Source organism: Pseudomonas sp. PDM13 (assembly GCF_025685765.1).
Taxonomy (GTDB): Bacteria; Pseudomonadota; Gammaproteobacteria; order Pseudomonadales; family Pseudomonadaceae; genus Metapseudomonas; species Metapseudomonas solani.
In genome coordinates this window covers 111259-167116 of sequence record NZ_JAOTQU010000014.1, presented here as the reverse complement: position 1 = coordinate 167116, position 55858 = coordinate 111259, and the positions used below count along the sequence as shown (strand labels likewise).

General features: G+C 65.9%; 51 protein-coding genes (2 of these 51 running past the window's edge). 27 read left to right on the top strand and 24 right to left on the bottom strand.

What is annotated here, in order from left to right; genetic code table 11:
* On the top strand, positions 1–472 hold the final stretch of the coding sequence (locus OEJ36_RS16450; protein WP_263402410.1) for an aryl-sulfate sulfotransferase. Its footprint begins 647 nt before the window's first position; the window shows 472 of its 1119 coding nt (coding positions 648–1119); the start codon falls outside the window, past its left edge; it ends in the stop codon at positions 470–472.
* 139 nt (positions 473–611) lie between these two features.
* Positions 612–2891: a TonB-dependent receptor gene (locus OEJ36_RS16445; RefSeq protein ID WP_411861020.1), complete on the top strand. Its 2280-nt coding sequence runs from the start codon at positions 612–614 to the stop codon at positions 2889–2891.
* A gap of 434 nt (positions 2892–3325) precedes the next feature.
* Here OEJ36_RS16445 and OEJ36_RS16440 read toward each other — a convergent pair whose 3' ends face one another.
* Positions 3326–3985 (bottom strand): M24 family metallopeptidase, encoded by a 660-nt coding sequence (locus OEJ36_RS16440; RefSeq protein WP_263402408.1) that lies wholly within the window; start codon positions 3983–3985, stop codon positions 3326–3328.
* A gap of 207 nt (positions 3986–4192) precedes the next feature.
* Between OEJ36_RS16440 and OEJ36_RS16435 the strand changes: the two genes are divergently transcribed.
* Positions 4193–5110, top strand: coding sequence for a bestrophin family protein (locus tag OEJ36_RS16435; protein ID WP_263402407.1), 918 nt, complete (start codon positions 4193–4195; stop codon positions 5108–5110).
* 39 nt (positions 5111–5149) lie between these two features.
* Here OEJ36_RS16435 and OEJ36_RS16430 read toward each other — a convergent pair whose 3' ends face one another.
* The 4 genes from OEJ36_RS16430 to OEJ36_RS16415 all read right to left on the bottom strand — a co-directional run bounded on the left by OEJ36_RS16430 (position 5150) and on the right by OEJ36_RS16415 (position 9650).
* Positions 5150–7510, bottom strand: a complete 2361-nt coding sequence (locus OEJ36_RS16430) for a TonB-dependent receptor domain-containing protein (RefSeq protein WP_411861017.1) — start codon at positions 7508–7510, stop codon at positions 5150–5152.
* A gap of 112 nt (positions 7511–7622) precedes the next feature.
* Positions 7623–8570, bottom strand: a complete 948-nt coding sequence (locus OEJ36_RS16425) for a FecR family protein (protein ID WP_263402406.1) — start codon at positions 8568–8570, stop codon at positions 7623–7625.
* Positions 8571–8598: 28 nt separating this feature from the next.
* The gene (locus tag OEJ36_RS16420; RefSeq protein ID WP_263402405.1) at positions 8599–9144 is read right to left on the bottom strand and encodes an RNA polymerase sigma factor; all 546 of its coding nucleotides are present in this window, start codon (positions 9142–9144) and stop codon (positions 8599–8601) included.
* 167 nt (positions 9145–9311) lie between these two features.
* Positions 9312–9650 carry a carboxymuconolactone decarboxylase family protein gene (locus tag OEJ36_RS16415; protein WP_263402404.1) on the bottom strand — a complete coding sequence of 113 codons (339 nt, stop codon included), beginning with the start codon at positions 9648–9650 and terminating at the stop codon, positions 9312–9314.
* 113 nt (positions 9651–9763) lie between these two features.
* Here OEJ36_RS16415 and OEJ36_RS16410 point away from each other — a divergent pair, with 113 nt between their 5' ends.
* From OEJ36_RS16410 to katG, 3 genes are all read left to right on the top strand, one after another.
* Positions 9764–10675 carry an AraC family transcriptional regulator gene (locus OEJ36_RS16410; RefSeq protein WP_263402403.1) on the top strand — a complete coding sequence of 304 codons (912 nt, stop codon included), beginning with the start codon at positions 9764–9766 and terminating at the stop codon, positions 10673–10675.
* Between the two features lie 765 nt (positions 10676–11440).
* Positions 11441–12259, top strand: a complete 819-nt coding sequence (locus OEJ36_RS16405; RefSeq protein WP_263402402.1) for an alpha/beta fold hydrolase — start codon at positions 11441–11443, stop codon at positions 12257–12259.
* A 362-nt stretch (positions 12260–12621) separates the two neighbouring features.
* Positions 12622–14886 (top strand): catalase/peroxidase HPI, encoded by a 2265-nt coding sequence (gene katG, locus OEJ36_RS16400; RefSeq protein ID WP_263402401.1) that lies wholly within the window; start codon positions 12622–12624, stop codon positions 14884–14886.
* Between the two features lie 686 nt (positions 14887–15572).
* Here katG and OEJ36_RS16395 read toward each other — a convergent pair.
* Positions 15573–16208 (bottom strand): TetR family transcriptional regulator, encoded by a 636-nt coding sequence (locus OEJ36_RS16395; protein WP_263402400.1) that lies wholly within the window; start codon positions 16206–16208, stop codon positions 15573–15575.
* Positions 16209–16302: 94 nt separating this feature from the next.
* Here OEJ36_RS16395 and OEJ36_RS16390 point away from each other — a divergent pair, with 94 nt between their 5' ends.
* The gene (locus tag OEJ36_RS16390; RefSeq protein WP_263402399.1) at positions 16303–16971 is read left to right on the top strand and encodes an O-methyltransferase; all 669 of its coding nucleotides are present in this window, start codon (positions 16303–16305) and stop codon (positions 16969–16971) included.
* Here OEJ36_RS16390 and OEJ36_RS16385 read toward each other — a convergent pair.
* The 4 genes from OEJ36_RS16385 to OEJ36_RS16370 all read right to left on the bottom strand — a co-directional run bounded on the left by OEJ36_RS16385 (position 16914) and on the right by OEJ36_RS16370 (position 20856).
* Positions 16914–18071, bottom strand: a complete 1158-nt coding sequence (locus OEJ36_RS16385) for a peptidase C39 family protein (protein WP_263402398.1) — start codon at positions 18069–18071, stop codon at positions 16914–16916. The two genes, OEJ36_RS16390 and OEJ36_RS16385, sit on opposite strands and share 58 nt — an antisense overlap.
* Before the next feature lie 22 nt (positions 18072–18093).
* Positions 18094–18240: a hypothetical protein gene (locus tag OEJ36_RS16380; RefSeq protein ID WP_263402397.1), complete on the bottom strand. Its 147-nt coding sequence runs from the start codon at positions 18238–18240 to the stop codon at positions 18094–18096.
* A gap of 74 nt (positions 18241–18314) precedes the next feature.
* Complete coding sequence (locus tag OEJ36_RS16375; protein ID WP_263402396.1) at positions 18315–19262, bottom strand: magnesium transporter CorA family protein; 948 nt, start codon at positions 19260–19262, stop codon at positions 18315–18317.
* Between the two features lie 13 nt (positions 19263–19275).
* Positions 19276–20856: a RimK family protein gene (locus tag OEJ36_RS16370; RefSeq protein ID WP_263402395.1), complete on the bottom strand. Its 1581-nt coding sequence runs from the start codon at positions 20854–20856 to the stop codon at positions 19276–19278.
* Positions 20857–21127: 271 nt separating this feature from the next.
* On the opposite strand from OEJ36_RS16370, the gene OEJ36_RS16365 reads away from it, so the two are divergent.
* Positions 21128–21796 carry a DUF3313 domain-containing protein gene (locus OEJ36_RS16365; protein WP_263402394.1) on the top strand — a complete coding sequence of 223 codons (669 nt, stop codon included), beginning with the start codon at positions 21128–21130 and terminating at the stop codon, positions 21794–21796.
* A 7-nt stretch (positions 21797–21803) separates the two neighbouring features.
* Here OEJ36_RS16365 and OEJ36_RS16360 read toward each other — a convergent pair whose 3' ends face one another.
* The 5 genes from OEJ36_RS16360 to OEJ36_RS16340 form a co-directional block, all read right to left on the bottom strand.
* The gene (locus OEJ36_RS16360; RefSeq protein WP_263402393.1) at positions 21804–22322 is read right to left on the bottom strand and encodes a GNAT family N-acetyltransferase; all 519 of its coding nucleotides are present in this window, start codon (positions 22320–22322) and stop codon (positions 21804–21806) included.
* Complete coding sequence (locus OEJ36_RS16355) at positions 22319–22672, bottom strand: VOC family protein (RefSeq protein ID WP_263402392.1); 354 nt, start codon at positions 22670–22672, stop codon at positions 22319–22321. Before OEJ36_RS16355 ends, OEJ36_RS16360 begins: the two co-directional genes overlap by 4 nt.
* A gap of 66 nt (positions 22673–22738) precedes the next feature.
* Positions 22739–23638, bottom strand: coding sequence for an aromatic amino acid DMT transporter YddG (gene yddG, locus OEJ36_RS16350; protein WP_263402391.1), 900 nt, complete (start codon positions 23636–23638; stop codon positions 22739–22741).
* Positions 23639–23668: 30 nt separating this feature from the next.
* On the bottom strand, positions 23669–24112 hold the full coding sequence (locus OEJ36_RS16345) for an NUDIX hydrolase (RefSeq protein ID WP_263402418.1): 444 nt from the start codon (positions 24110–24112) through the stop codon (positions 23669–23671).
* A complete protein-coding gene (locus OEJ36_RS16340) occupies positions 24112–24603 on the bottom strand; it encodes a GNAT family N-acetyltransferase (protein WP_263402390.1) in 492 nt (163 codons plus the stop codon). The genes OEJ36_RS16345 and OEJ36_RS16340 overlap by 1 nt, the downstream gene beginning before the upstream one ends.
* A 436-nt stretch (positions 24604–25039) precedes the next feature.
* On the opposite strand from OEJ36_RS16340, the gene OEJ36_RS16335 reads away from it, so the two are divergent.
* The 5 genes from OEJ36_RS16335 (at position 25040) to OEJ36_RS16315 (ending at position 30143) form a co-directional block, all read left to right on the top strand.
* Positions 25040–25951, top strand: coding sequence for a LysR family transcriptional regulator (locus tag OEJ36_RS16335; protein ID WP_263402389.1), 912 nt, complete (start codon positions 25040–25042; stop codon positions 25949–25951).
* Complete coding sequence (locus tag OEJ36_RS16330) at positions 25948–26838, top strand: LysR family transcriptional regulator (protein ID WP_263402388.1); 891 nt, start codon at positions 25948–25950, stop codon at positions 26836–26838. The genes OEJ36_RS16335 and OEJ36_RS16330 overlap by 4 nt, the downstream gene beginning before the upstream one ends.
* A gap of 349 nt (positions 26839–27187) precedes the next feature.
* Complete coding sequence (locus OEJ36_RS16325) at positions 27188–27817, top strand: glutathione S-transferase family protein (RefSeq protein ID WP_263402387.1); 630 nt, start codon at positions 27188–27190, stop codon at positions 27815–27817.
* A 55-nt stretch (positions 27818–27872) separates the two neighbouring features.
* Entirely contained in the window at positions 27873–29933 is a 2061-nt protein-coding gene (locus tag OEJ36_RS16320; protein WP_263402386.1) for a pyridoxamine 5'-phosphate oxidase family protein, read from the top strand.
* Positions 29934–29945: 12 nt separating this feature from the next.
* The gene (locus tag OEJ36_RS16315) at positions 29946–30143 is read left to right on the top strand and encodes a hypothetical protein (protein WP_263402385.1); all 198 of its coding nucleotides are present in this window, start codon (positions 29946–29948) and stop codon (positions 30141–30143) included.
* 117 nt (positions 30144–30260) lie between these two features.
* Here the strand turns inward: OEJ36_RS16315 and OEJ36_RS16310 are convergent, their stop codons facing one another.
* The 4 genes from OEJ36_RS16310 to OEJ36_RS16295 form a co-directional block, all read right to left on the bottom strand.
* Positions 30261–30989 (bottom strand): GntR family transcriptional regulator, encoded by a 729-nt coding sequence (locus OEJ36_RS16310; RefSeq protein WP_263402384.1) that lies wholly within the window; start codon positions 30987–30989, stop codon positions 30261–30263.
* Positions 30990–30998: 9 nt separating this feature from the next.
* On the bottom strand, positions 30999–32813 hold the full coding sequence (gene atzF, locus OEJ36_RS16305) for an allophanate hydrolase (protein WP_263402383.1): 1815 nt from the start codon (positions 32811–32813) through the stop codon (positions 30999–31001).
* A 190-nt stretch (positions 32814–33003) separates the two neighbouring features.
* Complete coding sequence (locus tag OEJ36_RS16300; protein ID WP_263402417.1) at positions 33004–34629, bottom strand: methyl-accepting chemotaxis protein; 1626 nt, start codon at positions 34627–34629, stop codon at positions 33004–33006.
* A gap of 124 nt (positions 34630–34753) precedes the next feature.
* Complete coding sequence (locus OEJ36_RS16295) at positions 34754–35824, bottom strand: MASE2 domain-containing protein (RefSeq protein ID WP_263402382.1); 1071 nt, start codon at positions 35822–35824, stop codon at positions 34754–34756.
* A 249-nt stretch (positions 35825–36073) separates the two neighbouring features.
* On the opposite strand from OEJ36_RS16295, the gene OEJ36_RS16290 reads away from it, so the two are divergent.
* The 3 genes from OEJ36_RS16290 to OEJ36_RS16280 all read left to right on the top strand — a co-directional run bounded on the left by OEJ36_RS16290 (position 36074) and on the right by OEJ36_RS16280 (position 38022).
* Positions 36074–36628 carry a TetR/AcrR family transcriptional regulator gene (locus tag OEJ36_RS16290; protein ID WP_263402381.1) on the top strand — a complete coding sequence of 185 codons (555 nt, stop codon included), beginning with the start codon at positions 36074–36076 and terminating at the stop codon, positions 36626–36628.
* A gap of 161 nt (positions 36629–36789) precedes the next feature.
* Positions 36790–37275 (top strand): DUF2165 domain-containing protein, encoded by a 486-nt coding sequence (locus tag OEJ36_RS16285; RefSeq protein WP_263402380.1) that lies wholly within the window; start codon positions 36790–36792, stop codon positions 37273–37275.
* 30 nt (positions 37276–37305) lie between these two features.
* Positions 37306–38022, top strand: coding sequence for an SDR family NAD(P)-dependent oxidoreductase (locus OEJ36_RS16280; protein WP_263402379.1), 717 nt, complete (start codon positions 37306–37308; stop codon positions 38020–38022).
* Between the two features lie 55 nt (positions 38023–38077).
* On the opposite strand, the gene OEJ36_RS16275 is transcribed toward OEJ36_RS16280, so the two are convergent.
* A complete protein-coding gene (locus OEJ36_RS16275) occupies positions 38078–39028 on the bottom strand; it encodes an acetoacetate decarboxylase (ADC) (protein WP_263402378.1) in 951 nt (316 codons plus the stop codon).
* A gap of 478 nt (positions 39029–39506) precedes the next feature.
* Here OEJ36_RS16275 and OEJ36_RS16270 point away from each other — a divergent pair, with 478 nt between their 5' ends.
* The 9 genes from OEJ36_RS16270 (at position 39507) to OEJ36_RS16230 (ending at position 48219) form a co-directional block, all read left to right on the top strand.
* Entirely contained in the window at positions 39507–39740 is a 234-nt protein-coding gene (locus OEJ36_RS16270) for a type II toxin-antitoxin system Phd/YefM family antitoxin (RefSeq protein WP_263402416.1), read from the top strand.
* 8 nt (positions 39741–39748) lie between these two features.
* Positions 39749–40033 (top strand): type II toxin-antitoxin system RelE family toxin, encoded by a 285-nt coding sequence (locus OEJ36_RS16265; RefSeq protein WP_263402377.1) that lies wholly within the window; start codon positions 39749–39751, stop codon positions 40031–40033.
* A gap of 529 nt (positions 40034–40562) precedes the next feature.
* The gene (locus tag OEJ36_RS16260; RefSeq protein WP_263402376.1) at positions 40563–41246 is read left to right on the top strand and encodes a Crp/Fnr family transcriptional regulator; all 684 of its coding nucleotides are present in this window, start codon (positions 40563–40565) and stop codon (positions 41244–41246) included.
* A gap of 115 nt (positions 41247–41361) precedes the next feature.
* A complete protein-coding gene (locus tag OEJ36_RS16255) occupies positions 41362–42927 on the top strand; it encodes a long-chain-fatty-acid--CoA ligase (protein WP_263402375.1) in 1566 nt (521 codons plus the stop codon).
* 66 nt (positions 42928–42993) lie between these two features.
* Positions 42994–43782: a crotonase/enoyl-CoA hydratase family protein gene (locus OEJ36_RS16250; RefSeq protein ID WP_263402374.1), complete on the top strand. Its 789-nt coding sequence runs from the start codon at positions 42994–42996 to the stop codon at positions 43780–43782.
* An 81-nt stretch (positions 43783–43863) separates the two neighbouring features.
* Positions 43864–44649: an enoyl-CoA hydratase/isomerase family protein gene (locus OEJ36_RS16245; RefSeq protein WP_263402373.1), complete on the top strand. Its 786-nt coding sequence runs from the start codon at positions 43864–43866 to the stop codon at positions 44647–44649.
* 8 nt (positions 44650–44657) lie between these two features.
* Entirely contained in the window at positions 44658–46430 is a 1773-nt protein-coding gene (locus OEJ36_RS16240) for an acyl-CoA dehydrogenase (RefSeq protein WP_263402372.1), read from the top strand.
* Positions 46431–46441: 11 nt separating this feature from the next.
* Entirely contained in the window at positions 46442–47221 is a 780-nt protein-coding gene (locus OEJ36_RS16235; protein ID WP_263402371.1) for an SDR family oxidoreductase, read from the top strand.
* Positions 47222–47406: 185 nt separating this feature from the next.
* Entirely contained in the window at positions 47407–48219 is an 813-nt protein-coding gene (locus tag OEJ36_RS16230) for a crotonase/enoyl-CoA hydratase family protein (RefSeq protein WP_263402370.1), read from the top strand.
* Positions 48220–48412: 193 nt separating this feature from the next.
* Here the strand turns inward: OEJ36_RS16230 and OEJ36_RS16225 are convergent, their stop codons facing one another.
* Genes OEJ36_RS16225 through OEJ36_RS16215 form a run of 3 tightly spaced genes read right to left on the bottom strand, consistent with a single transcriptional unit; the run spans position 48413 to position 52172 of the window.
* Positions 48413–50071 carry an ATP-binding cassette domain-containing protein gene (locus tag OEJ36_RS16225; RefSeq protein ID WP_263402369.1) on the bottom strand — a complete coding sequence of 553 codons (1659 nt, stop codon included), beginning with the start codon at positions 50069–50071 and terminating at the stop codon, positions 48413–48415.
* Between the two features lie 12 nt (positions 50072–50083).
* Positions 50084–50758, bottom strand: coding sequence for a lasso peptide biosynthesis B2 protein (locus OEJ36_RS16220; RefSeq protein WP_263402368.1), 675 nt, complete (start codon positions 50756–50758; stop codon positions 50084–50086).
* 16 nt (positions 50759–50774) lie between these two features.
* A complete protein-coding gene (locus tag OEJ36_RS16215; RefSeq protein ID WP_263402367.1) occupies positions 50775–52172 on the bottom strand; it encodes an asparagine synthase-related protein in 1398 nt (465 codons plus the stop codon).
* 461 nt (positions 52173–52633) lie between these two features.
* Between OEJ36_RS16215 and OEJ36_RS16210 the strand changes: the two genes are divergently transcribed.
* Complete coding sequence (locus OEJ36_RS16210; RefSeq protein ID WP_263402366.1) at positions 52634–52909, top strand: hypothetical protein; 276 nt, start codon at positions 52634–52636, stop codon at positions 52907–52909.
* 67 nt (positions 52910–52976) lie between these two features.
* Here the strand turns inward: OEJ36_RS16210 and OEJ36_RS16205 are convergent, their stop codons facing one another.
* Complete coding sequence (locus OEJ36_RS16205) at positions 52977–55172, bottom strand: OsmC domain/YcaO domain-containing protein (protein ID WP_263402365.1); 2196 nt, start codon at positions 55170–55172, stop codon at positions 52977–52979.
* Positions 55173–55560: 388 nt separating this feature from the next.
* Here OEJ36_RS16205 and cobF point away from each other — a divergent pair, with 388 nt between their 5' ends.
* Positions 55561–55858, top strand: partial view of a precorrin-6A synthase (deacetylating) gene (gene cobF / locus OEJ36_RS16200; protein ID WP_263402364.1) — the start only. It continues 470 nt past the right edge of the window; 298 of the gene's 768 nt are visible here — the first part of the coding sequence; its start codon is at positions 55561–55563; its stop codon lies beyond the right edge, outside the window.

Below are 55858 nucleotides of genomic sequence, written 5' to 3'. Positions count from 1 at the left end.
GTCCTCGGTGATCGCCGTCGAGCGGGCCAGCGGCCGTGTGCTCTGGCGCCTGGGCCACGACATCGTCGCCCAGCAGCATTGCCCCAGCGAGCTGGAGAACGGCCGCGTGCTGGTGTTCGACAACGGCATCTCGCGCCCGCACATCTCCATGCCCCATTCGCGGGTGATCGAGGTCGACCCCATCGCCCAGCGCATCGAGTGGCAGTATGCCGACACCCCCGGCTACGCCTTCTTCACCCCCTTCATGGGCGGCGCCCAGCGCCTGGAGAACGGCAACACGCTGATCACCGAAGCCAACTTCGGCCGGCTGTTCGAGGTGACCCGTGACGGCACGGTGGTGTGGGAGTACATCAACCCGCACTTCGCCGCCTACCCGGACGCCGCCTCGCGGGCCTACCTGCCGGGCGAGAACAACGCCATCTTCCGCGCGCACCGCTACCAGGCGCGGGACATCCCCTGGCTGCGCGGCTGACCGCGCAGCATTACCCATCCCACCCACGACAACCACCCGATCACGCTTACGCAAACCACGCGCAGCGAGGGTTCATTCATGACCGGAGTCCATGATGACCACGCCCTTCAACCGGCCCCCCTGCGCGCCCGCCCTGCGGATGCTGGTTCCCACCCTTATCGCCCTGGCCTGCGTGCCGGGCCAGGCCACGGCGGCCGAACGCAAGACCGCCGCCACGGCCGATGACCAGACCCTGCAAGCGGTCACGGTCAACGCCCGCCGCCGCACCGAGGAGGCCCAATCGGTGCCCACGCCCATGACCGTGCTCTCGGCGCGCACCCTGGAGGAGCAGCGCCTGTACCGCGTGCAGGACCTGCAACAGGCGATGCCCAGCCTCAACGTCGCCTTCATGCATGCGCGGCAGTCGAGCCTGTCCATCCGTGGCCTGGGCAACAACCCCGCCAGCGACGGCCTGGAAGGCAGCGCCGGCATCTACCTGGACAACGTCTACCTGGGGCGCCCGGGCATGGCGGTGTTCGACCTGCTGGATATCGAACAGCTGGAACTGCTGCGCGGCCCGCAAGGCACGCTGTTCGGCAAGAACACCACCGCCGGCGTGCTCAACATCGGCACGCGCAAGCCGAGCTTCACCGCCGAGGGCGGGGTTTCCACCTCCATCGGCGAAGACGGCTACGTGCAGAACCAGGGCAGTTTCTCCGGCCCCTTGAGCGAGACCCTGGCCGGGCGCCTGTCGGCCTACCGCACCCGCGAGAACGGCTACGTGGAGAACGAGCACGACGGCCACACCCTGGGCGGCGGTACCCGTCAGGGCTTCCGTGGGCAGTTGCTGTTCGAGCCCAACGAGGCCTTCAACCTGCGCTGGATCGCCGACTACAACGAGGAAGACTCCAGCGCCGGGACGCGCTCGCTGTTCAGCACCGGGCCGACCATCAACGGCGTCAACCGCTACGAGCAGCGCGCCGCCGCCGTGGGCGCGACCCTGGTGCGCGGGCGCCATGTGAACCTGGATGCCGAGCAGAGCGTGAAGGTGTTCCAGGGCGGCACCTCCCTGGAGGCCAACTGGATGCTGCCCAACGACTTCACCCTCACCTCCATCAGCGCCTACCGCTGGTGGGACTTCACCCCGCGCAACGACGACGAGCTCAACGTGCGGGTGATGGACAACGTCGGTCAGTCCGCCCGGGACAAGCAGTACTCCCAGGAATTCCGCCTGGCATCACCCACCGGCGGCGCCTTCGACTATGTGCTCGGTGCCTACTATTTCCGTCAGGAGATGAGCAACGAGGTGTTCACCTACTACGGCTCCCTGGCGGATACCTGGAACGGCACCCCGGCCGGCGCGCTCAACGACGTCACCAGCATCGGCAAGGGCTGGATCGACACCGACAGCTATGCGCTGTTCGCCCAGGGCACCTGGCACCTCACCGAGCGCCTCGACCTCACCGCCGGCCTGCGTGGCACCTATGAAGAGAAGCAGGCACGGGTAGGGCGCGACGCCCCCGTCGGCGGCGCGGCGGTCAGTGGGGCGGCGGCCACGGTGCGCAATGCGCGGGTGGGCGCCTATGACTCGGGCGACCTCGGCCTGCACAGCTTCAGCCCCTCGGCGCTGGTGAGCCTGGCCTACCGCTTCGACGACCGGGTGATGGGCTATGCCTCGCTGTCCCATGGCGAGAAATCCGGCGGGGTGAACCTCAGCGTCGCCAGTGCTCCGGTGGCGGGGGCGGACTCGTTGCTGATCGGCACCGAGCGCGCCAACGACGCCGAGCTGGGCATCAAGAGCACGCTGCTGGACAACCGCCTGCAGCTCAACGCCAACCTGTTCTGGACGGTGGTCCACGGCTACCAGACCAACGCCTACGACGACGCCAACCTCACCAGCTACCTCACCAACGCCGGCACCGTGCGCAGCCGGGGCGCGGAGTTCGAGGCGACCCTGCGACCCCTTCGCGGGCTGACCCTGAACGCCAACGGCTCGTACAACGACGTGCGCTACCTCTCCTACGAGGACGCCCCCTGCCCGGCGGAAGTGGCCCTGCGCCCCGGCGCCCCGGCCTCGTGCGACCTCAGCGGGCACAACGTGGTCGGCGCCTCGAAGTGGATCTTCAACGGCAACGGCACCTACGAATGGCAGCTGGACCCGGTGCGCCCCTACGTCAACGCCAGCTACGCCTTCCGCTCCCACGCGGTGGGCACCATCGACGACTCGCGCCACGCCCAGCTGCCCAGCTACGCCCTGGTCAACCTCGCCACCGGCGTGCGCGGCGACCTGGGGGACGGGCAGTGGGACGTCTCGCTGTGGCTGAAGAACGCCTTCGACAAGACCTACTACACCACCCTGTGGAACTCCCCGAACGGCGCCTACACCGGCGTGCTCGGCACCCCGAGGACCCTGGGCATGACGGCGCGGTACGACTTCTGAGGCGGGTAGGGGGATACGGGGTGGGCCGCGTTGCATTGGTCCACCTTGGGTGCCTCCCGGCTGCACCGATTGGTGGATGAAAAGAGCGCCATCCACCCTATGCCCCGGTCGGCACCCTGGTTCGAATTGGGCACGGCGCCGTAGGTTGGCGCCGAGCGTAGCGAGGCCCAACGGAGCGATGCTGGGCCCAACGGCAGACGCGCCTTTGTGGGAGCGGCTTCAGCCGCGAAAGACCTTCCGCAGGCACCCGGCTGCGAGTGGCCGGGTATTCCATCGCGAATGAATTCGCTCCCACGAGGTGGGCTGTGGTGCGGGCTGCAAGGTCGCTTGGTGGATGAAAAGAGCGCCATCCACCCTACACACCGGTCGGCGCCGTGGTTCGGGTTGGGCACGGCGCCGTAGGTTGGCGCCGAGCGCAGCGAGGCCCAACGGTGCTAGGCCAGCAGGTCCTCGTAGAAGGCGCCGAAGGGCCGCTGCGGGTGGGCCAGCTGGATTTCCAGGATCCAAAGGCCAACGTTGGGGCAGGCGGCGAAGTCGCCCAGGTCGCCGGCGCGGTAGATGGCGTGGGGGAAGTCGCTGACGCGGTGGCCCTTGATGTCCAGGTTGAGCACCCAGCCCATGGCCTCGGCCTGTTCGGCGGCGTAGCGGTACAGCTCCTGGCCGGCCACGCGTTGTTCCCGCCAGTAGCGCTCGACCTTGTCGAACAGGGTCTTGCAGGCGGCGCAGGCCAGCATCTCGGGGTCATTGCCGGTGGTGAAGGTGGCGCCGGCGTCGCCTTCATGGCTGTCCCACACCGCGCCCAGGTCGATGAAGTAGATGTCGTGCTCGCCGAGCCGCGGGTCGCCGTCGGAGCGCTGCTTGAAGGTCTTCAGGGTGTTGGCGCCGAAGCGGATCAGCAGCGGGTGCCAGATGCGCTGCATGCCCAGGTCGGTGAGCACCTGCTTGCCGAGGGCGGTGGCCTCGGATTCCAGCATGCCGGGGCGAATCAGCGCCGAGAGCTGTTCGATGGCGCGCCAGGTCATGCTCTGCGCGTACTTCATGGCGTCCAGGCTGTAGAGCTCGCCCACGGCTTCCTTCGTTGCTGATGCAGTCATTTTTGCCCTCCAAGGCTGTATCGGCACGGTACCGAAGCGCAGTATTAAATTTTATACAGCGATGCCGATCAATGCTCAGTTGCGAACGGCCGGAGCGGTACACTTTGCGTTGCCCGCACCTCGGGTGCTGCTGTGCGTCGCAGGCCAAACGGGGTCGCCAGGCTCTATAGTTGCGCCTATTCCGCTGTACCTGCCGAGCCCTATCCGATGATCACGCGTCCCCAGAATCCTTCGATCCCGGTCCTGCTGTTCTCCCTCAAGGGGTCGATCATCCCGGCCATCTGGCGCAAGGTGCTGTTCACCGTGCTGATCAGCTCGGTGGTGGTGGCCACCCACGGCACGCTCTATCACTACAAGGTGATCCTCACCGCCACGCCCTTCACCCTCTGGGGGCTGACCCTGGCGATCTTCCTCGGCTTCAGGAACACCGTGGCCTACCAGCGCTTCTGGGAGGCGCGCACGCTCTGGGGCGAGCTGCTGATCGTCACCCGCAACCTGACCCGCCAGCTGCTGAGCCTGACCCCGGCCATGGCGCCAACCGAGCGCCGCCGGCTGGTGGATGCGCTGGCCGCCTTCAGCCATGCGCTGCGCGACCACCTGCGTGGCGGTGGCGACGGTGCCGATGTGCAGCGCCTGCTGGACGAACCCATCCGTGCGCAGTTGGCCGGCAAGGGCAACGTGCCCAGCGCGCTGCTGGGCCTGATCGGCCAGCGGGTGATGGCGGCGAGCCGCGAAGCGGGGGCGGGGGAGATGGTCCAGGCCACCCTCGACGAGCAGCTCTCGCGGCTGTCGTACGTGCTGGGCGGTTGCGAGCGCATCAAGAACACGCCCATTCCCTATCCCTACATCCTCATGCTGCACCGCATCGTCCACGTGTACTGCTTCCTGCTGCCGTTCTGCCTGGTGGACAGCATCGGCTGGTTCACGCCCTTCGCGGTCTGCGTACTGGCGTACACCTTCTTCGGCCTGGACGCCCTGGGCGACCAGATCTCCGACCCCTTCGACACCCAGCCCAACGACCTGCCGCTGAACGCCATGTGCCGCAACATCGAGATCACGGTGCTGGAGCTGCTGGACGAACCGGCGCCCGAGCCGGAGCAGCCGATCAAGGGCGTGCTGCTCTAGCGGCCTGCGGGGAGCCGGCGCTCCCCGTGGGCCTGCGGCTCACAGGTCGTAGCGCAGCACCAGGCCGAGGGTGCGCGGAGCGCCGACGTCGATGATGTTGACCGGTTCGCCGGCGCGGTTGTTGGTGACGTATTTCTCGTCGAACAGGTTCTTCACGTAGCCCGACAGCGCCAGGCCTTCGATCAGCTTGTACTCGGCGTTGAGGTTGACCAGCACGTGGTCGTCGCTGCGGTGCTCGTGGGTCACCTGGCCGCTGCTGTCGAAGTCGTACTGGGTCGGCGCGCCTTCCTGGTAGACGATGTCGCCGCTGAGGGTGAGGCGATCGCCGAAGCGGTAGACGCTGCCCACCGAGGCCTTGAAGCGCGGCGAGTAGAGGAAGGATTCACCGCTGAGGTCGGAGTTGGTGCCGAACACGAAGTCGCGGTAGCGGCCGTCGGTGAAGGCCAGGCCGGCATTGAGGGTGAGGCGGCTGTCGACGTCCTGCTCGATGAAGGCTTCCAGGCCGCGGATGGTGCTGCTGCCGGCGTTGTAGACCTGGAAGAAGTTGCCGCTGTCGTCGAGCATGCTCACCTGCTGGTCCTTCCAGTCGGTGTAGTAGAGGTTGGCGCGTGCCCGCAGGCTGTCGTCGAACCAGGCGCCGCGATAGGACAGCTCGTAATTGGTGGTGTATTCGGGGTCGTAGTCGGCGTGGCCGCCACCGGCGCGCACGTTCACGCCGCCCCCGCGATAGCCCTTCTGCACCATGAAGCCCAGGTACTGGCTGGGCGCCAGCTCGACGTCCAGGCCCAGCTTGGGCAGCAGCGCATCGAAGCGCTTGGAGACTTCGCCGGGGCTGGAGAAGTCGTCACGGGCGACATCGGTGTCGTTCTGCTCGCGGTCGTAGCGCAGGCCGGTGATCAGCGTCCAGCCGGGGGTGAAGGTCCAGTTCAGTTCGCCGAACAGCGCCTGGTTGCGGATGCGCGTCTCGCCTTCCACGGCCCCGAAGGGCGCGCCGCTGAAGAGCAGTTGGTCGGCGTATTCGTTGGTGGTGTGGCCGTAGTAGGCGCCGATGAAGCCGCGCACCTCCTCGCCCTCGTAGGAGAGGCGCAGTTCCTCGCTGAACAGCCGGGTGTGCTGGGTGCGCAGCGCCTCCTGGTTGGCGCTGGCGCTCTGGTCGAAGTCCAGCAGGGCGTCGTAGTCGGCGCTGGTGGTGGCGGTGAGGCTGGTCAGGGTCCAGGCGTCGGCCAGGCGGTAGTCCAGCTTGGCGGTGGCGGTGTCCTGGTCGAAGCGGTCGTAGGCCTTGGTGTCGGAGGCGATCTCGTAGTAGCTCACATGGCCGTCGCTGCTCATGATCGAGTTGTCGCCCTGGCGCCGCTTGTTATGGCTGTAGGAGAGCAGCACGTCGAGGTCTTCGCTGGGCAGGATCAGCAGCTTGCCGCGCAGGTTGCTGGTGCGCCGGGCGTTGGCGTCATCGCCGGTGGTGACGTTGTCGATGTAGCCGTCGCTTTGCTGGTAGTCCGCCGCCAGGCGTCCGGCGATGCGGTCTTCCACCAGCGCGCCGCCCACGGCCAGGGCGCCACCCTGTTCGCCGTAGTTACCGGCGTTGGTCTGCAACGCCAGGCTGGGGGTGAAGGACGGATCGCGGGTCTGGATCACCACCGCGCCGGCGAGGGAGTTGCGGCCCTGGGTGGTGGATTGCGGCCCCAGCAGCACTTCCACCTGTTCCACGTCCCACAGGGGCAGGGGGCTCATGGTCAGCGCGCGGTTGGGCTGCTGGGCGCCATCGACGAACACCGAGACGGCGCCGTTGAGGGTGGCCGGGCCCTGGTCGTCGAAGCCCGAGACCGGCACGCCGCGCAGGCCCCAGGTCTCGTTGCCGGCGGTGTTGTAGGCGCCGGGCGTGCGGGTGAAGACGTCATCGATGTTGCGGTCGCCGTGCTCGCGCAGGGTCTCGGCGGTGTAGACCACGACGCTGGTCTGGGTCTTCTCCAGGGTGCGGTCGAGCTTCTCGCCGGTGACCATCACCGGCGCCACTTCGAGGGTGGTGGCTTGCGGCGTGGCGGGCAGCAGCGTCACGCTGCGGGCGTCGGTGAAGCGCGGGGTCAGGCCGGTGCCGGCCAGCAGGCGTTGCAGCGCCTGTTCGGCGGTCAGCTGTGCATTGACCGCCGTGGAACGCAGGCCCTGGGTGAGCGAGGCGCCGTAGAGCACCTGCACGCCGCTGGCGATGCCGTAGGCGGCGAGGGCGTCATCCAGTGGCTGGGCCGGGATATCGAAGTGCAGCGCCTGGGCTTGGGTGGTGCCGTGGTCCACGGCTTCGGCCGCCTGCAGCGAGGCGCTGCCGAGCATCGCGCAACCGAGCATCACCGCGCAGGCCAGTGCGGTGCGGGCGGGCAGTGGCCCGGTCGTGCGGATGTTGTTCAATGTGTTCCCCATCTTTCCCCCAAAGCATCGATCGATAAGTGCGTTTGAAACGCGTTCTTATCTGAATGACGCTGCCCGGAGGGTCGACCCGCAATGATCGGGGAAAAATTTTTCAGCGCAGCAGGGTGACGCCCGCCGGCAGGTGCGTGGCGGCCAGCCCCAGGCTCTGCTCGATGTGCAGCAGGGCCTCGTCCGGGCGCGCCAGGTGGAACACGCCGCTGACCGGCAGGCGCGCGGCCTCGGCATCGGCGATGAGGATGCGGCCGCTGCGGTAGCGGTTGAGTTCGTCCACCAGTTCTTGCAGCGGGCGGTTCTTGAACACCAGCAGGCCACGGCGCCAGGCCAGCTCCTGCTCGCTGTCGACCTTCGCCGCCGTGCCCGTGCCCTGGGCGTCGTAGTGCAGCTGTTCGCCGGCGTGCAGCAGCTGTTGCTCGAAGCCTTCCTGGCGCACCGCGACCACCCCCTCGCTGCAGGTGACGCGGATGCCGTCGCTCTGCTGGCGCACCTCGAAGACGGTGCCCAGGGCGGTGACGGTGCCGCCTTCGGCGCTGACCACGAAGGGGCGTTGGGCATCGTGCTGCACATGGAAGATCGCTGCGCCGCCCTGCAAGCGGATGCGCCGCTGGCCAGCGCTGAAATCCAGGTCCAGGCGGGTGCGGGCGTCCAGCTCCACGCGGCTGCCGTCGGGCAGCTGCACCTCGCGGCGCTCGGCCAGCGCGGTGTGGTGGTCGGACAACCAGGCGCGGCCATCCGGGAGGGCGCCCAGCTGCATGGCGCCGGCCAGCCCGAGCACCAGGCAGGCCGCCAGCGCACCACCCAGCCACAGGCGGGCCGGTTGGCGATGGGTACGGCAGGGGGCCTGGGCCAGTTTGCCGGCCTGCTTCCACAGGCTCGCGGCCTCACGATAGGCCGCCGCGTGCTCCGGGCTGCGCTCGCACCATTCGCGCAGGGCGCGGGCGTCCTCCACCGTGGCGGTGCCGGAGGTCAGGCGCACCACCCAGGCATTGGCCTGGCTCGCCAGGGTCTGCGGCTGCTCGGAAGGGGAAGGGGCTGGGGTCATGGAGGCGTCGGCGGGCTGGAAAAGGGTGCTACTTTACATGAGCGGGCGCTGGGCGCGCCGGCTCTCCGGAGAGTTGTCGCAGGCGCTCGGCGCAGTAGTCGAGGGCGCGGTGCACCTCCAGCTCCACGGTGCGCACGCTGACGCCGAAGCGCTCGGCCAGGGCCTTGTGCGGCTGGCCTTCGACGCGCGCGGCGAGAAACAGCTCGCGGCGCCGCTGGGGCATTTCTTCGACGATTTCCGCCAGGCGATCCAGCTGCTGCAGGTCGGAGGTCTGCTGCTCGGTGCCCGGCGCGTCGTCGGCGATGTCCAGCAGCGCGTCGATCTCCACGGGGTCGAGCAGGCGTCGCGCATTGGCGCGGGCGTCGTCGATGGCGAGGTTGGTGGCCATGCGATGGAGGTAGGCCTGGGGGTTGTCGATGGATTCGTCCGGCTGGCTGCGGTTGAGCTTGAGCCAGGCCTCCTGCAGCAGATCCTCGGCCGTGGCGACGCAGCCGGTACGCCCGGCCAGGTAATGCACCAGGCTTTTGCGTTCGGCGATGAAACAGGCCAGCAGCGAGGAATACTTCGGCGACATCACTGGGGTCGTCTGGAGGCACGGCGGATCGGCTTCGGCCCGGGGCGTCGGCGTTCCGCTTCAAATGCAGATAAGAATTGATCGCAAATTTATCCGAGAGCTCGACGCCGTGCAATGGCCTCCGCCGGGTGGGCCCGGCGGCGACCTGGGGTGGTGCGGGGCCGGCTTCAGGCCGTCTGCTCGAAGGCCTCCAGGGCACGCAGCGAGTAGATGTAGGCGGCGCCGGCGTTGAGCGAGATGGCGGTGGCCAGGGCCTGGGCCAGTTCGGCCTCGGTGGCGCCGGCCTTGCGCGCGGCCTCGGCATGCACGCCGATGCAACCGTCGCAGCGGGTGGTGATGGCCACGGCCATGGCGATCAGTTCACGGGTCTTGGCGTCCAGCGCGTCGTCATCGCTGGCGGCGGCACCCAGGGCCTGGTAGGCGGCGAGCATCTTGGGATGGGACTTGCCGAGCTTGCCGAAGGCTTTTTTCACGGCGGGAACGTAGTCGGACCAGTTGAGCAGCATGGCGGTTTCTCCTAGTTTTGTACGGGGCCGGTGATCGGCCGGTGAGGAGAGTTTCCCGCTGGCGCGTTCCCGGCGTTTTGCATTCCTGCCCATCCCTTTGCCGAAACGTCCCAATGCATGCATTCGACCACCTGATCGACCTGGCCAACCTGCGTGGCGTGCTGGACCTGCGCTGCCAACTGCACGGCAACTGGGCCCTGGACCACCCGCGCCTGCCGGCGGGCCAGGCCAGCTACCACATCCTGCTGCGCGGCGAGTGCCGCCTGGAGCTCGCCGGCGAGCCGCCACGGCGCCTGCGCGCGGGGGAGATCCTGCTGCTGCCGCGCAGCGACTCCCACCTGTTGCAGGCCGAGCAGCCGGGCCGGCCGCGCACCTCGGCGCCCTTGCTCAGGGAGGCCGGGCGGATCCCGCTGCTGCGCATGGGGCAGGGCGAGGAGGGCTTCGAGATGCTCTGCGGGCGCATTCACTACAGCCCGGGGGCGACCCTGCTGGAGGCGCTGCCGGATGTGCTGGTGGTGCCGGCCGGGGAGGCCATGAAGGGCCGGCTGGCCGCCGTGGTGGAACTGATGCGCCTGGAGGCTGAAGGCGAGGAGGTGGCCAACCAGGCGATGGTCGACGGGCTGTCGGTGATCCTTTTCACCCTGGTGATGCGCGCCTACCTGCAGGAGCGCCATGAATTGCCGGGAATCTTCGCCCTGCTGCGCGACCGGCGCCTGGGCAGGGCGGCACTGGCGCTGCTGGCGGACCTCTCGCGGGAGTGGCCGGTGGAGGCCCTGGCGGCCGAGGCGAACATGTCCCGCTCCAGCTTCATGCGCAGCTTCACTCAGCTCGCCGGCACCTCGCCCGGCGCCCTGGTCACGCGCCTGCGCCTGGAGCGCGCGCAACAGCTGCTGCTGGGCACGGCGATGAGCATCGGCACCATCGCCCTGGAGGTCGGCTACCCGAGCCAGGCCTCCTTCAGCCGGGTGTTCCGCCAGCACCTCGGCGAATCGCCCGCGGCGTTCAGGCAGCGCAAGCGCGGGTGATCGGGCATCCACTGTGGGAGCGGCTTCAGCCGCGAAAGACCTCCCGCAGGCACCCGGCTGCGAATGGCCGGATGCTCCATCGCGAATGAATTGGTTCTGTCTGCGTTAAGTGTTGCTAGAAGATTTGAGCCCAGCTGATTGCCGAGTTTTGTTGGCACTTCTGGTTTCGCCCCCCCGGGCGAGTCCCTTTTAACAATCGCCTTAAAAGGAACCAAAAGGGCTTGCCCCATCATCCGGCCCGACTGCGTCGGGTTCCCTCACTCCATCGTTGCTCTGGGGGCCGGCGCGATGGGCCATCCATGGCCTGGCGCGCCTCTCGCGGCATCCATGCCGCTCGTCCCCCGGCGCAACGACTGCGTTCGGCCTCCTGGAGGGGCGTTGGCGGCTGCTCCAACTTTCTTCGCTCAAATCCACACATTGATGTGCGCACCAACCCAACGTGCACGTAGCGGTGGCTTTCGTAGGATGGTGTAGAGCGAAGCGAAACCCATGCGGTGGAGGTGGCACGAACCCTTGGGCGCTCGGAAAGGGCCATGCTTGAGGGCTTGTATTAAAACCACAACAGTAACGCCGACAGAGCCAATGAATTCGCCCACGACGGGTATGCCAGCGGTGTTGTCCGGGGCACCTTCGCAGGATGGCGTAGAACGCAGCACACACGTGCAATCCCTCTGTTACCTGAGGAGGGGATAGTGCGGGCTTGAGCGGTTGCGCATGGCCCGCTCCAGCACCACTGATCCCAACAACGTTCAACTGGAGGTTTGCATGACCACGTTCGTAACCCGTGATGGCACCGAGCTCTATTACAAGGATTGGGGCAGCGGCAAGCCCGTGCTGTTCAGCCATGGCTGGCCGTTGGATGCCGACATGTGGGAATACCAGATGCAGTACCTGAGCAGCCGCGGCTACCGCACCATCGCCTTCGACCGCCGTGGCTTCGGTCGCTCCAGCCAGCCGTGGAATGGCTACGACTACGACACCTTCGCCGACGATATCGCCCAGCTGATCGAGCACCTGGACCTGCAGGACGTGACCCTGGTGGGCTTCTCCATGGGCGGCGGCGACGTCAGCCGCTACATCGGCCGCCACGGCACCGGCCGCGTCGCCAAGCTGGCGCTGCTGGGCGCGGTGACGCCGATCTTCGGCAAGACCGCCGACCACCCGCAGGGCGTCGATCAGGCGGTATTCGACGGCATCAAGACCGGCCTGCTGAAGGACCGCGCGCAGTTCATCGCCGACTTCGCCGCGCCGTTCTACGGCATCAACCACGGCCAGGAAATTTCCCAGGGCGTGCTCACCCAGACCCTGAACATCGCCCTGCTGGCGTCGCTCAAGGGCACCATCGACTGCGTGACCGCCTTCGCCGGCACCGACTTCCGTGGCGACCTGGCCAAGGTCGATGTCCCCACCCTGGTGATCCACGGCGACGACGACCAGATCGTGCCGCTGGAAGCCACCGGCAAGCTGGCGGCGGAGCTGATCCCCGGTACCGAGCTCAAGGTCTACGCCGGCGCACCCCATGGCTTTGCCGTGACCCACGCGGAGCAACTGAACGAAGACCTGCTGGCCTTCCTCGCGCAGTAGTCACACCGCTTCGAACATCGGCTCCGCGCCAGTGGGGCGTGGAGCCGATGAGCCTGATGGACCCGATCGGATGCTGGCGGCTGAAAGAGCCAGGCTATCGACCCCCAATGCTCGCTCTATTAGACCTCCGGTGCAGGGGGGCTAGTCTTGATCTGGCGTTGGGCTTGGACCGACGCCAACTGATGAAGGGATAACAACAGAGTCCTGCTGCAACCGTGGTTGGAACACCCTGCTAGTCAGCGCTCCCGCGTGGCCGGGGCGGTCGGATGATCGCCGTGCCGGCCTTGCGTCGGGTCCGTTCCCCGGTGTTCCAGCCTGCGCGGGTTGGGCAGATGGACCAACGCGACCCGAGGTGGATCACGATGTCGACCGAATCGAAATGCCCGTTCAACCATGCCGCTGGCAGTGGCACCAGCAACCGTGACTGGTGGCCCAACCAGCTCAACCTGAAAATCCTCCACCAGCATTCCTCCCTGTCCGATCCCATGGGCGGGGACTTCGACTACGCCAAGGCCTTCAAGAGCCTCGACTTCGCTGCGGTCAAGCGTGACCTGACCGCTCTGATGACCGATTCCCAGGACTGGTGGCCCGCCGACTTCGGCCACTACGGCCCGCTCTTCGTGCGCATGGCCTGGCACAGCGCCGGCACCTACCGCACCGGCGACGGCCGTGGCGGCGCCGGTACCGGCCAGCAACGCTTCGCCCCGCTCAACAGCTGGCCGGACAACGTCAGCCTGGACAAGGCGCGCCGGCTGATCTGGCCGATCAAGCAGAAGTACGGGCGCAACCTGTCCTGGGCGGACCTGATCGTCCTCACCGGCAACGTCGCCCTGGAATCCATGGGCTTCAAGACCTTCGGTTTCTCCGGCGGCCGCCCCGATGTGTGGGAGCCGGACGAGGACGTCTACTGGGGCACCGAGACCGTCTGGCTCGGCGGTGACGAGCGCTACGGCAACACCAAGGCGGTGCAGGAACCGGGCGACGGCACCCTGGTGGCCGAACCCGGGAAGCACGCCCAGGAAGAGAGCCGCACCAACCAGGGCGAGCGCAACCTGGAGAACCCCCTGGCCGCCGTGCAGATGGGCCTGATCTACGTGAACCCGGAAGGCCCCGAAGGCAACCCGGACCCGCTCGCCTCGGCCAAGGACATCCGCGAGACCTTCGGCCGCATGGCGATGAACGACGAGGAAACCGTGGCGCTGATCGCCGGCGGCCACGCCTTCGGCAAGACCCACGGCGCCGGCCCGGCCGACAACGTCGGGCCCGAGCCCGAGGCGGCAGGCCTGGAAGAGCAGGGCCTGGGCTGGAAGAACGCCTTCGGCAGCGGCAAGGGCGGCGACACCATCACCAGCGGCCTGGAGGTGACCTGGACCTCGACCCCGGCGCGCTGGAGCAACGAGTACCTGGAGAACCTCTTCGGCTACGAATGGGAGCTGACCAAGAGCCCGGCCGGCGCCCACCAGTGGCGGCCCAAGGGCGGGGCGGGCGATGGCAAGATCCCCGACGCCCATGACCCGAGCAAGCGCCGCGCGCCGTCGATGCTCACCTCCGACCTGGCGCTGCGCTTCGACCCGATCTACGAGCCGATCTCGCGGCGCTTCCTGGCCAACCCGGACCAGCTCGCCGACGCCTTCGCCCGCGCCTGGTACAAGCTGATCCACCGCGACATGGGGCCGCTGTCCCGCTACCTGGGGCCGGAACTGCCCGCCGAGGAACTGCTGTGGCAGGACCCGATCCCCGCCGTGAACCACCCGCTGGTCAACGATGCCGACGTCGCCGCGCTCAAGGCCAAGGTGCTGGGCTCGGGCCTGTCGGTGGCGCAGCTGGTGTCCACCGCCTGGGCGGCCGCGTCGAGCTTCCGGGGTTCGGACAAGCGTGGCGGTGCCAACGGCGGGCGCCTGCGCCTGGAGCCGCAACGCTCCTGGGAAGCCAACCAGCCCGAGCAGTTGAAGAACGTGCTGGCCATCCTCGAAAGCATCCAGGGCGAGTTCAACGGCGCCCAGGCCGGCGGCAAGAAGATCTCCCTCGCCGACCTTATCGTCCTGGCCGGCAGCGCCGGCGTGGAACAAGCGGCGAAGAGCGCCGGGCACAGCATCACCGTGCCCTTCACGCCGGGGCGCATGGACGCCTCCCAGGAGCAGACGGATGTGGAATCCTTCGGCTTCCTGGAGCCCATCGCCGACGGCTTCCGCAACTACCTCAAGGGCCGTTACAGCGTTTCCGCCGAGCAGCTGCTGGTGGACAAGGCACAACTGCTGACCCTGTCCGCACCGGAGATGACCGTGCTGGTGGGCGGCCTGCGCGTGCTCGGGGCCAACGTGGGGCAGAGTAAACACGGCGTCTTCACCGATCGCCCAGGTGTGCTGAGCAACGACTTCTTCACCCACCTGCTGGACATGGGCGTGGAGTGGAAGCCGGCCTCGGCCACCAGCTACGAAGGGCGCGACCGCAAGACCGGCCAGGTGAAATGGACCGGCACCCGGGTCGACCTGGTGTTCGGCTCCCACGCGCAGCTGCGCGCCATCGCCGAGGTGTATGCCAGCGCGGATGCCAAGGACAAGTTCGTCAAGGACTTCGTCGCCGCCTGGACCAAGGTGATGAACCTCGACCGCTTCGACCTGGGCTGATCCACCCCTTGGGCTGAACCACGGCGCCTCCTTCGGGAGGCGTCGTGCATTCGGGGCTGTCATCTCCGCACGGAGCACGGTGTTTTCGTTGGGTGGGCTTCAGCCCACCGAGTGTGGCCCGCGCGTCGTAGGTTGGCGCCGAACGTAGCGAGGCCCAACGCAGCGGTGTGCGGCCTCGCTGCGGGCATTCCCGTGGGAGCGGCTTCAGCCGCGAAAGACCCACTGCCGGCACTGGGCTGCGAGTGGGTGGATGTTTCATCGCGAATGAATTCGCTCCCACCAGGCGGGACGGCGGGGCGGGGCTCGATATCGCCTGGTGGATGAAAAGAGCGTCATCCACCCTACACACCGGTCGGCTCCGTAGGGCGGGTGAAACCCGCGTGGTGGGGCCGGGGGTGTCGGGTTTCACCTGACCTACGAGGGACTCGGTGCCGTAGGTTGGTGCCGAGCGTAGCGAGGCCCAACGCAGCGATGTGTGGTCTCGCTGCGGGCAACCCTGTGGGAGCGGCTTCAGCCGCGAAAGACCCCACTGCCGGCACTGGGCTGCGAGTGGACGGATGTTACATCGCGAATGAATTCGCTCCCACCAGGCCGTGCGACGGTGCGGGGCTCGACTCCGCCTGGTGGATGAAAGAGCGCCATCCACCCTACGCAGCGGTCATGTCCGCGCGGGGGCGGCTCCCCCTCTATCCCCGCGCGGCGACCGACTCCAGGTAGGCGCAGAGCATGTCGGCCATGGCGTCGGCGTAGCGCTCGATCTCGTCCGCCGTGCGCGGGCGCTCGGAGAATTGCTTGCCCACGGTCCCGAGGGTGGTGGTGACCAGGTCGCTGGCCAGGGTGCGGGTGGCGTCCGGGGCGGCGGGCAGTACCTCCTCCATGAAGGTTTCGAAGATGCGCCCGGCCACGGCCTTGGCTTCCTGCGCCTCGGGGGCGTCGCGGTAGAGCGGGGCGGCGTCGTCGAGGGCGACGCGCATGTCGGCTTCCTCGCATTCGGAGTGGAGGAAGGCGTGCACCAGGGAGCGCAGGCGCGCCAGCGGCGGGGTCGCCAGGTCTTCGAGGATGCGGCGCAACAACTCGCTGGTCTGGCGCCACTCGTCGCTCTGCAGGCGGAAGAGGATGGCCGCCTTGTTGGGGAAGTACTGGTACAGCGAGCCGACGCTGACACCGGCGCGCTCGGCCACCCGGGCGGTGGTGAAACGCTGCGCGCCTTCCTTGGCCAGAACCTGAATAGCGGCCTGGAGGATGGTGGCCACCAGCTCGTTGGAGCGGGCCTGCTGGGGTTGCTTGCGCGAGGAAATACGCGGGTTCTGGCGTTCGGTCATGGCGGGGCCTGGCAATGCGAATAGTAAAATATGACGGATTGATCGCATTCTATTCCGGCGCCAACGATGCGCTCAATATGGACCGGAGAATGCTATGAACACCCTCACTCAAACCCCTCTCGTCGCCCTGCTGGACCGCCTGTTCGCCGAGGCCGACACGGCCTGGCAGACCCTGGCGCCGAGTCTGGCCGACCTCGCCGAAGGCGAGGTGGCGCGGCTGATGCAGAGCAAGACCGAATACCGCGAGTTCTACGGCCGCCTCAAGGACGTGGCGCTGCCCGTTTCCCGTGCCACCGGCCAGTTGCTGTACATGCTGGCGCGCAGCAGCGGCGCACGCACCGTCGTCGAATTCGGCACCTCCTTCGGCATCTCCACGCTGCACCTGGCTGCGGCCCTGCGCGACAACGGCGGCGGCCGCCTGATCACCAGCGAGTTCGAGCCCACCAAGGTGGCGCGGGCCCGGGGCAACCTCGCCGCCAGCGGCCTGGAAGACCTGGTGGAGTTCCGCGTGGGCGATGCGCTGCGCACCCTGGCCAGCGACCTGCCCGAGTCCATCGACCTGCTCCTGCTCGACGGTGCCAAGGCGCTCTACCCGGAGGTCCTGGCCCTGGTGGAAAGCCGCCTGCGCCCCGGCGCGCTGGTGATCGCCGACAACGCCGACCACTGCCCCGAGTACCTGGCGCGGGTGCGCGAAGCCAACAGCGGTTACCTGTCGGTGCCCTTCGCCGAGGACGTGGAGCTGTCCATGCGCCTGGCGGTGTGAGCGTCGGTGGGCGGGTAGAGGACGACGGACGCACGCAGCTTGTTGCCGCCGAACAGGCGCATGCGCTGGAAGCGCGCGTGGCTCACCGGCATGTGCTGGCAGTCCAGCGCCTGGCGGTGGCGGCTGTGGTCGATGTCCGGGTCGTGGAGGTAGACGAAATCCTCGTCGCAGCCGGTGACCAGCACCCAGTGCGGGGCCTTGGTGCGGGTCAGCTGGTAGCTGCTGATCAGCACCAGCGGCAGGCCGCCTTCGGCGAGCAGCGCGGGCAGGTCCTGGCGGCTGGCGGGCTCCTGCTCCACGTCGCTGGCGCGCAGCTCGTCGCAGAAGGCCTCGTGCACCAGGCGCATCACCTCGCGCTTGCCCTCGCTGCGCACGCCGCTGAGGAACAGCGGGCCCGCCACGCTGACCTGCAGGCGCACGCGAAAGCCCCGGCGCCAGGCGGCCAGGGCCAGCCCCTGGGGGCTGCAGCCGCCGTGGCCGGAGGTCATGAACACCGTGGTCGCCTCGCGCCACAGCTGCACCTCCTCGCGCCGCGACAGGGGCCGGCCGGGTTGCAGGCCGGCCATGGCCATCATCAGGCAGGCCGGGCCGCAGGTGAACTCGGTGCTCTGCTGGTAGTAGGGCACCGCCCGCGCGGCATCGAGCGGGCGCTGGACGATGCGCTTCTCGTAGCGCAGGGCCTGGGCGTGGTCCTCGTAGTAGTCGTCGACACAGGCGAAGCGGCGGTAGCCGGCCCGCTCGTAGAGGCCGATGGCGGCCGGGTTGTCCGGGCGCACTTCCAGGCGCAGGTAGGCGCAGTCGTGGTCGCGGGCGCGGCGTTCGGCCTCCGCCAGCAGCGCCTTGCCCAGGCCATGGCCACGGGCCTGGTGGGCGATGGCGATGGAGTAAAGCCGCGCCAGCGAGGTGCCGCGGTGGAACAGCAGCAGCGCGTAGCCCATGACCCGGCCGGCGGCCTCGGCCACCGCCAGGCTGGCGTGGGCGCGGCTGATCATCCACTGGAAGCTGCGTGGCGACAGGCGATCGAGCGCAAAGCACTGGTTCTCCAGGTGGAGCAGGGCGTCGACGTCGTCGGGGCGGGCATCGCGAAAGCTGAAGTCCATGGGGTTTCCTGGCGCGGGAGGGTCAGCGGCGGGGTGTGCGTCGCGGGGACTTGTCGCGGGCCTGGCGACCCATCTCGCCGGGCTTCATGCGGCTGTCGAAGTAGTTGATGGCGATGCTCAGGGCAACGATGGCGGCGAGCACGGCGAACGCGATGTGCAGGGGTTCCATGGGGTTTCCTTCTGGTGAGTGCCGCCACCGGTGCGGGATGCCCGGGGCGTGCGGTGTCGGGTTGTTGCCCGGTGTCAGCCGGGCGGGGGCGTCGCCCGTGCGGCCACCAGCCGGCGCAGGGCCAGCAGCATCAGGCCCGCCAGCACGGCGAGGGCGAGCACGAACAGCGGGTAGGAGAGCCACCAGGGAATGGCGGCGGTCATCATGCTGAACTCGGACATGCCGCCGATGCCGGCGATCAGGTTGAGCGGCAGGAACACCACGTTGATCAGGGTGAGCTTGCGCAGCATCTCGTTCGTGGTGGTGTTGAGCAGGCTGCCGCGCGCCTCCATTAGGCCGGCCAGCACCGTGGAATAGATCTCCGCCTGCTTGATGCACTGGTCGTTCTCGATGATCAGGTCGTCGAGCAGCTCCAGGTTCGCCGGGGGGAAGCCCAGGCGCTCGCCCTGGCTGCGCAGGCGTGTCAGCACCGCGCCGTTGCCGTGGATGGCGTTGAGGTAATACACCAGGCTTTCGCTGAGACCGAGCATCTGCAGCAGGTGGCGGTTGTGCTGGCTCTGGTTGAAGCGCTGCTGGAGCTCGCGGGCGACCAGCTTGATCACCTTGAGGTGGCCCTCGTAGTGGTGGATGTTGCCCAGCAGGATGGCCAGCAGCACATCCAGCGGCTGGTGCAGGTCATGGCGCCCGGCGAGGCCGCCGAGCAGCGAGTCGGCGTTGGAGATCAGCACCAGTTGGCGCTCGTCCAGGAGCATGCCGAAGGAGGACACCTCGAAGGCGAAACGCTCGCCGCCGGAGTAGTTCTCCGGGCGCTTCCAGATGAGGAACAGCGAGCCGGCGCGGAATTCCACGCGGGCCACCTCGTCCGGGTCCAGGGCGGAAGCCAGGGCGTGGGCGTCGAGGCCGAAGCGGCTGCGCAGCCAGTCCAGTTCCTCGGCCTCGGGGGCGATGCACCGCTGCAGCGGCGCCGCGTCGTCGGTGCAGGGGCGCAGGGTGCCGTCGATCAGCCTGTAGCTCTGGCGCATGGGCGGTGCTCCTTCAGTGGGCGCCGCCACGGCGCTTGAGTTCGAGGCGGCGGATGAAGTCCTCCAGCACCAGGCTGTAGAGCGTGTCCTGCAGGTGGGCGTCCTCGATGCCGGCGTCGAGGTTGGGGTTGTCGTTCACCTCGATGACCTTGACGCTGCCGTCCACCTCCTTGAGGTCGACGCCGTAGAGCCCGTCGCCGATCAGGTTGGCGGTCTGCAAGGCCAGCTCCACCACCGCCTTGGGCGCCTGTTCCACCGGCAGGGTGCGGCATTCGCCGATGACCTCGGCGCCCTGGGCCTTGTGGTTGACGATCTGCCAGTGGCCCTTGGACATGAAGTACTGGCAGGCGAAGATCGGCCGGCGGTTGAGGATGCCGATGCGCCAGTCGTATTCGGTGAAGAGGAACTCCTGGGCGAGCAGCAGCACCGAGTGCTCGAACAGCCCGGCGCTGGCCTCGCGCAGCTGCTGCAGGTTCTCCACCTTGATCACCCCGCGGGAGAAGCAGCCGTCGGGGATCTTCAGCACCAGGGGGAAGCCCAGGCGCTCGCCGACCTTGTCCAGCTCCTGGGGGTTGTCGCGGTAGAGGATCTCGGTGGCCGGCATGCTCAGGCCGTGGCTGCGCAGCAGGTCGGTGAGGAACACCTTGTTGGTGCAGCGCAGGATCGAGGCCGGGTCGTCCATCACGATCAGCCCCTCGCTCTCGGCCTTCTTGGCGAAGCGGTAGGTGTGGTCGTCGACGCTGGTGGTCTCGCGGATCAGCAGCGCGTCGTACTCGGCCAGGCGCGAATAGTCCTTCTTGCCGATCAGGTCCACTTCTATGCCCAGGCGCTTGCCGACCCGCACGAAGTTCTCCAGGGCCTTGGCATTGGAGGGCGGCAAGGGCTCGTCCGGGTTGTGCAGGATGGCCAGGTCGTAGCGCGCCACCCGGCGCGAGCGCGGCAGGCGCCAGACCTTGCGGTTGAAGCCGTCGAGGGCGCTGGCGAACTGGTCTTCCTGGGCCTCGCGCAGCTTGTGCAGCGAGCCCGGGCGCAGGCCGGCGATGCGCCAGGTGTCGCCCTTGCGCACGTCCACCAGGAGGATGGGGCAGGGGAAGGCCTCGAACAGCTGGCGGGCGATGTCCTGCAGCGGCTCGAAGTCGGTGCGGCCGAAGTACAGGCTGAGGGTGAAGCCCTCGGTGTTGGCCCAGGGGTGCTGGGCGAGGGCCTCTTCCAGGGATTTCTCCAGGTCGTCCAGGGCCAGGCCGTAGAGCGACTTGCGCGCCAGCTCGCTGATGGTGCGCACCGAGGGGATGACCTTGTGCCCGCGCGCCTCGGCCAGCAGCGAGCAGTAGTAGCCGTGGCCCAGGTACTTGTAGTGGCGGCACAGGTTGATGACCTGGACCTTCTTGTCCAGCTCGCCGCCGCGCGACTGCTCGAGGTATTCCCGCGCGGTGAGCATCTCCTCGCTGGGGATGTAGGAGGACCAGTCCTCCCGGCGCTCGACGATGATCAATACCTGGCCGCCGTCGCGGCGCTGCAGGAGGCCCTCGGCGAGGCCGACGGCCTGGAGTGGGTCGGGGGGAATGCTGCTGAGACTGGCTTGAACCGAAGACATCTTCACGGGCCCGCTTGAGAGGTGGTGCGCCTCAATTAAGCAGCAAGCCGGGGCCCTGTCTCGCGTCGTTACGCAGGCTTTACGGGGGCTGTGGCGATCCTTATGCAAACGCTGCGCGGCGGGTGTTCTACGGGCTTGGCGATGGGCCGACTTGGCAGTTGGCGGGAGTCTGCTAGCGTCAATCCAGCGTCTGCCGCTTCGCTTGGGAGCCTATCCGGGAGGGGGCGATGCATCCGGGGTTCCTCGCTAGCGCCTTGACCAGGAGTCATCGATGAAACACGCATTGGTATCTGCCGCCCTCGCGCTGTCCACCGCGCTGGTGGGCTGTTCGAGCACGCTGACCCAGCCGGACCAGTACTCCGGCTTCCTTTCCAACTACGACAGCCTGCAGCAAGCCACCACGCCCTCCGGCGCGGAGGTGATGCGCTGGATCGACCCCGCCGTGGACATCGGGCGCTACACCGCCGTGTACGTCGAGCCGACCCAGTTCTACCCCAGGCCCCAGCCCACGGCGAAGATCCCCCAGAGCACCCTGGACGGCATCACCCGCTATTACGACATGGCGCTCAAGCGCGAGATCAGCGGCAGCCTGGCGCTGGCCAGCAAGCCGGGGCTGGGCGTCATCGTGGTGCGTGCGGCCATCACCGGCGTCAGCAGCAAGACCGAAGGGCTCAAGCCCTATGAGGTCATCCCGGTGGCCCTGGTGGCGGCGGCGGTGAGCACGGCCAGCGGCATCCGCGACCAGGAGACCGAGCTGGCCACCGAGGCGCAGTTCCTCGATGGCGGCAGCAACAAGGTCATCGCCCAGGTGGTGCGCAAGGGCACCGGGCGGCCGCTGGAGAACAGCGACCAGGTGATGAAGCCGGGCGACGTCACGGGCGTGATCGACGGCTGGGCCAAGGACATGAACCAGAGCTACCAGAAGCTCAAGGCGAAGTAGCTCGCCCTCAGGCCGCCTGAACGGGCAGCTCCAGCTCCATGGCCTGGGCCAGCAGCGCGGAGCCTTCGCGCAACGGCTCCGGCTCGCCGATGGGGTGGAAGCCGTGGGCGCGGTACAGGCCCATGGCCGGGCTCTCGGCCAGGGTGACGCCAAGGCGTACGCGGCGCACGCCCAGGCCTTGCGCCCAGGCCAGGGCATCGGCCAGCAGTGCGCGGCCGGCACCGAGGCCACGGCGTGCCGGGTCGACCCACATCTGGTAGAGGTCGGCCACGGCGGGCTCGCTGGCCGAGCGGCGGCACCAGAGCAACCCGCAGGCAGCGTTTTCGTCGAGCGCGAACAGCACCCGGTCATTGCTGGAGGCAACCGCGTTGGCGATCCGGCTGGCCCAGGCGTCGTCCGACCGCGTGTGCTCCGCCGCGAAGGTGCTGCCGAAGGCCTCCGGCGAGTCGCGCAGGGCCTGCAGGCGCAGGTCGCGGTAGGCCGGCCATTCGCCGGCTTCGATCGGGCGTATGCGCAGGGTCGTCATTCGGCGGTCCACACCGCCAGCTCGTAGCCGTCCAGGTCGATGAAGTGGAAGCGCCGCCCACCGGGGAAGGCGAAGGTTTCACGGCTGATGGTGGCGCCGGCGACCTGCAGGCGGCTCTGGGTCTGCGCCAGGTCGTCGGCGTAGAGGATCACCAGCGGGCCACCCGGGCGCACCGGCTCACCCGTGGTGAAACCGCCGGTGAGGCGGCCGTCGGTGAACTCGCTGTAGGTGGGGCCGTAGTCGGTGAAGGTCCAGCCGAAGGCCGCGCCGTAGAAGGCCTTGCTGCGGGCGATGTCGGTGACGTTGAACTCGATGTTGTCGATCTGGCGGTCGTTCCCTCGGGTGCCCATTGGCGGCTTCCTTGTACGTGTGTGGAGGGCCATCTTAGAGCCCTCCGCCCGCCATCGGAAGCGCGATCAGGGCTCGCCTTTGCGTTCCCGGGTGGCGTGCCAGCAGATCAGCGAGCCGGCGGTGACCAGCACCGCACCCTGCCAGAACTGCAGCGTCAGGTTGGCGCCGAGCCAGGCCGCGGCGAAGGCCGAGGAGAGCACCGGGGCGAAGTAGGAGGCGGTGGCCAGCAGGGTGAGGTTGCCGCGCAGGATGCCGATGTTCCACAGCGCGTAGCCGCCGGCCATGGCGATGCCGGCGGCGAGCAATTCTGCGCCGCCACGCAGGGTGAAGTCGGGCAGTGCCTGGCCGGCGAAGGCGAACTTCAGCCAGAGCACGGCCGCCGTGAGGATGAAGAAGAACGCCACGTGGTTCTCGCCCCGGGCGTAGCGCCGGGTGACGTTGCAGTAGAGCGCAAAAGTGATGGCGCAGGCCGCCGCCAGGCTGTAGCTCAGCGGGTTGGATTGCACGTTGGCGATAAGGCTCGGCAGCGACAGGCCATCGGTGCTCACCACCCAGAGGATGCCGAACAGCGCGATGGCGGTGCCGGGCAGGATCAGCCAGCGCGCCGGCTGGCGGTTCATGACGATGGCCAGCAGCACCGTGAGGCTCGGCCACAGGTAGTTGACCACGCCGAGCTGGATGGCCTGGTTGCTGTCGAGGGCGTAGCCCAGGGCCAGGGACAGGCAGATCTCGTAGGTGACGAACAGCGCCGTGCCGGTCACCAGGTAGAAACGCGAGCTGGAACGCAGGCGCGGCCGGCCCAGCAGGGCGATGAGCAGGATGGCGCCGAGGCTGTAGATCAGTGCCGCACCGCCGATGGGGCCGAAGAAGCCACTCACGCTGCGGATCAGCCCGGAAGCAGTGCTCCACAGGAGGATGGCAGCCAGTCCACACGCCGTCGCGCTTCGCCCACTGCTGATCCGCATCGTTCACCCACCGGAAAAAAGGCGGTGATTTTACAGGCCCGAGCGGCTCAGGGGGCGGTTTGCGGCCGTCTCCGCCAGCCGCTGCCGGATGACGGCCAGGGCGTTGCGGAAGATCGGGTGCCATTCCTCGGTGGGCTCGACGTCCAGCGGGTGCCAGAAGAAGCGGAACTCATGGCCGCCGTCGTCGGCCGTGTGGTGGCTCCAGGCATCCGCCAGGTCCGGGGCTGCCCGGCAGAGGTGGAAGGCCCAGGTGTGCCCGGTGGTGGTGGCTTGCCAGGTGCCCAGGTCGAGGATCGCCTCGCCCTGGATGCCGGCCTCTTCGGCCAGCTCACGAACGGCCGCCGCCGCGCTGCTTTCCCCGGGCTCGACGCTGCCCTTGACCAGCTGCCGGCCCGCCAGGGGGTGGAGGAAGGCGAGTACCTCCAGCCTGTCGCGCTGGCGCAGCACCACGGGGCAGGCCTTGTCGACTGCGATCACAGGGTCATGACCATCTCGTGCCAGGCCATGCCGCCGTGGTCGGACGGGGAGGGCCGCACATAGGCGTAGCCCATGCGCCGGTACAGCTCGACGTGGCGTTCCTTGCACATCAGGTGGATGGTCGCCTTGCCCATCTCGCGCATGCGCTGGACGAAGGTGCGCATCAGCAGCGTGGAGAAGCCCTTGCCCTGCTGCGCCGGGTCGACCACCACCGACATGATCACTACGTTCGGCGCGGCGGCGTCATGGCCGACCAGCTCCTTGAAGGCCTCGTCGGACATCACCACCTCGTGGGCGCAACCGCTGTTGATGAAGCCCACCACCTCGCCGTCCTGCTCCAGGATCAGGAAGCCTTCCGGGTACTGGGCGATGCGCGTCTCGATCTTCTCGCGGGTCGCGGCCTCGTCGCCTTCATAAGCGGAGATTTCGATCTGGTAGCAACGGTCGGTGTCGGAGAGGGTGGCGTTGCGGAAACTGGGCGTGCTCATGGAAGACCTCGATGCAAGTGCGGCGCGGCATGGTAAAGCAGGCGCCGGAGCCTGGACAGGTGCGGGGCCTGCAGCGGGTGACGCCGCAGTTTGGGTCGGGCACGGTGCCGTAGGTTGGCGCCAAGCGCAGCGAGGCCCAACGCCGCCATGTCCGGTCTCACGGCGGGCTCTCCCTGTGGGAGCGGCTTCAGCCGCGAAAGACCCGCAGCCGGCACAGGGCTGCGCATGGGCGGATATTCCATCGCGAATGAATTCGCTCCCACGAGTTGGGCGGCGGTGCTGACGGCAAGCTCCGCTTGGTGGATGAAAAGAGCGTCATCCACCCTACACACCGGTCGGCGCCGTGGTTCGGGTTGCACTGTCTCTCGTCTTCGACGGGGGCCGGGCGCTAAGCTGTGGCCCTCTCGAAAATGGGGCGTGATGCCGGGCGGTGAGGGTGGACAGGTTCCAGGAAATGAAGGTGCTGCTGGCGGTGACCGAGGCGGAGAGCTTCGCTGGCGGCGCCAAGCTGATGGGCATGTCGCCACCCGGCGTGACCCGCGCCATCGCGGCGCTGGAGGCGCGGCTGGGCACCTTGCTGCTGGCCCGCAGCACACGCAGCCTGCGCCTGACCGAGGCCGGACGGCGCTACGTGGAGGACTGCCGGCGCATCCTGCTGGAACTGGAAGAGGCCGAGGAGCTGGCCGCCGGCAGCCATGTGCGACCCCGCGGGCGGCTGACGGTGACGGCGCCAGTGATGTTCGGCGAGCTGTACCTCATCCCGCTGATCACTGAGTACCTGGACGCCTACCCGGAAGTGGAGATCAACGCGCTGCTGGTGGACCGCGTGGTGAACATGGTGGAGGAGGGCGTGGATGTGGCCGTGCGCATCGGCCACCTGCGCGAGGGCGAGCACGGGGCGCTGCAGGTGGGGCAGATACGCCCGGTGGTGTGCGCGGCGCCCGGCTACCTCGACAAGGTGGGGCGGCCGCTCCGGCCGGAAGAGCTGCAGGACGCGCCCATCGTCATGTCGTCCGCCAGCGGGCTGTTGCGCCACTGGCAGTTCGAGGGGCCCGACGGCCCCTTCGGCTTCACGCCCACGCCGCGCCTGCTGGTCAGCTCCAACCAGGCGGCGATCAATGCCGCGCGCCTGGGCTGGGGCTATACCCGGGTGCTGTCCTACCAGGTGGCGGGCGCCGTGGCCCGGGGTGAGCTGGAAACCGTGCTGGATGCCTTCGAGACTGCGGCGTTGCCGGTGCACATCATCCAGCAGGGCGGGCGCCGGGAGTCGGCCAAGGTACGCACCTTCATCGACCATTGCGTGATGCGCCTGCGGGCCGACAGCGCCCTGCGCGCGGCCGGGCGATGAGCAAACACCGCGAGATGCAGGTGTTCCTGGCCGTGGCCCAGGCGGGCAGCCTGGCGGCGGCGGCGCGGGAGCTGGAACTGTCCCAGGCCACGGTGATGCGCACCGTCGCCGCGCTGGAGGCGCGCATCGGCTCGGCCTTGCTGGTACGCAGCCCCCGAGGCGTGAGCCCGAGCCCGGCCGGCGAGCGCTTCGCCGAAAGCTGCCAGCGCATCCTCGAACAGCTCGGCGAGGCGGAGCGCTCCGTGGCCGGGCTGCATGCGCAACCCGTGGGGCAACTGACCCTGGCCATGCCGCTGCTCATGGCGCACCAGGTGTTCACCCCCATCGCGCTCGATTACCTCAACGCCTTCCCCGAGCTCTCGCTGAACATCCTGGCGTGCGAGGCCCTGCCCAGGTTGCTGGAGGAAGGCGTGGACGTGGCCCTGGTGGTCGGCCAGTTGCCGGATTCCTCCGGCTTCGCGGTGCCGGTGGGGCGGGTGCGCCCGGTGGTGTGCGCGGCCCCGGCCTACCTGGCGCGCTGGGGGCACCCGCAACGCCTCGAAGACCTGCAGGAGCACCGCACCATCGCGACCTCGTCCACCGGCCACGCGGGGGACTGGCGCTTCGCCGGCGGCGCGGTGAAGGTCGTGCCCCGGTTGATCTGCAGCACCCCCCAGGCGGCCATCCGCGCCGCCGTTGCCGGCTTCGGCCTGGTCCACTGCCTGAGTTACGAGGTGCACCAGGAGCTGCAGGATGGCCAGCTGCACAGGCTGCTGGAGTCCCACGCCGCCGAGCCCCTGCCGGTGCAGCTGTTCTACCGCGAGGGGCGCCGCGCCGCTGCCCGGGTGCGCAGCTTCCTCGACTTCGCCGTGCCACGGCTGCGCGCGCATCCCGCGTTCGAGGGCTGAGCCGGGTTGCACCCGACCTACGATGGCTGTGGGCATCCCTGTGGGAGCGGCTTCAGCCGCGAAAGACCCTCAGCCGGCACGGGGCTGTGCATGGGCGGATGCTCCATCGCGAATGAATTCGCTCCCACGTTGGCGGCGCTGCGCGCCGCTGGGCGAATGAATTCGCCCCTACAAAAAGCCGCTGCACGGGCATGACCGCCCCATCTCGTTATTTCAGAAACTGAAAGAGTGGATTGCCTTTGATGGTGATTCTGCTCGGCGGTGCATGGGCTCAACATGGCTCCATCGTCGTGAACGCCCAGCCGGGCGGTTCACGGTGAACCACCCGAACCCATAAGGAGCCACCGCCATGTCCCGTCCCGCCATCAAGCTGTATCGCCACCCGCTGTCCGGCCACGCCCATCGTGTGGAGCTGATGCTCTCGCTGCTGCAGCTGCCCACCGAGCTGGTCTTCGTCGACCTGGCCAACGGCGCCCACAAGCAGGCCGACTTCCTCGCCATCAACCCCTTCGGCCAGGTGCCGGTGATCGATGATGCCGGCACTGTGGTCAACGACTCCAACGCCATCCTCGTCTACCTGGCCAAGCGCTACGGCGAAGGCCGCTGGCTGGCCGAAGACGACGTCGGCGCCGCCCAGGTGCAGCGCTGGTTGTCGGTGGCCGCCGGCCAGGTGGCCTACGGCCCGGCCGCAGCGCGCCTGATCACCGTATTCGGTGCGGCGTTCAACGCCGATGAAGTGATCAACCGTGCCCACGTGCTGCTCACGGTGATGGAAGGCGAGCTGGGCTCGACGGCGTTCCTGACCGGCACCGAGCCCTCCATCGCCGACGTGGCCAACTACAGTTACATCGCCCATGCGCCGGAGGGCAACGTGTCGCTGGAGGCCTACCCGAACGTGCGTGCCTGGTTGGCCCGCATCGAAGCGCTGCCGGGCTTCGTGCCCATGCAACGCACCGCCGCCGGCCTGCAGGCCGCCTGAGCCGACCCGAGGCTGCCGGCTCACCCGGCAGCCCTTTTCACAAGGAGGGCAAACCATGGAACCGATTCTCAGCCAGCGCCCCTCGCCCTGGCATGCCGGTGAAAAGCAGCTGCAGGAAACGGTCGGCGTGGCCGAGCGGATGGAAGCCCACGGGCAGAAGGTCATCCGCGACTACATGCCCGACCAGCACCGCGCCTTCTTCCATCAATTGCCCTTCCTGATCGCCGGCGCTGTGGATGGCGAAGGCCGTCCCTGGGCCACCCTGGTCGAAGGCCCGGAAGGCTTCGTCACCTCGCCCGACCCCAAGCGCCTGGTGTTCGACCTGGCCGCGCGTCCGCTGGACCCACTGGACCCGGCCACCCCCGGCCTCGGTGCCGGCGCCGCCCTCGGCCTGCTCGGCATCGAACTGCACACGCGGCGGCGCAACCGCCTCAATGGCTCGATCGGCCAGGCCTCGACGCAGCAACTGGAGGTGCAGGTCGAGCATTCCTTCGGCAACTGCCCGCAGTACATCCAGCTGCGTGAATGGAGCAGCTCCCCCGAACCCCGTGGCACGGTCCGCCAGGACGCCAGCGAGCTGGACGAGCGCGCCCGCGCGATGATCCTCGCTGCCGACACCTTCTTCGTCGCCAGCTACGTCGACCACGAGGAAGGTGGTCGCGCGGTGGACGTTTCCCACCGTGGCGGGCGCCCCGGCTTCGTGCGGGTGGAAGGCAACCGCCTGACCATCCCGGACTACGCCGGCAACCTGCACTTCAATACCCTGGGCAACCTGATCAGCAACCCGCGCGCCGGCCTGCTGTTCGTCGATTTCGAGCAGGGCGATGTGCTGCAGGTGCAGGGCCGTGCCGAGGTGATTCTCGACAGCCCGCTGATCGCCGCCTTCGAAGGGGCCGAACGCATCTGGACCCTGGATATCGAGCAGGTGGTGTTCCGCCCCGGCGCGATGTCGCTGCGTTGGGCCTTCGACGAATACGCCCCCACCAGCCTGATGACCGGCACCTGGGCCGAAGCGGAAGAACGCCTGCGTGAAGGCGAACGGCGTCGCCAATGGCAGCAGTGGCGGGTGCTCAGCCAGCAGCAGGAGAGCGCCGATATCCGCTCCCTGGTCCTGGCCCCGGAAGACGAGGGCGAGGTGAGCTTCACCCCCGGCCAGCACATTCCCCTGCGTCTGCTCACCGCTGACGGTGAAGCCCTGGTGCGCACCTACAGCGTCTCCAGCGCGCCGAGCGACGGTTACCTGCGCATCAGCGTCAAGGCGCAGGGCAAGGGCTCGCGGCACCTGCATGAACAGGTGCAGGTCGGTGATGTGCTGCAGGCGCGCCCGCCCCTGGGCGGCTTCACCCTGAAGACCGACAGCCAGCGCCCGGTGGTGCTGATCGGTGCGGGGGTGGGCATCACCCCGATGGTTTCCATGGCCCGTGAGCTGGTGGCGCTCAACGAGCGGCAGGCACAAGGTCGGCGCATCCACCTGTTCCAGGGCGCCCGGACGCTGCACGACCTGCCGTTCCAGGCCGAATTGCAGGCCCTGGTGCAGCGCGGCAATGGCTTGCTGAAGCTGACCCGCGCCCTGAGCGCCCCCGAGGCCGAAGCACAGCCGGGGCGCGACTTCGAGCTGAGCGGGCGGCTGGGCCTGGCGCAGATCCAGGCCGCCCTGTCCTTCGATGACTACGACTTCTACCTGTGTGGCCCGGGTGGGTTCATCCAGGCCATCTACGACGGTTTGCGCGGGCTGAATGTCGCCGACGGCCGCATCCATGCCGAAGCCTTCGGCCCCTCGGCCCTGCAGCGGCACAGCGAGGCCCAGGCCGCGTTGCCGTCCCAGCCGCCGGCGGCGACCACGGCGGTGCCGGTGTACTTCACTGCCTCGGCCAAGGAGGCGCGCTGGACGCCCGAGAGCGGCACCCTGCTGGAGCTGGCCGAGAGCCGTGGGCTGACCCCCGAGTTCAGTTGCCGGGGCGGTTCCTGCGGCACCTGCAAGACGCGCCGGGTCAGTGGCCAGGTGCATTACCCCAACCCGCCGGCGGAGTTGCCGGAGGCGGACATGGTGCTGATCTGCTGCGCCGTGCCGGCCGAGGGCGAGGATGGCCCGCAGCCCCTTGTGCTCGATCTCTGACGAGGTGATGACATGTTCGACAAGCCGCAATCCAATGCCCGCCCCGTCGCGCTCCTGCAGTGGAACGACGCCCCGGATCAACCCGCCCGCGATGCCTCAGGTGTGCAGCGCTGGGCGGAGTCGGAAGCCGGCTACTTGCTGCCGCAGCTGCTGTTCCCCATGGAGTGCGTTGCGCCGGCCCAGCCGTTGAACCCCGCGCCTTTCATCTGAGCGTGGTCATGAGTCATCTGATAACTCGGCAGGATGAGCGCGTGCCGTAGGGTGTGCCGTGCGCACCTCCGCTCGGTGCCTCCGGCGAATTCCAGGTGCGCGCAGCACACCCTACGCTCAATCCACCCCGACGCTGTCGCCAGTCCGCTGGCGGGCGCAGTGCAGCCTGTGCAGGGTGATCTTGCGCACCTCCGCCTTGCTCATTTCTATGTGCTCGCGGAGCAACTGGCAGGCCGGCTCGGCGTGTCGCTGCAGGATGGCCTCGAGGATGCGCCCGTGCTCGTCGTAGGTGGCGGCGATGCGTGACTGCTGGGTGAAATCCAGGCGCCGGATGATGCGGATCTTCTCGGTGATCTCGCGGTGCGTGCGGGCCATTTCGCGGTTGCCGGCGGCCGCCACCAGGGCGCAGTGGAAGGCTTCGTCCAGCTCGGATACCGCGCGCCCATCGGTTAGTCGCTGATGCGCTTCCACCCGCCAGGTGCGGGTCAGCGCGTCCAGGCGCTGCGGCAGCTCGGCGCCCATCTCGCACAGGCGCCTGACGGCCGCCAGCTCCAGCACGATGCGCAGGTCGTAGAGCTCCTCGAAGCGCTCGAAATCGAAGGGTCGGACCTGCCAGCCGCTGCGGAAGTGCACCTCCAGGTAGCCCTCGCGTTCCAGCCGGTGCAGGGCCTGCCGCACCGGGGTGCGACTGACCGCCGTGCGTGCGGCGACGTCGCCTTCGCTGAAGCGATCACCGGGCAGCAGGCGGAACTCGAAGATGTCGTCCTTCAACACCTGGTAGATGCGCTCGACCAGGTTGTCGGGCCGCTCCTTGGCGGCCCGGTTGGCAGTGGTGGCGAGTTGCATGGCGGCGGCTCAGGCCGGCGTGCGGCTGGCGATGAAGGCGCGCCAGCCACCGAAGGCGGTGATGTCTTCGGCGCTGTGCAGGGCCCAGGGCTCGCAGATGAAGCCCTTGACCCAGCGACCGTCCTCCAGCTGCAGGTTGCCGATGCCCAGGGGCGGCGGAATCTCCGCCACGAACTCGCCGAAGCGGGCGAGGGGGATGTCCCACAGCTCGACGATGATCGACGCGCCTTCGGCGTCCCTGGCCAGCCCCGGCTTGGGCGGCACCGAACCGGGCAGCGCATAGAGGCGGTAGGTGGGCGCGGTGAGGGTCTGCTCCACCAGCACCGCATTGCGGGTGACCAGCTGGAAGTTCAGCGGCATGCCGGTGAGGTGCGCGCCGACCACGGCGACCCGCACGCTGCCGGGTGCCTGCACGGGCGTGGCGGCGGGCGGCAGGGGCCGGCCGGTGGCGCCCAGGGGCAGGCCGAGTGCGGCTTGCCAGCGCTTGCCCAGGGAGGCGAGGGCGTGGTCGTGCCAGGCCGGGGCGAGCAGGGTGATGCCGGCAGGCAGGCCGTCGTCGCGCAGGCCGGCGGGCAGGGCCAGGGCGCTGAGGTCGGCGAGGTTGGTGAAGTTGGTGTAGGTGCCGAACTGGCTGTTGAACAGCACGGGCTCGGCGGCCATTTCCTCCAGGGTGCGCAGGGTGGGGGAGGTGGGCACCACCAGGGCGTCGAAGCCGGCCAGGGCGAGGTTGATGGCCCGGCTCAGCTCGGCGCGCAGGTACTCGGCGCGGTAGGCGTCGCAGGCGCTGTAGCCGAAGCCCTTTTCGACGATGCCGCGCACCACGGGGTCGATGGCCTCGGCGGCGTTTTCCAGCATGCCGGCCATGGCCACGGTGCGCTCGGCGACCCAGGAACCCTGGTAGAGCTGTTCGGCCAGTTGGCGGAAGGGCGTGAAGTCGATGGGCACCAGCTCGGCACCAAGTTCGCGCAGGCGCTCCAGGGCCTGCTGGAAGACCGCCTGGTTGCGGCTGTCGCCGTGGAATTCGAGGGTATCGGGGATCGCCAGGCGCGGCCTGGCGCCGATGGCCACCGGGGCGCTGCAGGGGTTGGTGCGGGAGTAGGCGTCGGCGGCGTCGTAGCCCCCGGCGATGTCGGCGACGCGCTCGGCGTCCTCCACCGTCAGGGCGAACACCGAGATGCAATCCAGGGTGCGGCAGGCGGGCACCAGGCCCTTGTTGGACAGCCAGCCCCGGCTGGGCTTGAGCCCGACGATGTTGTTGAAGCCGGCCGGCACGCGGCCGGAGCCGGCGGTGTCGGTGCCGAGTGAGAAGGGCACCAGGCCACGCGCCACCACCGAGGCGGAGCCGGAGCTGGAGCCGCCGCTGACGTAGGCGGCATCGAAGCTGTTGGGCACCGCGCCGAAGGGCGAGCGGGTGCCCACCAGGCCGGTGGCGAACTGGTCGAGGTTGGTCTTGCCGATCAGCACCGCACCGGCAGCCTGCAGGCGCGCGACCACGGTGGCGTCCTCGCTGGCCGGGTAGGCGAATGCCGGGCAGGCGGCGCTGGTGGGCCAGCCGGCGGCGTCGATGTTGTCCTTGATGGCGAAGGGCACGCCGTAGATCGGCAGGCGGGAGAGGTCACCCTCGACGGCGGCCAGTTGCTCGGCGAGGGCGGCGAGGCGCTTGCTCAACTGCGCAGGGGTGGCGAGGACGATCCAGGCCGGGTCTTCGTCCTGCAATTGCTGCAGCAGCTCGAAGAGGATGGCGGGGCTGAGGGTGGCGTCGCGGTAGGCGGCCTGCCATTGGCCGAGGGTCCAGCCTAGGCTGTGCGGAGTCGCGGATTGCATGAGGTGCTCCATCTTGTATCCAAGTTTGGAGCGAGTGATTGCAACCTGTGGGCCAAGGTCCTGGAACCCTTGCTGGGCCTGGCGCGGGTGGCTGTGCGGAGGCGTTGGAGGCCGCCCGGGTGCTATCGATTGGTGCGGGCGTGCATGGATGTGGTGCGCCTGCCGCGATGGCAGCAGGCGCGGGCCGGCATCAGACGCGGAAGCGGGTGACCATGCCGCTGAGCTCGATGGCCAGGCGCGACAGTTCCTGGCTGGAGGCGCTGGTCTGGTTGGCGCCGGCAGCGGTCTGCAGGGACAGGTCGCGGATGTTGGTGAGGTTGCGGTCCACCTCGCGGGCCACCTGGGCCTGCTGCTCCGAGGCGCTGGCGATGATCAGGTTGCGCTCGTTGATGTGGGTGATCGAGGCGGTGATGCGCTCCAGTGCCATGCCGGCACTGGCGGCCGACTTGAGCGTCTGCTCGGCCTGCCCAGCGCCGGCGAGCAGGGCGTCCACGGTGCCCTGGGTGCCGGTCTGGATGTTGTCGATCATCTCTTCGATTTCCTCGGTGGAGCTTTGCGTGCGCTGGGCCAGGGAGCGCACCTCGTCGGCGACCACGGCGAAGCCACGGCCGGCCTCACCGGCGCGCGCGGCTTCGATGGCGGCATTGAGCGCCAGGAGGTTGGTTTGCGCGGCGATGCCGCGGATCACGTCGAGCACCGTGCTGATGTCGCGGGTCTGGCTGGCCAGTTCCGAGGCGCGGACGGAGGCCTGGGTGACCTGGCCGGCCAGGGTGCGGATCGAGGTGATGGCGTCGTTGACCTGGATGAAGCCCTGGCGGCCGGCCTCGTCGCTTTCCTTCGAGGCGGCGGCCGTGCTCACGGCATTGCGCGCCACTTCTTCCACGGCGGCGGTCATCTGGTTGACGGCGGTGGCGGCCTGCTCGATCTCGGCGTTCTGCTGGTGCAGGCCACGGTTGGCGTCTTCGGTCACCGCGTGCAGTTCTTCGGAGGCGGAGGCCAACTGGTCGGACGAGCTGCCGATCTGCTGGATGGTGGCCCGCAGGTTGCCCTGCATGGTGCGCAGGGCGGCCAGCAGCATGGCCGGTTCGTCCTTGCCGATGACCCTGATGTCGCGGGTCAGGTCGCCGCTGGCCACGCGTTCGGCGATGACCACCGCCTCGCCCAGCGGGGTGACGATGCTGCGGGTCAGCACCAGGGCGGCGGCGACGGTGACGCCGAGGATCACCGCCAGGGAAACGAGGGCAACGAGGAAGGCTTCGTCCGATGCCTCGTCGCTGCGCTTGGCCGCTTCGGATGCCCCGGTGGAGTTGAAGCGGATCAGCTCGCCCAGCGCACTCATCATCGCGTTGGAGTAATCCACCAGGGGGCCATTGACCAGGCGGTCGGCCTCGTCCAGGTGGTCGTCATCGATGGCGTCGAGTATCTGCTCCTGCAGCCCTCTGTAGGTTTCGTAGGTGTGGATGAAGCGCTTGAAGAGTTCGCGATCCTGCGCCTTGGCGATGGTGCTTTCATAGGCGGCGAACTGCCCAGGCAGCGCGGCCTGGATGCTTCGGACGGTGGACACGGCGCGGCGCTGTTCGGCCCGGTCGTCGACGATGATGCCGCGCAGCGTCAGTGCTCGTCCATTACCGATGGCGGTGCCTATTTCGCTCAGGGCGATGATCCCGGGCAGCCAGGTGCCACGGACCTCGATCGACGCGTCGTCCATCCTGTTGGTTTGGTACAGGTTGCTGCCGCCCATGGCCAGGACCAGCAGGGCCAGCAGTGAAAAGATAAGTCCCGCGCGTTTTCCGATGGCAAGGTTTCTCAACTGAATACTCCTTCAAACGACAGTTGGTGGTGGCTGAAAAGGCTGGAAGCCGGGTGCAGGCGAGCGCCAGCGGGTGGCCGGAATCGGTGATCGGTGAGCAGGTGTCGCTGCGTGTGGCGGTGGAGCGCAGCTAGGGAACGGGCAGGGGGCCGGCGGCCGGGGTGGCTCGCGGGGCTTCTTCCAAGGGGCGTGACGCCTGGGGCCGGGGCTGGCCCGAGCGCTGTTCCGCCAGGCGCAGCCATTCGTTCTCGCTGGCCAGGCTGTTGCTGAACTCGGCGAGGCCGACACGGATGCGCGCTTCCGGCAGCCCGGTGCCACCGGCGAAGCAGTGGGCGAAGCCGTCTTCGATGCGGTCGGTGAGGGATTGCGCGCCGAGCCGCCTGGCCTGCAGCAGAAGCACCAGGAATTCCCCCCGGCGCTTCATGCACAGCAGGTCGGTGCTGCGTATCCCGGCCTTGATCAGGTGCCCGAGCCGAACGCTCAGCGCGTCCGCCACCAGTGCGCCGTGGCGCTCGCGCAGCAAGGGGAATTCATCGATGCGGATATGCGCCACGGTGGCCTGGCCGGAGCCGCAGCGGCAGCGCAGGAAGACCCGCGCCAGCTGGTACATCCAGCGGTTGTGGGAGGTGAGCATGCGCTCGTCGAAGCCGCTGACGATGGACAGCGCCTTCTGCTGCCTGACCAGCCGCTGCGTCAGGCTGTAGCTCGTCCAGCCGACCACGAAGGGATAGATCACCAGCATCGGCAGGCAGGCCCAGACCACGGCCGGCGGGGTTTCCAGTGTGATCTCGAAGCCGAGGACGGCCCCGGCCAGGGCCATCCCCAGCAGGTTGGCGGCCAGGCCGTAGAGCATGAAGCGGATGCCCTTGGCGCTGACGCTGTTCATGGCCACCATCGACAGCAGTAGCAAGGATGGCAGCGGGCTGAACTGCATCGCTGCGACCCAGCCACCGGCGAAGACGCAATCGAGCAGGAGGTTGCGCAGCTCGGTGCGGTAGGGCGCATGGGCACGTATCGCCAGCTGGTACGCCAGGCAGGGCCAGATGAAGGCATTGAGCAGCATCAGCACCCAGAGCGGCGAGGGCCCGGGGTGGGTGGTGGTGGCGACGAAAATGAAGCTGAGCGCGCAGCCCAGGGCTCGTGGTTTGTAAACGCGGTTGGCAAAGCCGATACCCGCGCCCGTAGTACGATCAAAAGCCATGAGCCCCCGCGAATTGGCGGTAAAATTGCCGCTGTATGCCTTGAACAAACCGGGGTGCGCTGGTGTGGGGTTCCCGAGGGGATTTCGCCAGCGGTTCCGGTCGATGGGCAGAGGTGCATCCGTGCGCGCGCCGTAGCCTGGTCAGGTATCGGGCAAGGCACGTGCCGTAAGCGGGATGGACCTCACTGCGAGCCCCGGTGAGGGGGTGGAAAATAAAAATACGATCGTATTCTAATTCGAGAAAGCCTGATGAGTAAACGCCCTGTGATCGACAGGAACCTGGTGCTGGATGCCGCCATATCGGTGGTGATGGACCAAGGCATTTCTGCATTGAGCATCGGTGAGGTGGCCAAGGCCGCCGGTATAAGCAAGGGCGGCGTGCAGTCCTGCTTCGGTACCAAGGACGGCCTGATCGAGGCCATGGTCAACCGCTGGAAGACCGACTACGAGAGCTCGGTGATGGCCCGGCTGGCGCCGGATGCGGGGGTGCTGGAGCTGCTGACGGCGCAGATCCATATCATCGCCATCCCGGACGAAGAGCTGAGCAAGCGGGCGGCGGCGATCCTCACCGCGATGTTCAGCCAGGACAGCCTGCGCGCCCAGGCCAACGACTGGTACCGCTCCCTGCTGCTGGGCGGGGCGTTCGAAAGCGAGCGCGGCAAGCGCGTGCGCCTGGCCTTCCTGGCGGCCACCGGGGCCTTCTTCCTGCGCTCCTTCGGCATCATGGAAATCTCGGAAGCGGAGTGGAAAACCTTTAGCGAGGACATCGCCCGGTTGCTGCCCGCCGACGCTCCCGCGCCCTAGGTGACCGCCCCCTTGCCCCTTCCCCGGGGCTGGCCATTGCTCTTGTGCTGCGCTTGTTGACCTCAAGCTAGGTTGAGGTTTTAGAGTGCCGCTCGGCTCGCCTGTCGCTGCCCGCCCGGGTTCGCCTCAGGCGCCTCCGAACCCACGCACAAGGACCAGGAATGGATACCCAGACCTCACTGATGATTTTCCAGGGCACCTGCTTTCTCGGCTTCAGCCTGTGGTTGAGCGTCGCGCTGATCAACAACCTGCACGCCTTCGCCAGCTCGGTTGGGGCCATCGGCGCGACCATGTCCATGGCGCCCTTGCGGCAGCCGCCGGTGATCGACATCCCGCTGCTGCGGCGTGGCCTGGATTCCCCCCTCATGCATCGCCTGGCGCTGTTGGTCATCGTGGTGCTGCAGACGGCTGCCGTGCTCGCGGCCTGGGCCGGTTGCTACGAACTGCTGCTCGGTGCCGGGCTGGAGGCCGCCCGGCCCTGGCTGAACCTGGCCCTGAGCGCCGCCCTGGGCTTTCTGTTCGCCATGCTGCTGGGCGGGCTCTGGTTCGGTTACTGGATTCGCCAGGAAGGGCTGCAGCTGACCCATCTGGTGCTGGTCATCTGGGTATTGCTGGATTTCGTCGTGCTCAACCTGCGTTGGGCCTAGCGGGCAAGGAAACGGACAAGGAGCAATGGCATGAAGATGATGATCCTAGGGGCGAGCAGGGGGCTGGGCCGGGCGCGGGTGGAAGGGCTCGGCAAGCCGGGGGACGAAGTGATCGGTGTCTCGCGCAGGCGGCCGGAGCATCTGCCGCTGGCCCCGGGCGTCGAACTCGGCTGGATCGAGGCGGACCTGGCCAGCCCCGCGGTGGCCGTGGCGCAGATCGAGGCCGGGGCGCCCGCTGCGCTCGATGTGCTGGTGTGCAATGTCGGCATCTGGGAAGAGCACGCCTTCAGCGAGCACTACGACTTTCTCGGCGACAGCGATGAATCCATCGGCCGGCTGGTGGAGGTGAACATCACCGCCACGCTGCTGCTGCTCAAGCGGCTGGTGCCCCGGTTGCTGGCGTCCGCCAGGCCGCAGTTGATCCTGATTGGCTCCACCTCGGCCCTGCGCCAGAGCGGGCGCCCGGAAGTGGCCTTCGGCGCCTCCAAGTTCGCCCTCAATGGCATGGCCGATGCGTTGCGCGAAGGCTTCCGCGACCAGCGCCTGGCGGTGACGGTGCTGCACCCGGGCTACCTGAATACCGACGACCCGCTGTCCACGCCCCTGGCGGCAGCCGCCGCCCGCGGGGAGGGGCAGCGGGTGCCGGTGCATGACGTGGTGACGATGGTCGACGCGCTGTTGCGGCTCTCCGCCGCCTCCTTCGTGCGCGAGCTGACGTTGCCGGCGATCAGGGATGAGCGTTTTTGAACGGATGGAGCCGGGGGGGCTGGCCGGCCCTCGGCTCGCGCGCCGCTGCCGTGGATCAGTCGTTCAGCATCGACTGCAGCGGGGCGGGGGCGTAGAGCGCGCTCTGGAAGCTCGGCACGTACTCGTATTTCATCATCGTGCCCAGGTCCAGGGCCTTGATGTAGGTCGACAGGCTGCCGTCGCCGAGCACCAGCTTCACTGTGCTCTCGTCGCTGCTGGAGGCGTGGCTCAACTGGCGGGAAACCGCGTAGCCGTAGGTCAGCTCGCCGTTGTGCCCGGTGTTGGTGAAGCTGTTGGTGACCAGCTCGGCCTCGCTGGAGAGGTCGCCCAGCTTTTCCGTTTCCAGGGTGACGTCGACCTTGCCCGTCTGGCTGTCGATGATCTCGTAGACCACCGTCTTGTCGTTGTCCTTGTGGTGGATGCCGGTCAGCCACTTGGGCAGGTTGTAGCCCACCACGCCACGCACCCTGGCGAGCTCGGTGTCCACCGGTAGCTTGAGCACGTAGCCCCAGAGGTCCTTCGACATCGATTGGCCGACCAGGGATAACGGGCCCAGGTTGGCGTTGCCGGGCTTGTTGGTGACGATGGACAGCGAGACCTCGTTGTAGCTGTCGTTGTCGCAGTACTCATAGGTGTAGGCGGTCAACGCCACCAGGCCGCGGCCGGGCCACACCTGCAGCGGCTGCACCTGCTCCAGCACCTCGGCGGGCATCAGCGACTTGAGCGTGGCCAGGTCGGCAGTGAACACCGCCGTCACCTTGCTGTTCTTGTAATAGAAGTTCGGCGAATAGGACTCGAAGCCGATGTCGACCTTGGTTTTCTGCAGGGTCTTGAACCAGCTCAGGTCCACATCCGGCGCCTCGGAGGCGATGACGGAAAGCGGCGGGTTGGAATGGAAGCGGTCATACAGGCCGCCCGCCAGCAGCGGCACGGGATGGCCGGCGATCACGGTGCTGGCGGTTCCGGCCGGATGCGTGGCCGGCACCTCGGTCGCCCATGACGTCATCGCGATGGTGCTGAGGAAAATACCTGCTGCTGCCGCAATCCTGGTGGATCTCATGTCTGTCTGTTCTCCGCGTTGTTATGGGGTCCATGCCCCTGGAACCCCGGCATATCTGCCCCCGGAAATGAGCCCGGGAGATGGGGTGCGGAGACCCTAACGTTCAACTCAACTTTAAGGTCAAGCGTCGTTTTCAGGCCGTTCGGTGTTCCCGTCGCGGTATCGATTGGCTGAATCCCCGGCCATAAACGAGGGGCTGGCAGGGTGAGTCCCCTACGTCCGGCGCAAGCCGTTGCGTCTTTTCCAGAAGGCCAGATGCAGCCAATCACTCGGGGGTTGGTTATCTGCTGGGTTGGATTTTACGAATGATGGTGTGTATTGTTTTACGCCTGATTCAGCGCAAAAGCTGAGTATGACGAATCGAGGCAAAGCGCCCATGAGTGCACTTCTAGACCGAGCGGAACAGGCCGTTTCCGCTACCGCGATGGTTCGCAGCTTCGGTGCGAAATTGAAGGAGGTCACCAGCGGGGAAGTTACCCACTTGGTTATCTTCAAGGACAACGAGCCGGCTGCGGTCCTGATGGGGGTTGCGACCTACCAGGCGCTGCAGGACGAACTCGAAGACCTTCGCGCTGAGCGGCTGGCCATCGAGCGCCTGGCCACCCTGGATGAAACCAAGACCCTGAGCCTTGAGGATATGGAGGCTCGCTTCGAGTAGGTGTAACCATGAACTGGAGCGTTCGGTTTCACCCGGAAGTTGAGCAGGATCTCCGGCAACTGGGCAGCGCCGAGGCGAAAAGGGTGCTGAAGGTGATACGCGAGCGTATTGCCGAAGGGGAGCCCGACAAGATCGGCAAGGCGCTGCGCGGAGCATTGGCCGGCTACCGCCGGGTTCGGACGGGGGATATCCGTATCGTCTATCGCATCAATGGCTCCGAGATCGTCCTGATCCTGTGCGTAGGCGCCCGTCGTGATGACGAGGTCTACGAGGCAGCAACCAGACGCGTGTGACCCCAACCCCGCCCCGGCGGGGTTTTTCATGGATTTTGTCTGCGAGATGCTTGCCGCCGGCCAATCACGAACTGACACGTGGGGTAGGGTGGACCACGCTCCACCGGTCCACCTTTCGTGGTCATGCGGGGCACCTGCGCAGCATGGGTTTCGCAGAGCTCTACCCATCCTACGGGCCGTATTTGTGGGTGGGGCGGGCGGCGTTCCGCGAGCGGAGCGAGCCCCGTCATTTCGCAGCCACGGTGATTATCCGGGCGCGGGTGGACCACGCTTTATCGGTCCACCTTTCGGGCTCGCCGGACGCTCCGCTGGTGGATGAAAAGAGCGTCATCCACCCTACGGGTGTGCTTCCTCAAGACCACATAGCTAGACAAATTGACCGCTTACCGAACGTTTGTTTAGATAGGCCGGCGCAGCGTGCAACCGCCGTTGTGTACCCCGAATCCCAGCGCTGAAACCGCCTTCCAGGCGAGAGTCCACGGCGCCGGGGGATCGCTGAACGGCCTTGCTCTGGGGAGCCTTGACGACGATGAGCGGCTTCAACTGGATTGCCGACCTCACCCCCGAGGTTCGGGACGCGTTGCTGGCAAAGGCGCGGACGAAGTGCTTCGCCGACGGCAACACCCTGTATCGCCAGGGCGACCCCATAGTAGAGGTCTTCCAGATCGTTTCCGGGGAGATCCGCCAGTGCATCTTCACCGAGGATGGGCAGGAGGTGCTGATCTACATCTACCAGCCCGGGGATCTGGTGGGGGACAGCTCCATCTCCGATGGCGGCCCGTCGTCCGTCACCTTCATCACCCGTGGCGCGGTGGAGCTGCGGGCCTGGTCGGTCAGGGATTTCTCCGCGCTACTGGCCACCCATCCCCAGGTCGCTTCGGCGGTGAGCGCGCAACTGAGCCGGCGCCTGCGCGGTGCCTTGCGGCTGCTGGAGGAGATGCTGACGCAGCCGGTGCCGGCGAGGATCGCCTCGCGCTTCTTCTGGCTGGCCGATATCAAGAGCGATGCTGCCAGTGGTGATGCGGACATTGCCCTGTCCCAGGCGGATATCGGGCTGATGGTGGGCTCTACGCGGCAGAGCGTGAACCGTGTCGTCACCGAGTTGCGCAAGCTCAAGCTGATCGAAACCGACTACGGCAAGGTGACGGTGAAAGACCCCGCCGGGCTGCTCCGCTTCATCAGCGAGAACCAGCGCCACGGCCGTGCGGAGTAGCCGTCTGGCGAGTTTGCCAACACTGTCTTCTGGCCGACGTTGTTGAATTCCGGCCTGCCCTAGCATCGGTCCCTGAAAGCGCCCCCAAGAACAACAAGGCGCCCCAGGAGACCTTATGGCCGAGCAGTTGCTGGCCGATGTTGCACGCGTGACATCTGCCATTCCCGACGATCACACCGCCCTGGTATTCGGCGACAGAAGAACCCCGTTCAGCGAGCTGGATTCACGGGCCGATCAGGTTGCCAATGGCCTGCTGGCCCTGGGGGCGAGCACCCAGGAGCGTGTGGCGATCCTCGACCACAGCAGCGACCAGTTCTACGAACTGTGGATCGGCTGCGCCCGCGCCAACCTCGCCCTGGTGCCCCTCAACAGCCGGCTCGCTGCCGCCGAGATCGAACAGGTAGTGGCGGACTGCCGGCCGCGCATCCTCTTCATCGGCGCGCCGTTCGCAGCGTTGATCGAAAAGATCCGCCCCGGGCTGCCCTTCATCGAGCACTGCATCGTCATGGGGGCTGCCTACGCCGCGTGGCGGGATCGCCAGGCGGTGCTAAGCGCCGGGCCGGCCCTGGCCGCGCGGAATGACTGCCTGCAGATCTACACCAGCGGCACGACGGGGCGGCCGAAAGGCGTGCGCCTGAGTAGCGAGAGCCTCTTCAAGGCGCCGCTGTCCGCGCTGGTTACCGGCGAGCGCAGCCCGTGCCGGCAGATCGACGCGGAGGATGTGATCCTGCTGTGCCTGCCCCATGCCCACGTGGCCGGCTCGATCCTCGGTATCTACGGCCTGGCCAGGGGCGCGCGGCTGATCATCGTCAGCGACTTCGTACCGGCCGAAATCGTCGCGCTGGTCGAGCGAGAGCAGGTCACCCTGACCCTGATGGTGCCGGTGATGGTGCGCGGCCTGATCGCCGCCATGGCCCACAGTGGCCGCACGTGCCCCAGCCTGAAGAAGATCCTCTACGGCGCTGCGCCGATGGCCACCTCGCTGCTGCAGGAAGCCATGGCCGCTTTGCCCCACACGGGCTTCGGGCAGATCTACGGGCTGACCGAAACCTCGGGGCCGATCACCTACCTGACGGTGGAGGACCACCAGGCGATCCTCGCGGGCGATACCGACCTGGCGCTGTCCTGCGGCCAGGCCACCGCCGGGGTCGAGCTGCGGGTCATCGACGCGGATGGCCAGCCGCTGCCGGTCGGTGGCATCGGCGAGATCACCTGCCGCTCCAGCCAGGTCATGAACGGCTACTGGCAGCGCGAGGAGGAGACCCGCGCGGCCATCCAGGACGGCTGGTTCCACACCGGCGACATGGGCTATCTCGACGGGCGTGGCTACCTGCATATCTACGACCGCAAGCGCGACATGATCATCACCGGCGGTGAGAACGTGTACCCCGCCGAGGTCGAGAACATCCTCTACAGCCACCCGGCCATCGCCGATGTTGCCGTGATCGGCGTCCCCGACCCGCAATGGGGCGAGGCGATCAAGGCCATCGCCGTGCTCAAGCCCGGCGCCCGCCTCACGGCCGAGGCGCTGATCGCCCACGCCAGGGGCCGGGTGGCGGGTTTCAAGCTGCCCAAGAGCGTGGACTTCGTGGCTGATCTGCCGCGCAACGCCACCGGCAAGGTGCTGCGGCGTCTGGTGCGCGAACCCTACTGGCAGCACCACCCACGCGGAATTGCCTGATCCATGCCGGCTGCCCGCGCGGGCGGCCGGAACGCCCGATGCACCCCAGGAACCAAGGAAACCATCATGAGCGAAGAGAAAAAGGCCGGCGAAGTCCGCATGGTCGTCGAGGACCATATCGCCGTCATTGCCGTCGACAACGTTGCCAAGTTCAACGCCTTCTCCCCGGAGATGATCGAGCAATTGGCCGCGCACCTCACCACCGTCGACAACGATGACGACATCTGGGTCGCCGTGCTCTGCCCCGAGGGCGAGCACACCACCGCCGGCCTCGACATGCCGAAGTTCTTCGGCCCCGGCGCCACCGCCAAGCCGCTGCCCGAGGGCTGGGTCGACCCGTTCGGCCTGTACAAGCGCTGCACCAAGCCGGTGATCTCGGTCGTCCATGGCAAGACCTACACCGTGGGCATCGAGATGATGCTCGCCGGCGACATCGTCATCGCCGCCGACACCGCCACCTTCTGCCAGATGGAGTCCAAGCGCGGCATCGCCCCACTCGGTGGCGCCCACTTCCGCTACCTCACCCGCACCGGCTGGGGCAATGCGATGTACCACCTGTTCCTCTGCGACGAGTTCGACGCCCAGCGCGCGCTGGCCATCGGCTTCGTCCAGGAAGTGCACCCCTTCGGCCAGCACCGGGAGCGCGCCATGGAGATCGCCCGGCTGATCTGCAAGAACGCCCCCATCGGCCTGCGCGCCGCCAAGGCCGCCGCCCTCAGGTACCTGCAGGACGGCGAGCAGGCCGCCATCGACTGCATCCCGCAGATCCAGAAGACCTGCTTCGCCTCGGAGGACTTCCTGGAAGGCCTGCGCTCGTTCGCCGAACGCCGGCCGGCCGTTTTCAAAGGCCGCTGATTTCACCTGTGCAACCCCCGCTGCCCGGCAGCGGGAACGCCTTCGGCTTGCCCGAAGAAACCTGAACCTGGAGTTACGAACATGACCGTTAAATTCGAAATGGATGGTGCCCTGGCCATCGCCACCTTCTGCGGCGGGCCGATGAACCTGCTGACCAACCAATCCTTCCGTGGGCTGATGGAGGCCGTCGACCAGGCCATCGACGCCAAGGCCCGCGCCTTCCTGACCCTGGCCGAGGGCGACCACTTCTGCGCCGGCGCCGACGTCATCAGCAACTTCTCCGGCAGCGACGCCAACTTCGCCCGGCGCCTGCTCAATCGCTCCATCCCGGAGATGCAGCGCTTCGAGAACCTGCCGTTCCCCACCGTGGTGGCGGTGCGCGGCATGTGCCTGGGCGGCGGCTGCGAGATGGCGCAGATCCACGACATCATCTTCGCCGGCGAGTCGGCCAACTTCGGCCAGGTCGAAGCGCGCATCGGCACCACCACCCTGTTGGGCGGTGCGCAACGCCTGGTCGCCCGGGTGGGCCTGGCCCGCGCCAAGGAGATGGTCTTCTCCGCCGGCATCTACGACGCCAAGACCATGCTCGAGTGGGGACTGGTCAACCGCGTGATGCCCGACCCTGAAGTGGAGATGAAGGCGCGCGCCTATGCCGCCAAGCTCGCCAACGGCCCCACCGTCGCCTACGCCGCCTCCAAGCACCTGATCAACACCGCCGTGGCCCACGGCCTGACCGCCGCCGACCAGCGCCTGCTGGATTCCGCCCCGGCCACCTTCGCCACCCACGACATGATGGACGCGGTGGAACGCTTCACCCGGGAAGGCGCCGCGGTGCTGAACAAAGGCCTGACCTTCAAGGGCGAGTGAGGCGGGCCATGACGACCTATCGCGCCCCCGTGGGGGAATACCAGTTTCTCGCCGGCCATGTGCTGGCCGGGGAATACAACGGCATCACCGGCGCTGACGAATCGGCGGAGACGCTGGGCAGCGTGCTCGAAACCCTGGGCCGCTTCGTCGCCGATCGCCTGCTGCCGCTGATCGGCCCATCCGACCGGGAAGGCTGCACCGTCACGGCCGATGGAGTGCGCGCCCCGGCCGGCTACCACGGCGTCTACGAGGCCTTCGTCGCCGATGGCTGGGGCGCTTTGCACACCGCCGTCGAGGATGGCGGGCAGGGATTGCCGCTGCCGTTCGGCTTCGCCTGCGACGAGCTGCTCAGCGCCGGCTCCATGTCCTTCGCCCTGTACGCGTCCATTCGCCTGGGCGTGTACACGGTGTTGAAGGGCATCGGCTCCGAGTCCCTCAAGGCCACCTACCTGCAGAAGATCGGCAGCGGCGAATGGAACGGCACCATGTGCCTGACCGAGCCGCAGTGTGGCACCGACCTTTCGCTGCTGCGCACCACGGCGGTGGCGAGCGACGACGGCACCTATCGCCTGTCCGGGACCAAGATCTTCATCACCGGCGGCGACCACGACCTGACCCGCAACATCGTCCATCTGGTGCTCGCCCGCATCCAGGGGGCGCCGGCCGGGCTGGCGGGGCTGGGGCTGTTCATCGTGCCCAAGTTCCACGTTGGCGCCGACGGCAGCCTGGGCGAGCGCAACGGCGTGACCTGCCCGCGCGTCGAAGACAAGCTCGGCATCCACGCCTCGGCCACCGCCGAGCTGCTGTTCGACGACGCCAGGGGCTGGATAGTCGGTGCTCCGGGGGCTGGCCTGGCGGGCATGTTCAGCATGATGAAGCTGGCGCGCATCGGCACCGCGTTCCAGGCCATAGGCGTGGCGGAAATCGCCAGCCAGAACGCCATCGCCTATGCGCTGGAGCGCATCCAGGGGCGTGATCTGGTCGGTGGCGGCAAGGCACCGCTGCCCATCGCCGAGCATCCCAACATCCGCCGCGAGATCGTGCGCATGCGCACGCTGACGTCCTCGGCACGCATGCTGGCGTTCGTCACCGCCCTGGTGAACGAGCAGACCCAGGCGGCGGCCGAACCGGCCACCCGCATGCGCGCCCAGGTGGTGCTGCCGGTGCTGATGTCCGCCGCCAAGGCCATCAGCAGCGAGATCGGCGTGGAGGTCGCCACGGCGGCGATGCAGACCCACGGCGGCCATGGCTACATCAAGGACACGGGTATCGAAGTGCTGCTGCGCGATGTGCAGATCCTGCCCATCTACGAAGGCACCAACGATGTGCAGTCCCTCGACCTGGCGCTGCGTCGGCTGGACGACGGCCGCCACCAGGCCGTCGATGCCACCCTGGCCTGGCTGCGCGAGCAGATCGCGGAATTGCCGGCCGCCGGGCCGCACCTCGATCAGGTGCCGGGCACCCTGGCCGTGCTTGACCGCATCGACGGGGTGGTGGAGCAGCTCAAGGCCGACCTCAAGGGCGCGCCCTTCGCCGCGCTGCAATGCGCCCGCGAGTTTCTCTGGCTGGTGGGGCACGGCGTCATGGCCACCTTGTGGCTGCGGGTGCTGGCGGCACTGGACGGCAGCGAGCTGCCCATCGACACGGCCGCGAAACACGCGCAAGCCCGGTTCTATTTCGCCTACCTGCTCCCGGATGCCGAGCTGCGCATCGCCCGCCTGGCGGCGGCCAGCGACATCGAGCAGGCCCTGAAGACCTATCCCCTGAACCTCAACTTCTGAGTGGAATCCCCATGACTTCGAAACATGCGCTGTTCGATATAAGCGGCAAAGTCGCCCTGGTAACCGGCGGTACGCGCGGCATCGGCCTGATGATCGCCAAGGGCCTGGTGCAAGCCGGGGTCAAGACCTATGTGGTGTCCCGCAAGGCCGAGGCCTGCGCCGAAGCTGAAGCCGAACTCAAGCAGTACGGCGAGGCGGTGGGCATCGCGGCGGACCTGTCCTCGGCGGAGCAGGCCAACGCCTTCGCCGAGGCGTTCCTGCAGCGCGAGCCGCAGTTGCACATCCTGGTGAACAACGCCGGCGCCACCTGGGGTGCCAGGTTCGGCGAATTCCCGGAAAGCGGCTGGGACAAGATCATGGACATCAACCTGAAATCCCTGTTCTTCCTGACCCAGACGCTCGGCCCCGCGCTGCAGGCCGCGGGCACCGACCAAGACCCGGCCCGGGTCATCAACATCGGCTCCATCGATGGCCTCACCAGCCCCGGCTACGGCAACTATTCCTACTCCGCCAGCAAGGCCGCGGTGCACCACCTGACCCGCCATCTCGCCGCTCACCTGGCGCGGGCCAACATCAATGTGAACGCCATCGCCCCCGGCCCGTTCGAGACGAAGATGACCGAGTTCATGCTCAAGGAGCACGCCGAGCAGATCATCCAGACCATCCCCCGGCGCCGCACCGGGCAGGCCTCGGATGTGGCCGGCACGGCGATCTTCCTGGCGTCGGCTGCGTCCGCCTACATCACCGGCACCGTCATCCCGCTGGACGGCGGTTACTCCACGACGCGCTGACGGGGTTCGCGGCATCACCCGGGTTGTGTCTGCGCCGGTGCCCGTCCCGAGCACCGGCCTTTGGGTTGGCCGGTTTCCGGCCGGCCCTTTTTTGCCATGCCCGCCGCCCCCAAACCGCCGGAGCGCGCTTACCATGAGCGGCGTAATGCCTATCCACCCTTCCAATAAAACGAGGACCTGCCGGCGTGACCCAGCCCGTGTGGAACCATGTAGACCTGAGTTATGACGGCGCCATCGCCACCGTGCGCCTGAACCGCCCCGACAAGCACAACTCGATCAGCACCCAGCTGCTGCTGGAGCTGATCGCCTGCGGCGAATTCCTCAAGCGTGACCGGGCTGTGCGCGCGGTGATCCTGGCCGGCAACGGCCCGTCCTTCTGTTCCGGCATGGACCTCAAGGACATCGTCACCGGCAGCCCGCTGAAGAAGATCATGGCCCTCCTGCCGCTGTGGAAGCCCAGCATGAACCGTTACCAGAAGGTCTCGCTGGTGTGGCGCTCGCTGAGCGTTCCGGTCGTCGTCGCCATCCACGGCAACTGCTTCGGCGCCGGCCTGCAGATCGCCCTGGGTGCCGACATCCGCGTTGCCGCGCCCACCGCCCAGCTGTCCATCATGGAGTCCCAATGGGGCCTGGTTCCGGACATGGGCGGCACCGTGCTGTTGCGTGAGTTGCTGCCCAAGGACGTGGCGATGGAGCTGACGTTCTCCGGGCGCATCATCGACGCCACGCAGGCCCACCAGCTGGGCCTGGTCACCCACCTGGCCGATGACCCGCTCGTGCAGGCCCGCGCGCTTTGCCTGGAGTTCGCCCAGCAATCGCCGGATGCACTGGCCGCCGCCAAGCACCTGCTGATCGGCGCCTGGAGCACCTCGGAATCGGCTGCCCTGGGGCAGGAACGGTTGTGGCAGCGGCGGGTGATCGGCCGCAGGAACCAGGCCACCGCCGTGAAGCGCCGCTTGCAGAAATCCCAGGATGCCTACCGCGAGCGGACCTGGTGACGGGAGGAGGGGGCAGGTAGAGACGGCCCCCGTCCGAGAAGGGGCGAGGGCCGCTGGCGATCAGGCAGAACAGCCCTCGCTTGATGCTGATCAGGGCAGGAGTGCCTGCGTGGCCGTCAACAAGAGTCAATGACTGAGGTAAACCCCAATGAGCGTCTCGGCGTAACACCATGCCGGTGTATTGAGCACCCCGTTAATAGGCTGGACTAGCAGAGCCATGTAGCTCTACCGCTATTCCGTGTTGCTCCTTTAGTTTCTCGTCATGAGTGACGATTATCAGGCAGCCAGTTCTCAGGGTCAGCCAATCAATGATTCGTTGCGCCGTTCTCTCATCTAATGCTGAAGTCGGCTCATCCAATATCAGGGTTGTTTTCTCTCTCAGAATCGCACGGCCTATGGCAATGCGTTGTCTTTCTCCGCCACTGAGTCCGCTGCCTGAAATGTCTATGTTCATGGCGAGTAATGCGTCGACATTAGTAGTGTTCTGGCGGTTGAATCCTAAGAGCTCGACCACTTGCCGCAACCTCTGCGGGTCTACCTTGTCGGCGCCGTAGAGTAGATTGTCTTCAAGGGTGCCCGATATCAATACAGGCCTCTGCGGTGCCACTGATACATCGGAAAGTATGAATTCGCTCAGAGAGCCATTTATCGGGTGCCCCTTGTAATAGGCTGTGCCCGTATAGTTTTCCTCAAGGCCCAGAAGCGTGTTTATGAGTGTCGTTTTTCCTGCACCTGACTTGCCAGAGACTATATTCACGCCCTGGCCAAGTTTGCAGTGGATGTTGTCGAGAATTAGGTGCCCATCTTTTACGAGCGACACGCCTTGAAGAACAAAGCCTGGGGTGTTGTCGTAGTGCTTTGGGTGGTATTGCTCTTCAATGCTCTCTTCAAGGTATTTGATGCCGTCATTCAACGAGATAAGGTGTGCTTGAAGGTTGAATAATGTGCCTGCGAGCAGATGCAGTTGAGTCGTGAGCATAGTGATATACCCCACGATCATAATAAAGTCTCCTGCTGTGAGACTTGTGCGGTAATGCACGCCCGACAGTGTTACGAAGAGGACGAGCACTGCGCCAATAGCGAGCCCTTGATAAGCGATTCGAAGACCCATTCGTAAATTGGACTTTCTGATTGACCTGACATAGTTGTCGAAGAATTCTCTGCCTGAGGTGAATTCCTTGATGAATGTATTGTTCAGCTTGATGTCGTACGTTCTGCTGAGCCTCTCAACTGTATAGCTTGAGAGGCTGTTGTCAGCCTCAAACAATATCCGATGAATATCAGCGCTGGTCTTGGCGATGTAAATGGATATGAAGGCCAGTACTGCGGATGAGACTAGGAATAGTACGGCATACAGTGTGCCCATGATGGTGTAGAGCACGCTAATAGCTATGAAAATCTCCACTGCAATAGGTGCAATTGTCCAAAAAACTCCAACCGTGACCAGACTGAAACTGCTGGCAGACCTATTGATGTCGGCGACTACATACCCTGGGTCCAGCGTTTGCTGTTTTGTGTATGGGTACTTGAGAATTGTGGTGATGATTGCCTCATACAGCGTCGCGTCGCACTTGGCAAGTATCCAGGCTGATCCCACTCCACGCATGCTGGAAAGTACCTGTGAGAAGGTCCATAGGATCGCATAAGCCCCAGAGAAGATTAAAAACTGTGTATGTAGGTTGTTGATCTCTCCAAGAGAGTTGGCAGCATTTCTAAGCAATACGGGGAGTAGTGAGTTCAGTACGCTGCAGAATATGAATGTCGCCGATACGCCAATAAAGCTAACTGCGAACCATTGGTAGTTTCTTGATATTATTCTGAAGCTTTTTGAATAGTGATTTATCCATTCCATGGCGCGATTCCACTATATAGACAGGATTTTGGGAAGTTTGCTTGAAAGGTGTTGGTCGTCAGATACCACTTTTCCATCAATTTCTACCCATGCGTGCGAGAGAAAATCAAACAATTGAACTCCAATAAAAAAATTGCAATTCTCTCCGTTTTTAATGGCGTAGTTGAATATACAAATTGAGGATTCTAAGCATTTGACTTTGAGGGGTAGGAGCAGTGATGCATGATGGACACTGTTTACATAGTTTTTTAGTGCTTCTTGAGATAGTGTGCTGCCGTTCTTTTTGTTGATTTTTGCTTTTCTCATGCTGTTAAGCACGTACCCAAGCCCATGTTTCTTTAGGCTTATCTTTAGGCGCAATAGATCCAGAAGAGCCCATATGGTTGGTAACAGGCTAAGGCTGCTTGAGGAGCTGCACCTACTTATTCGCCATGTGTAATTGTCTATCCCTTCGTATTCTTCGTCGACTCTGTTTAGTGCTTGGCTATAGGGCGTGCGGTGTACTAGATTTAATTGAGTGAGTTCGTTGAGGAGATTTTCATATTGTGCGCATGATTTACTGCTTTCTGTTAGTAAAGTGGTTTGGCTCTCGCTAAGGATCATGAAATGATCTTTCTTTTCGTCAAGTAGGATAATTTGATTGTGCATGACGAGGTGGTGTATGTGGGGCTGGAATGAAAAGCTCATCTAGCTATCCTCGTTGTCAAATTTTGATCAAGGCTGCACAGGCTATCTTTATAAGCGTTTGGTCTGCCCCTCCAAATCCCATTGACGAATAGCGTATTGCTTTTTTTATATTTGAGATATTGATGAGTTTTTCTTGCGTGAGCCAACTGCTTTCTAAACGATCAATAATGTGATTTGAATGGTATTTGAGTGCCTTCTGGTAAGCGCTAGTAATGTGCCCCTTGTCACGTCTTAGCTCTATATTTGGGTATTTTGCATTGGCTGCGCGCCTTAGTGGTAGTCGAGTGTTGTAATTGTCAAACATGTCATATGGGTCTTGGCTTAAGGCATATTCAATCATTCCTTTGCTGGTGAAAGGGTACAGGATATCTGTACTAATATTTGAGTGCGTGGTGTTCTGATAGATAGCCTGTGCTATGGCTTGCAAGTATTCTTCTTTTAGACTTCTCGGTCTTTCTATTGCAGGTGGCGGTGTGATGTGTCTTGTGAAAAACTGACTGCGCTGATAATTGTCGTGGTTGCGCTGTTTGTAGCTGCTAATTAATGCCTCATAAAAACTCAAGCCGGATAGTTTAGAGAACATTGAGAACGCTTTTGCTGCTTTTATTATTTTCTTGTCCCTAAGCAGGCTCTGGTATGCCGCGGGTGGGACGGGGTCTAAAAATAAGTGATCGCCTCCGTGGCCATCCAATATGATGAAATCGCCCTTTATCTTGCTGGATATGAATTCTATTTCTTTTTCAAAGACCTTATTGGAGGCCATGCTGACACTGATGGATATATGATCCTCAGGGTCGATTTCTTGAAAAAAGTGACAGGGCTCGAATTTGAATAATAAATGGCTAATATTTAGCCTTTTGCACAAGGCTGTGGCAGCTTTGAGGTCTGCATTTGCACTGCTTTTTTCATCAAACCAAGTTATGGCAGTAACACGGTCTGCCCCTACTGCTTCAATTGCAGATAGAAGAATGCATGTCGAGTCGACTCCGCCAGATAGGCGTACTACGAGACGTTTGTAATAATTGGATTTGCACCTGTTGCTAATGGAGGATGTCAGTATTTCTAATGGGGTGTCGGTTGTTTCTTTTTTTGTGCTGAATAGATCTATTTCTAGTTTTCCAGAGTGGGAAACATGATTGTACGTATACCTGCAGCCTGGAGGGAGTAGCGAAAAGCTCTCCCAGTAACTGGATGTTGGAATTCTCTCGCTGTACGCAATTTGCGAGAGAATTATCTCTCTATCAAGTTTCTTGAATGAGCTTTTGCTTAAGTCGCTATTAGTGGCTAGGGCGCCAGTGAGCGTGTTGACGAATATGATTTGGGAGGATGAGGCGGGGTTTGTATGGATTGTTTTTTTTGAGGTTTCTGTTGCGTTGTGAGTAGGTATCTGATTGGTGTTTTCTCGCTTGCTCACGACCGGTCCTTGGCGTTGTGATTTTGGTATGGCTTATCACTGAGTACCCGCTATCGGGTACTCAGTGATTGCTGATTTATACGGATGGGCAGTTAGTGCATCCTGCTCTCCAGACCATATATTTCCCCTCGAATATCGCACCACCACTTTGGCCGTTTATTGTGGTGCTGGCTTTGAATGTTAGAAATTTTTTGGTTGAGGTGGTCTGGGGGTGTTTTTTCCATTTGAACATGATCTATTCCCTTGATTGGTTTTGGTTGTATGCCAGTTAGGCCTGGGAATGAATATCGCTGCTTATTGGGGGTGTCAAGCGATCTGCTTAATTAGGAAGTTTCCTACATGTGAGTGAATATCAGCGTACAGGCTCTAGGCTATGTGGTAATAATCCTATTTCCATTTTTCCTTATATATGTAGCTCTGAAAGGTTTGGGCTGTTAATGCAGTAACTTTCCAAAAATTAGGTGTTTTCTGTTGAGTTTATTTTCATTGAGCACATCAAGCAGCAGATCGCGCTGGACGCCGATATCTATATGGTCGTGTCCAGCGCCCAGCAATCGCCGGATGCACTGGCCGCCGCCAAGCACCTGCTGATCGGCGCCTGGAGCACCTCGGAATCGGCTGCCCTGGGGCAGGAACGGTTGTGGCAGCGGCGGGTGATCGGCCGCAGGAACCAGGCCACCGCCGTGAAGCGCCGCTTGCAGAAATCCCAGGACGCCTACCGCGAGCGGACCTGGTGACGGGAGGAAGGGGGCGGGTAGATACGGCCCCCGCCCGAGAAGGGGCGAGGGCCGCTGGCGGGGCGGGTTACTTGGCTGCTGCCTTGGCCCGCGCGGCGTGGAGCTTCTTGTAGCTCTCCACCAGGCGCTGGTGCCGGTCGAGGCCTTCCAGCTTCATGCTGGTGGGCGTCAGGCCGTAGAAGCGCACGCTGCCGTCCAGCGAGCCCAGCACCGCGTCCATGCGCGGGTTGCCGAACATGCGGCGGAAGTTGGCTTCGTAGTCGTCCATCTCCAGGTCGTCGTCCAGCGTCACTTCCAGCGCCGCGTTCAGGGCCTGGTAGAACAGCCCGCGCTCGACGGTGTTGTCGTTGTACTGCAGGAAGGCTTCCACCAGCTCCTTGGCGTCTTCGAACTTCTTCAGCGCCAGGTGGATCAGCAGCTTCAGCTCGAGGATGGTCAGCTGGCCCCAGACGGTGTTGTCGTCGAACTCGACGCCGATCAGCGTGGTGATGTCGGTGTAGTCGTCGACCTCGGTGTTGTTGAGGTTCTTCAGCAGGGACTTCAGGCCACGGTCGGGCAGACTGTGCAGGTTGAGGATGTCCGCACGGAACAGCAGCGCCTTGTTGGTGTTGTCCCAGATCAGGTCCTCCACCGGGTAGATCTCCGAGTAGCCCGGCACCAGGATGCGGCAGGCGTTGGCGCCGAGGTCGTCGTAGGTGGCCACGTACACTTCCTTGCCCATGTCCTCGAGGATGCCGAACAGGGTGGCGGCTTCCTCGGCGTTGCTGTCTTCGCCCTGGCCGGAGAAGTCCCACTCGACGAACTCGAAGTCGGCCTTGGCGCTGAAGAAGCGCCACGACACCACGCCGCTGGAGTCGATGAAGTGCTCGACGAAGTTGTTCGGCTCGGTCACCGCGTGGCCTTCGAAGGTCGGCTGTGGCAGGTCGTTGAGGCCTTCGAAGCTGCGGCCCTGGAGCAGCTCGGTGAGGCTGCGCTCCAGCGCCACTTCGAAGCTGGGGTGGGCGCCGAAGGAGGCGAACACGCCGCCGGTGCGCGGGTTCATCAGGGTGACGCACATCACCGGGAATTCACCGCCCAGGGAGGCGTCCTTCACCAGCACGGGGAAGCCTTGCTCTTCCAGCCCACGGATGCCGGCGAGGATGGAGGGGTACTTCTCCAGCACGGCCTGGGGCACGTCCGGCAGGGCCATCTCGCCTTCGAGGATTTCGCGCTTCACCGCGCGCTCGAAGATTTCCGACAGGCACTGCACCTGGGCTTCGACCAGGGTGTTGCCGGCGCTCATGCCGTTGCTGAGGTAGAGGTTCTCGATCAGGTTGGACGGGAAGTACACCGTCTCGCCATCCGACTGGCGCACGAAGGGCAGCGAGCAGATGCCGCGCACGGTGTTGCCGGAGTTGGTGTCGTACAGGTGCGAGCCGCGCAGTTCGCCGTCCGGGTTATAGATTTCCAGGCAGTGCGCGTCGAGGATTTCGGCCGGCAGCGCGTCCTTCGGGCCCGGCTTGAACCAGCGCTCGTTGGGGTAGTGGACGAAGTCGGCGTTGGCGATGTCCTCGCCCCAGAACTGGTCGTTGTAGAAGAAGTTGCAGTTCAGCCGTTCGATGAACTCACCCAGCGCGGAGGCCAGGGCGCTTTCCTTGGTGGCGCCCTTGCCGTTGGTGAAGCACATCGGCGAGGCGGCGTCGCGGATGTGCAGCGACCAGACGTTGGGCACGATGTTGCGCCAGGAGGCGATCTCGATCTTCATGCCCAGGCCGGCGAGGATGCCGGACATGTTGGCGATGGTCTCTTCCAGCGGCAGGTCCTTGCCGGCGATGTAGGTGCTCTGCTCGCTGCTGCTCGGGATCAGCAGGGCCTGGGCATCGGCGTCGAGGTTCTCCACCTCTTCGATGATGAACTCGGGGCCCTGCTGCACCACCTTCTTCACGGTGCAGCGGTCGATGGAGCGGAGGATGCCGAGGCGGTCCTTCTCGGAGATGTCCGCCGGCAGCTCGACCTGGATCTTGAAGATCTGCTGGTAGCGGTTTTCCGGGTCGACGATGTTGTTCTGCGACAGCCGGATGTTCTCGGTGGGGATGTTGCGCGTCTGGCAGTACAGCTTTACGAAGTACGCCGCGCACAGGGCCGAGGAGGCCAGGAAGTAGTCGAACGGCCCCGGTGCCGAACCGTCGCCCTTGTAGCGGATCGGTTGGTCGGCGATGACCGTGAAGTCGTCGAACTTGGCTTCGAGACGAAGGTTGTCGAGAAAGTTGACCTTGATTTCCATGCGGGGGTACCAGCGTAAAAAGTGGAGCGATGAAGGGGGCGCACTGAGCAGCCGGGACGATCGGCCCCGTCGGCAACGCGCGTGGCCAGGCCAGGGCGTGCAGGTTCCAGCGGAGGGAGCGGGGCGGGATCGGGCTGCGCAGGGCGTGCATGGAATCGGTCCTGTGACCGGCATTCGATGCCGCAGTGGGTTCGCCGGCGGGAAGGATAGGGGAATTGACGGCCAGTGCCCAGGCTGACCTGCCCGGATGCAGCCATTACCCGATCGTTGCGACGGCCGGTGTCGGGCTGGCGCGGGCGGTTGCGGGCCCTGGGGCTGGGCTGTACCTCTTTCATCACCACCGCCTTTGCGCTCAACATGGCGGACTGTGAACGGGCGAGGAGCCGCCATGAAGAAACTACTGGTCATCGGCATCGGGGCGGGCGACCCCGACTACGTCACCCTGCAGGCCGTGAAGGCGCTCAACCAGGTCGATGTGTTCTTCATCCTCGACAAGGGCAGCAGCAAGGACAAGCTCATCCACCTGCGCCGGGAAATCTGCGAGCGCTACATCAGCGGGCGCGACTACCGCTTCGTCGAGGCGGGCAGCCCCGAGCGCGAGCGCGGCGGCGAGTACGATGCGGCCGTCAAGGACCTGAACCTGGCCAAGCAGCAGGTGTTCGAGCGGCTGATCGGCGAGGAGCTGG

Bases quoted from the DNA above. Each gene is read 5' to 3' on its own strand.
- OEJ36_RS16445 (WP_411861020.1), top strand. From the start codon at position 612: ATGCTGGTTCCCACCCTTATCGCCCTGGCCTGCGTGCCGGGCCAGGCC.
- OEJ36_RS16440 (WP_263402408.1), bottom strand. From the start codon at position 3,985: ATGACTGCATCAGCAACGAAGGAAGCCGTGGGCGAGCTCTACAGCCTG.
- OEJ36_RS16435 (WP_263402407.1), top strand. From the start codon at position 4,193: ATGATCACGCGTCCCCAGAATCCTTCGATCCCGGTCCTGCTGTTCTCC.
- OEJ36_RS16425 (WP_263402406.1), bottom strand. From the start codon at position 8,570: ATGACCCCAGCCCCTTCCCCTTCCGAGCAGCCGCAGACCCTGGCGAGC.
- OEJ36_RS16420 (WP_263402405.1), bottom strand. From the start codon at position 9,144: ATGTCGCCGAAGTATTCCTCGCTGCTGGCCTGTTTCATCGCCGAACGC.
- OEJ36_RS16415 (WP_263402404.1), bottom strand. From the start codon at position 9,650: ATGCTGCTCAACTGGTCCGACTACGTTCCCGCCGTGAAAAAAGCCTTC.
- OEJ36_RS16410 (WP_263402403.1), top strand. From the start codon at position 9,764: ATGCATGCATTCGACCACCTGATCGACCTGGCCAACCTGCGTGGCGTG.
- OEJ36_RS16405 (WP_263402402.1), top strand. From the start codon at position 11,441: ATGACCACGTTCGTAACCCGTGATGGCACCGAGCTCTATTACAAGGAT.
- katG (WP_263402401.1), top strand. From the start codon at position 12,622: ATGTCGACCGAATCGAAATGCCCGTTCAACCATGCCGCTGGCAGTGGC.
- OEJ36_RS16395 (WP_263402400.1), bottom strand. From the start codon at position 16,208: ATGACCGAACGCCAGAACCCGCGTATTTCCTCGCGCAAGCAACCCCAG.
- OEJ36_RS16390 (WP_263402399.1), top strand. From the start codon at position 16,303: ATGAACACCCTCACTCAAACCCCTCTCGTCGCCCTGCTGGACCGCCTG.
- OEJ36_RS16385 (WP_263402398.1), bottom strand. From the start codon at position 18,071: ATGGACTTCAGCTTTCGCGATGCCCGCCCCGACGACGTCGACGCCCTG.
- OEJ36_RS16380 (WP_263402397.1), bottom strand. From the start codon at position 18,240: ATGGAACCCCTGCACATCGCGTTCGCCGTGCTCGCCGCCATCGTTGCC.
- OEJ36_RS16375 (WP_263402396.1), bottom strand. From the start codon at position 19,262: ATGCGCCAGAGCTACAGGCTGATCGACGGCACCCTGCGCCCCTGCACC.
- OEJ36_RS16370 (WP_263402395.1), bottom strand. From the start codon at position 20,856: ATGTCTTCGGTTCAAGCCAGTCTCAGCAGCATTCCCCCCGACCCACTC.
- OEJ36_RS16365 (WP_263402394.1), top strand. From the start codon at position 21,128: ATGAAACACGCATTGGTATCTGCCGCCCTCGCGCTGTCCACCGCGCTG.
- OEJ36_RS16360 (WP_263402393.1), bottom strand. From the start codon at position 22,322: ATGACGACCCTGCGCATACGCCCGATCGAAGCCGGCGAATGGCCGGCC.
- OEJ36_RS16355 (WP_263402392.1), bottom strand. From the start codon at position 22,672: ATGGGCACCCGAGGGAACGACCGCCAGATCGACAACATCGAGTTCAAC.
- yddG (WP_263402391.1), bottom strand. From the start codon at position 23,638: ATGCGGATCAGCAGTGGGCGAAGCGCGACGGCGTGTGGACTGGCTGCC.
- OEJ36_RS16340 (WP_263402390.1), bottom strand. From the start codon at position 24,603: ATGAGCACGCCCAGTTTCCGCAACGCCACCCTCTCCGACACCGACCGT.
- OEJ36_RS16330 (WP_263402388.1), top strand. From the start codon at position 25,948: ATGAGCAAACACCGCGAGATGCAGGTGTTCCTGGCCGTGGCCCAGGCG.
- OEJ36_RS16325 (WP_263402387.1), top strand. From the start codon at position 27,188: ATGTCCCGTCCCGCCATCAAGCTGTATCGCCACCCGCTGTCCGGCCAC.
- OEJ36_RS16320 (WP_263402386.1), top strand. From the start codon at position 27,873: ATGGAACCGATTCTCAGCCAGCGCCCCTCGCCCTGGCATGCCGGTGAA.
- OEJ36_RS16315 (WP_263402385.1), top strand. From the start codon at position 29,946: ATGTTCGACAAGCCGCAATCCAATGCCCGCCCCGTCGCGCTCCTGCAG.
- OEJ36_RS16310 (WP_263402384.1), bottom strand. From the start codon at position 30,989: ATGCAACTCGCCACCACTGCCAACCGGGCCGCCAAGGAGCGGCCCGAC.
- atzF (WP_263402383.1), bottom strand. From the start codon at position 32,813: ATGCAATCCGCGACTCCGCACAGCCTAGGCTGGACCCTCGGCCAATGG.
- OEJ36_RS16295 (WP_263402382.1), bottom strand. From the start codon at position 35,824: ATGGCTTTTGATCGTACTACGGGCGCGGGTATCGGCTTTGCCAACCGC.
- OEJ36_RS16290 (WP_263402381.1), top strand. From the start codon at position 36,074: ATGAGTAAACGCCCTGTGATCGACAGGAACCTGGTGCTGGATGCCGCC.
- OEJ36_RS16285 (WP_263402380.1), top strand. From the start codon at position 36,790: ATGGATACCCAGACCTCACTGATGATTTTCCAGGGCACCTGCTTTCTC.
- OEJ36_RS16280 (WP_263402379.1), top strand. From the start codon at position 37,306: ATGAAGATGATGATCCTAGGGGCGAGCAGGGGGCTGGGCCGGGCGCGG.
- OEJ36_RS16275 (WP_263402378.1), bottom strand. From the start codon at position 39,028: ATGACGTCATGGGCGACCGAGGTGCCGGCCACGCATCCGGCCGGAACC.
- OEJ36_RS16270 (WP_263402416.1), top strand. From the start codon at position 39,507: ATGGTTCGCAGCTTCGGTGCGAAATTGAAGGAGGTCACCAGCGGGGAA.
- OEJ36_RS16265 (WP_263402377.1), top strand. From the start codon at position 39,749: ATGAACTGGAGCGTTCGGTTTCACCCGGAAGTTGAGCAGGATCTCCGG.
- OEJ36_RS16260 (WP_263402376.1), top strand. From the start codon at position 40,563: ATGAGCGGCTTCAACTGGATTGCCGACCTCACCCCCGAGGTTCGGGAC.
- OEJ36_RS16255 (WP_263402375.1), top strand. From the start codon at position 41,362: ATGGCCGAGCAGTTGCTGGCCGATGTTGCACGCGTGACATCTGCCATT.
- OEJ36_RS16250 (WP_263402374.1), top strand. From the start codon at position 42,994: ATGAGCGAAGAGAAAAAGGCCGGCGAAGTCCGCATGGTCGTCGAGGAC.
- OEJ36_RS16245 (WP_263402373.1), top strand. From the start codon at position 43,864: ATGACCGTTAAATTCGAAATGGATGGTGCCCTGGCCATCGCCACCTTC.
- OEJ36_RS16240 (WP_263402372.1), top strand. From the start codon at position 44,658: ATGACGACCTATCGCGCCCCCGTGGGGGAATACCAGTTTCTCGCCGGC.
- OEJ36_RS16235 (WP_263402371.1), top strand. From the start codon at position 46,442: ATGACTTCGAAACATGCGCTGTTCGATATAAGCGGCAAAGTCGCCCTG.
- OEJ36_RS16225 (WP_263402369.1), bottom strand. From the start codon at position 50,071: ATGGAATGGATAAATCACTATTCAAAAAGCTTCAGAATAATATCAAGA.
- OEJ36_RS16220 (WP_263402368.1), bottom strand. From the start codon at position 50,758: ATGAGCTTTTCATTCCAGCCCCACATACACCACCTCGTCATGCACAAT.
- OEJ36_RS16205 (WP_263402365.1), bottom strand. From the start codon at position 55,172: ATGGAAATCAAGGTCAACTTTCTCGACAACCTTCGTCTCGAAGCCAAG.